Raw genomic sequence first — 57,671 nt, forward strand, 5'->3', positions numbered from 1 at the left:
TACGTACGGTTCTGTAAGAGGGATGAGGCGGTAACGCCTCACCCTACTTGATATTCTCATATTTAATAATTCCTAAGTGGAATAGGTTTGTAGCGATGGTTTCGCTAGTCCTAGCGATGTAAGTCGCTACAATTTAACAAAATTACATTTTGAGCGCCTGACATGGACGTAACTTACGACATTCTTGTTTTACTATTTTTTGTAGCTGGATTGGCTGGCTTTATTGATGCCATGGCAGGTGGCGGCGGGCTGTTAACGTTGCCAGCGCTGCTCTCTGCGGGTGTGCCGCCCACTCAGGCACTGGCAACCAATAAACTGCAGAGCTCGTTTGGCAGTTTTTCGGCTACTTGGTATTTTGTCCGCAACGGCATTGTTGACCTTAAAGATATGCGCTTGGCGATTGCCTGTACCTTTGTTGGCTCGGCTGTGGGTGCTGAGCTTGTGCAGCATATAGATGCGGGCGTGTTGACGAGCCTTATTCCGGTATTGCTACTAGGTATCTCACTCTATTTCTTACTCGCTCCACAGGCAGGAGAGGGTGGCGGCAAACCTAAGATGTCGGAAACGCTGTTTGCTTTTTCAGTTGGTACTGGTGTGGGCTTTTATGATGGTTTCTTTGGGCCGGGTACTGGCTCTATTTTTACTATCTGTTTTGTTGCTATCGCTCAGCTCTCGATTGTTCATGCGACTGCGCGTACTAAGGTACTCAACTTTACCTCGAACCTGGCTGCGTTGATTTTCTTTATCATTGCCGGCCTGCCTGTTTGGGAAATTGGTTTAGTAATGGCGGCGGGTGGCTTCCTAGGTGCGCGCATGGGAGCTAAAGTTGTAGTGTCTAAGGGAAAGAAGTTTATTCGTCCGCTGGTGGTTGTTATGTCAATGGTGATGGCATTAAAGCTACTTTGGGAACAAAATCCTCAATGGTTTCAATCACTGTTTTAAGGCGTGATTGCTTGAGTGCACTTGGCCGGTATATCACATGAACTGGGCGCGTTAGGGTGGTCAAAAAATCAAAGTCAAAACATAGTGACTCACTTATGTGCAAGGTTTTGATGATTGATAGCGGTACGAGTGCAGGTGCCACCCCTCGGATAGCGAGCTGAGCTGCAGCAGTGTACGAGTCCATCTGCATGCTTGGCGTTATTCCTGCTTGCTGCAGCAACCCAGCTTGGTACGTATTCGCGGGATTGTTGAGGTCGTTGGTGATAAGGCTCGTCGGCGACTTGGTTAAAGGCTGTTTGCTCACCACCTTAAATGGTTCATCAAAAAGATGCGTCGTTACTAATCCAAGTCGTGAGTTTAAATGGCCTGCGCACAGGCCAACCGCCGCCTCACCCGATTTGACATGCTCGATGATACGGGGTGTGTGGTTGGTGGTGACGGTGAGATAGTTGTCCTTAGCAAGCAGTTGCGGCATTACATCACTTAGGTAGCCTGCCACTAAGGTTTCTGAGCAATCGAGTCTTAATGTTGAGTGTGTTTCGACCTGCTGTTCTTCAGCAATTAAACCGCGCAGCTCATTTAAACTGGGGCCGACCCGAGCAATGAGTGCTTCTGCCTCTGGCGTCAGACGTATTTGCCTTCCTTCTGGCTCAATTAAGGTTTTACCGAGTTTCTTTTCTAGATTGGCAATGCGTTTACTGACCGCAGACTGGCTGATATAGAGACGACTACCGGTTCGTCCCATGGTTTTCTCTTGAGCAAGTACCAGCAGTGTTTCAATACCTTCTAAAAGCATGTCGATTATGATGAAAAAGTGGAATCAATAGTCATAGGTTAGCATAGAAATCTTTGTGCTAACTGTTGTGCTTTCTCTTTTTAGTAAGCAAGGCAATAGCTATTTTTCCTGACATGGGATTTCCTTTTGTTTGGTGTTGTGAGCTGACGTTTGGCTTTTAGCCACTGGTGTGGTGATGACGACGTGGTAGCCCTCTCCATTGCCAGCTTCGACAAAATCGACAAAATAGCGAATGCTGTCTAACTCATCTTCGACATAATGCGAGACATACAGCAACTGGCTTAGGTTTTCTTTGGCGATTAGCTCTAGCGCATTCATAACCAATTTACGCCCTAAGAAGTCAAGGCCTTGATATGGTTCATCCAAAATCAGTATCGTCGGCTGTTTGATAATGGCACGTGCGATAAGAAGTAGGCGCTGCTGACTGTATTCTAAAGACTTGAACGCGCAATCTTTCAGGTGCGACATGTGCAGCAGAGTTAACCATTCATCAGCGGCGTTGATTTGTTTTTTGCTTGGTTTGTCATAAAGTCCGATGGAATCAAAGAATCCAGACAGTAAAACGTCACGGGCATTGCAGTTAACTCGGTATTGCAGGTGCAAAGAGGAAGACACCATTCCAGTGTGCTGCTTGATGTCCCAAACGGTCTCACCGCTGCCACGCTTGATACCATAGATCTCTATATCATTGCTATAACACTGCGGGTGGTCGCCAAAAATCATCCCTAATAAGGTACTTTTTCCACAGCCATTGGGACCGCGAACTTGCCAGTGTTCACCATTGTTGATTTGCCAATTGACGCCGGAGAATATCTTTTGCTCCACGTACTCGACTTTTCCGTCAGTGATTTTGATCAAGGGATCTGCAAACTTTGCCGTATGTTGATGTTTGCGGATAAGTTGGAGCCACTGTTCGCTTTGTTGTGAAGACTGCGCTAACAGCTGAGAAATAATCGGGTGCTCGCGCCACTCGGTGTAGCTAAGCTGCTCCTTGAGTGCCCCTTTTTCAAACATCGCCACGTGTGACATCCAGTTTGGGACTTCATCTTCTCGAGAGGTAATGATGACGAGCTGAACGTGTAGGGATAGGTCTTTGAGATAGTCTGCCAGCATTTTACGATGCAAGGTATCGAGACCAACAAAAGGTTCATCAAGCACCAGTACTTTTGGTGCGCTGGCGAGTGCTCGCGCTAACATCACGCGGCGGGTTTCACCGGTTGATAGCTGCCTAAAACCGCGCTCTCTAAGATGAAGTAAATCTAGCTCTTGGATAAGCTGCTCGACCACATCTGGGTTATCAGAAAACTCCGAGACCAATTGCTCGACACTGCGTCCAAAATCAATTCGATCTAAAAACTCACTGTCGTCATTGGCTTGTTCTAGTTCTAACAGTCGCTGCTGCTCGGCTAGTGAGACTTGAGCAATGCTAGAGTGAGGTTGCTGGAGCTGCCCTTCATCGGCTTTCAGTTCACCACATAGCAGATCGCCAAGTAGGCTGCCAACGTTGCCATGGGTTTCAAATACCGCCCAGTGCTCGCCTGAGCGAATGGTCCATTGTGGTACAGACAGTGAAAGTGGGTGGTTTAGCGAGACATTATTGAAGCAGATATCCATAGACGTTTCCCTGTCTGAATAAAAAGTGAGTGGCTTTTAACCAACATACTAAAGCGACAGAGAAAAATGAAGAGGCTGACAGGAGAATTCGGTATCTCCTGTCAGTTACTTGAAGCTACTTGTCGAGTGCGAAGGTTGGTAAAGAGAGGTGCCAGCGAATTGCGCCAAGGCGGATCACGAGAGTGGCAACAACGCAGCAAAGGAAGGCGCTGCCCGTTGATGCGCCCATCATCAGAGCACCTACATGGAAGGTACCGCCAATAATACAAGCAGTAGCATACACTTCACGCCTTAACACCATAGGGACTTCACGGGCAAGAACGTCACGAATAATACCTCCACCACAACCGGTCAATACTCCCATGATCACTGCAATCAAGTACGAGTCTTGAAATATCAACGCTTTTTCGACACCGATACCGACAAATACCGCAAGGCCAATCGCATCACTGACGGGAAGAACATACCAAGGTAAGCGCCTCGGATGTCGTATCAGCATCATAGTTGCGATACACGTAACGATAATGACCCAAATGTAGGTCGTGTCGGTGATCCAAAAAACAGGCGTTGCACCAAGCGCCATATCACGAATAGTACCACCACCGATGGCGGTGACACTGCCTAGCACCATAACACCGAAAGGATCCATCCTAAGTCTTCCTGCAAGTATCACTCCCGATATTGCAAATATTGCCGTACCAAAAAGGTCGACCAAATAGAGCATGGAATCCACAGCTATATTCTCACTGAAGAAAAGTAATAGGAAAGTGCGCCAATTTTACGGGATTTAACGTTTGCGGATAGCGAATCTTGCTTAAATGTGATAGATATCTCATTTCTAGTGTATTCGTACTGAGTCTAGGTGTTCACACACTTGAGTGACGGCCTGCAAGGTTCGTGGTGTTGGTCGATTAAGCCAATCTGAGGTTAAAGCCCACACATGTTTGTTTTGTACCGCGGGTAGCTCTTGCTGCCATTTTTGCCACATATTTCCGTTAGCGATGGCGTGTTCTGAGGTGAATATGGCCTCAGGTTGGCGAACGATGACCTGTTCGGGACTGACTTGAGGATAGGGCGCTTTACTGCTTGCAAAGATGTTTTCTCCGCCACAGAACTCAAACACTTCGCTAGGCCAGTTTCCATCGGATAGAGTGATGATAGGCTTTTCACTCAGTTGGTAGAAATAACGCACTTTGTCCTCGGTGTCGTACTTCTTCTTTAACTCTGCAAGCTTGGCTCGAAACTGCTTTGCTGCGTTGACACCAATATTTGGGTCGTTGGCATATTGGCTTAGGGCTTCAAGGTTGTTGGCAATGCCTTCTAGGGATTTTGCTTTAGAGTAATAGAGATTGAAGCCGAGGTGTTCTAGTTTCTCAAGCTCTCGGGCTGGGTTTCCTGTCGGCCATGCCAAGATAAGATCCGGCTCTAAAGCGACGATTCGCTCTAACTTAATGCCTTGATAGTTAGCGACGCGTTCGAGTTTTTCTGCTTGCTCTGGGTAGTCGCTGTATTCACTGACTGCAATCAGCTTGTTGCCAAGACCAGCCGCATAAGCCAGCTCTGTGGTATGTGGGGCGAGGCTAATAATACGCTGAGTATCGGCAAAGGCTGCGAAACTGGCCAGCAGAGCTAAAACACCTAACAGGGTTTTCTTCATTGATTACAATCCTTGGTAGATGATGAACATTACAGCGCTTTGTAGCATTAACCACACATAGATCCGCCATGCGATATGTTTTTGAATTTGAGCGATATGAAATGCCGCGGGTGCGATTTTCCCACCCACTCGAGCGCGCTGCAGTTTGTCACTGCCATAGATAGCTGGGCCACCTAGCGCCAGCTCAAAGCGGTTAGCGTAGCCGCAGATAAGCCAGCTGGTCGCTGCATTTGGCCATGTTTTCGCTTGGGATAGCGTTTGTTTGATAGCGTTAGTAGGAAGGCCGAGTAAAACCATCATTGAGAACAGCTTTTGCGGTACAAAGTCGATCACCATAAATAGCCAAGCCGCCGGTCTACCAAAAGTCGCATAACCTGGTTTATTCGGGCTCCAGCTGCGCGCGAGCTCCGCACAAAGCCGATACATTAGTGCGCCAATGCCACCAGTTAGGCCATACCAAAATAAAACGCCGATGACGTTTCTCGCATAGCCAACAATCACGCTTTCCGCTCCCGCCTTACCAAGTCCAAGTAGCGACAGCGCGTCTGTTTCTCGATTGACTTTCGATGCGAGTAAATGGCGAGCGCCTGTCTTATCTTCTTTTGCTAAAGCGTCGATGAAACGTCGAGTGAATAGCTCATTACCACGCCACTCAATAGCAAGCAGTAGCAGGGCAAGCTGATAGAATTCTGCTTTCCAAACCAAAGTTTGAAGTGCGACCAGCACCGCTAAGGTTGGAACGAGTAGTAGTAATAACGCAAGAGTTCCGGATAGTTGTTGCTGTTGAGGTAATGCGCTTGGAGAGTTAACCTTGCTCGCTATATGACTTAGCAATAATTGCCAGAACCTGACAGGGTGCGCCGCTGGTGGAATGGGGATAAGCAGATGAAACAAAAGTGCACCCCAGAGAGTGAGGAGTGCACCATTGGCATATAAACTCTCAATAAAAGAGCTCATTTACGTCGTCCTTGTACGTGATGTTGTTTACAACAAGGTGCGCTTATTTAAGCAGCTCAACCATTTTTACTACCATTTCTGACGAGCTTTGCGCTGCTAGTGGTAGGAACTCTTCAAAGCTCATTGGAGATTCTTTATCGGCTACATCAGAGATAGCACGAACCACCACGAATGGCGTGTTGAACTGATGACAGGTTTGCGCAATCGCAGACGCTTCCATCTCAACGGCAATAACACCAGGGAAGTTTTTGCGGATAACCTCTTGACGCTCTGGACGGCAAACGAATTCGTCACCGGTACAGATTAGGCCGCGTACCGCGTGCTTGTCTTCCATTTGTGCCAGTGCTTGCTCAGCTACGTCCATCAGTTTCTTATCCGCGGCGAACGCTGCTGGTTGACCTGCCATTTGACCAATCTCGTAGCCAAATGCTGTTACGTCAGCGTCGTGATGACGAACTTCGGTCGAGATAACCACATCACCCAGGTTTAGAGAAGACTCAAAGCCACCTGCAGAGCCCGTGTTAATCACAACGTCTGGCTGGTAATCGCTAAGAAGGATCGTGGTACCAACGGCTGCCGCGACTTTACCGATACCTGATTGAAGTAGCACGATGTCGGCACCGTTAAGTTGACCAGTAAAGAAGGTGCAACCGCCTTTTTTTACTTCTTCTAGGTTAGTTAGTGCTGCTTTTAGGATGGACACTTCTTGTTCCATTGCGCCAATTACGCCGATTTTCATAGAGATTCTCTCAAGTTGGAAAACGTATTTTGGCGTGCAGTATAGCAACAGTCGCCGCGCTTCCCAACCTTTGCGAGCTGGAGTGGTTAGGGATTTTCGATGACCAATCCAGTTTCGATGAGCTTTGCGCGAAACGCTTCAACCCGTTTTCTGTTCACGTCAAAATCGTAGTAACCAATGCGAGCTTCGGAGCGTACTAGTAGCTCACCGTCTTGGATTTTAATCTCCATATCATCCACATACCGGAACACGCTTGAGGTGTATTCCACACGTAGGTAGTTGTCTTCTAGCACAGCTACCTCGGCGTTATCGAAGCTAAGTGCAACGGTTTCAATCTGATTGATGTTGGTGTCTGGGGCGAGCTTAAATGGGGCGAGTTTAAATTCTTCACGACTATCTTGAGTGGATACGCAGCGCGGACTGTCGCCGCAAGGCTCTTCGGTTCGATCTGTGGTGGTCTTATAGCCTGCTCCGCAGGCGGTAAGCAAAATGACAGAAGAGAGGGTAAATAGCTTAGTTATTGTCATAACGTTCCCTTGCAAAGTGAAGCGATTAAATAAAAGCCCAGCAGAGCTGGGCTTAGTCTTGGTTTGTGTACTGGCAACCCTATATATCTAGGAAGTCTAGTATGCCTTCAGCGGCTTTGCGTCCCTCATCAATGGCCGTCACCACTAAATCTGAACCTCGCACTGCGTCACCACCTGCAAAGATCTTCTCATTAGTAGTTTGATACATAAACTCTTGAGATGCAGGTGCTTTAATGCGGCCCCATTGATCAAGTTCCACCCCATAAGGTTCTAGCCACGACATATGATGTGGCTGGAAGCCAAATGCCATGATAACCGCATCTGCTTCCAGTACATGCTCACTGTCTTCCACTGGCTCAGGTCGGCGGCGGCCTGCTTCATCTGGCTCGCCCAAAGCTGTTTTCACGACTTTCACGCCGCAAGCGTTGCCGTTAGCGTCCACTTCAATACCAAGAGGCTGAAGGTTAAACATAAAGTTAACCCCTTCCTCACGAGCGTTTTTCACCTCGCGGCGAGAGCCCGGCATGTTGGCCTCATCACGGCGGTAGGCACAAATGACGCTGCTCGCTGTTTGGCGAATTGAGGTGCGCACACAGTCCATGGCCGTATCACCACCACCAAGGACAACGACTTTTTTGCCTTTCATATCAATAAAGGGCTGCTCTTCACTAAGCTCCATGACCTTGTAGGTATTGGAAACCAAAAACGGCAGGGCATCAAAAACGCCGGGCGCGTTTTCGTTTTCTAAACCAGCGCGCATGTTCTTGTAAGTACCGACGCCAAGGAATACCGCATCGTACTCTTCAACTAAGCTTGCCATCTCAACGTCTTTACCGACTTCGGTATTGAGGCGGAACTCCACGCCCATCTCACTGAAGATACGGCGGCGGTTGAGCATCACATCTTTTTCTAGCTTGAAAGAGGGGATACCAAAGGTGAGTAGACCGCCAATCTCTGGATAGCGATCAAATACAACCGGCTTAACGCCGTTTCGCACCAGAATATCGGCGGCGGCGAGACCTGCAGGCCCTGCACCAATAATGGCGACTTTTTTATCCGTCCATTCCACATGGGACATGTCCGGTTTCCAGCCCATCTCGAACGCTTTGTCGGTGATGTACTTTTCGATGTTGCCTATGGTGACGGCACCAAAATCATCGTTTAATGTACATGACCCTTCACAGAGGCGATCTTGCGGACATACTCGACCACAGACTTCAGGAAGGCTGTTGGTTTGATGTGAGAGTTCTGCTGCCTCTATGATACGTCCCTCATTGGCTAGCTTGAGCCATTGCGGGATGTAGTTATGAACAGGGCACTTCCACTCACAATATGGATTACCGCAGTCGAGACAGCGATCGGCCTGAGCTGTCGCCTGCTGCTTGGTAAAGGGTTCGTAGATTTCAACGAACTCTATCTTACGAATCTTAATTGGCTTTTTAGCAGGGTCGACGCGGTTTACATCAATAAACTGGTATACGTTCTGGCTCATTATTCTGGCTCCTTCCAATTATTGTGCTTGAACGCGCAGCTCTGCGGCGCTTCGGCTTTGGTGACCAAGCAAGGTGCGGAGATCCGCAGCCCTTGGCTTGACGAGATAGAACTTCGGAATCCATTCATCGAAGTTCGCCAGAATGTTTTCGGCGTGCACTGAGCCTGTCTCTTCTAGGTGCTCAGCAATAAGGCCGCGCAGATGCTCTTGATGGATATACAGATCAGACAGCGAAATCGCTTCTACTGACTCTGTGTTGACGCGACCTTCAAAGTCGTCGTTGCTGTCCATCACATAAGCAAACCCGCCGGTCATACCTGCGCCAAAGTTAACCCCTGTCGCTCCTAAGATAGCGACAATACCACCCGTCATGTATTCACAAGCGTTGTCACCGGCGCCCTCAATCACTGCGATTGTGCCCGAGTTACGTACGCCAAAACGCTCACCTGCGGTACCTGCTGCGTAAAGCTTGCCGCCTGTTGCGCCGTACAAACAGGTGTTGCCGACGATAGTGGCATCGTTACAGGTAAACGTGGTGCCGACGTGTGGTTTGATCACGAGCTTACCGCCTGCCATGCCTTTACCGACATAGTCATTGGCATCACCCGTAAGGTAGATTTCTACCCCGCCAGCGTTCCAAACGCCGAGGGATTGCCCAGCGGTGCCATCGAGATAGAGCTTGATTGGACTGGTCGCCATGCCTTGGTTGCCATAGCGTTTAGCCACACTGCCAGACAGTCTCGCTCCGACAGAGCGATCGGTGTTTCTGACATCAAAGTAGAAACTGCCTCCAGATCTGCTTTCAACAGCCGTTTCGGTTTCCTCAACAATCTTCTGGTTAAGCTCGGCTTTATCAAAAGGTTGGTTTGGCTCAGTCCAATACAGTGGATGAGACAGCGGAGATATTGGCGCTTCGAGAATGTTCGATAGGTCGAGCTTGGATTGCTTCGCGGTCATCCCCTCGACAGCTTCTAATAAATCCGTGCGACCAATTAAGTCAGTGAGCTTTTCTACTCCTAGTTCAGCGAGCAGTTCGCGTACTTCATCGGCAAGTCCCGTGAAGTAGTTGACCACCATTTCTGGTAGACCCTTGAAGTACTCTTTACGCAGCGTTTCATCTTGCGTGGCAACGCCTGTCGCGCAGTTATTGAGGTGACAGATCCGTAAGAATTTACAACCCATCGCAACCATAGGTGCGGTACCGAAGCCGAAACTCTCTGCACCAAGAATGGCCGCTTTGACAACGTCGAGACCGGTTTTTAAACCGCCATCTACTTGAAGTCGGATCTTATGACGTAGGTTGTTGGTAACCAGTGCTTGCTGCGTTTCGGCAAGGCCTAGCTCCCACGGACAACCTGCGTATTTCACCGATGTCAGTGGACTTGCGGCTGTGCCGCCATCGTAGCCTGAAATAGTGATGAGATCGGCATAGGCCTTGGCAACACCAGTAGCAATGGTGCCCACGCCAGGCTCAGACACTAGTTTTACCGATACTAGCGCATCTGGGTTAACCTGCTTCAAATCGAAGATAAGCTGGGCCAAATCCTCAATGGAGTAGATGTCGTGATGCGGAGGCGGGGAGATAAGTGTGACCCCTTGCACTGAGTGACGTAGTTTAGCGATTTCCGCTGTGACCTTATGTCCTGGCAGCTGACCACCTTCACCCGGTTTCGCACCTTGTGCGACCTTGATTTGAAGCACGTCCGCATTGGTGAGGTAGTGTGGTGTCACGCCAAAACGGCCAGACGCAATCTGCTTAATGCGAGAGTTACGGTTAGTCCCAAAGCGGCGAGGATCTTCACCTCCCTCGCCAGAGTTGGAATAGCCGCCAAGCTTGTTCATCGCCATGGCAAGCGCTTCGTGCGCTTCTGGGCTCAATGCACCAATGGACATCGCCGCTGAGTCGAAGCGTTTGAACAGCTCTGTATTAGGCTCAATTTGCTCAAGTGGCAGAGCGTTGTCCGCCTTTTTCAGCTTCATCAAGTCACGCAACATCGCGACAGGACGGTCATTCACTTGCTTAGCATACGACTTGTAATCGGACGCTTCGCCAGATTTCACCGCTTGTTGCAGCGTACCGACAACATCAGGGTTATAGGCGTGATACTCGCCATCGTGGACGTATTTCAGTAGGCCGCCATGTTCGACCGGTTTGCGTTTTGCCCATGCCTTGCGGGATAGGTTAAACAAGTCTTGTTGGAAATCTTCAAAGCTTGCACCTTGAATGCGTGTAGTGACTCCAGTGAAACACAAGTCGACGACATCGGTATGTAAGCCGACCGCTTCAAAAAGCTGTGAGCAGCGATAAGAGGCGATGGTCGAGATGCCCATCTTCGACATGATCTTATACAGACCCTTGTTGATGCCATACTGATAGTTTTGCATCACATTGCGGTAGCTCTTATCAATGGCACCATCATCAACAAGTTTTCCTAGCGCCTCATAAGCGAGGTAAGGGTAGACAGCAGTCGCGCCAAATCCAAGCAGCACCGCAAACTGATGTGGGTCACGAGCGGTTGCAGTTTCAACAATAATGTTGGCATCGCAACGAAGGTTCGCTTCAATCAATCGTGTTTGCACTGCGCCAACCGCCATAGCCGCAGGAATAGGGAGTTTGCCTTTCACGAGCGCGCGATCGGAAAGAACGACTAGAACCGTCCCTTCTTTAACGACAGATTCAGCTTGATCGCAGAGATCGAGTAGCGCTTGTTTGAGATCTTTCTCGCTCGGATCGTAGTTAATATCGAGGATCGTGTTGCGATAGTGCTTGTCGCTCAGCTCTAGTAGCTGCTGCATATCAGAGTAAAGCAGCACTGGTGAATCGAATGTCACACGGTAGGCGTGACCATCGGTTTCACAGAATACGTTCATCTCTTGACCGACACTGGTCGCAAGCGACATCACGTGTTTTTCACGCAGTGGGTCGATAGGTGGGTTGGTGACTTGAGCAAATTTCTGACGGAAGTAATCAGTCACCAAGCGCTCTTTAGAGGACAGCACCGCCATTGGAGTATCATCACCCATAGAGCCAACCGCTTCTTGGCCCATGTCGCCTAACACACGGAGTACTTGATCGGTCTCTTCGTTAGTCATGGCGAACTGTTTTTGATAGGTCTTCAACACCGTTTCATCAAAACTGCGCGCGCCAACTTGGTCATCTTCGAGGGCGCTAAATGGTGTTAATTTATGGACGTTGTTTTCCATCCACTCGCGGTATGGGTGACGGCTCTTGAGATCGTTATCTATGTCATCTGAATGCCACAGTTCACCCTCTTGAGTATCGACAACCAGCAGTTCACCTGGACCAACACGCCCTTTTTCTGCCACTTCATCTGGGGCGTAATCCCAAATTCCGACTTCAGATGCCAGCGTGATGAGGTTGTCTTTGGTAATGACATAACGTGCTGGGCGTAAGCCGTTGCGGTCAAGGTTACAGGCGGCATAACGACCGTCGGAAAGGACAATACCAGCTGGGCCATCCCAAGGCTCCATGTGTTTGGAGTTAAAGTCGTAGAAGGCACGCAGGTCTGGGTCCATGTCCGGGTGGTTTTGCCATGCTGGCGGTACCAGCATTCGCATTGCTCGGAAGATATCCATACCACCAGATAAGAATAGGTCGAGCATGTTGTCTAGACTTGAAGAGTCTGAGCCTGTTTCATTGACGAAAGGAGCGGCGGTTTGCAGATCCGGTAGTAGCGGTGAGGCAAACTTATAGGCACGCGCTTTCGCCCATTGGCGGTTACCTTCAATGGTGTTGATCTCACCATTGTGTGCTAAATAGCGGAAGGGCTGTGCCAACGGCCAGCGTGGTTGAGTATTGGTAGAGAAACGCTGGTGGAACAAACAGATCGACGATTCCATGCGAAGATCAGCAAGATCGAGGTAGAATCGCGGAAGATCGGCCGGCATACACAGACCTTTGTAGACGATCACTTGAGTCGACAAACTACAAATATAGAAGTCTTCATCTTCCGTAATGCGTTTTTCAATGCGGCGCTTAGCGATATACAGACGTCGTTCAACATCTTGCTCACGCCAACCTGCCGGTGCCGAGATAAATACCTGAACAATATTGGGTAGTGAACTTAACGCGATTGGTCCCAGTACGTTTTCATTGGTTGGCACGTCGCGCCAGCCAGAAATGGTCAGCGTTTCTTTCGACAGTTCTTGGTTGATGATGTCTTTTGCCGATTGGGCTTTAACGGGATCCTTGGAGAGAAACATCATGCCGACGGCATACTGCTTAGCTAAGTTCCATTGGTTTTCTTCTGCAATTAAGCGGAAATATGAATCGGGTTTTTGAAGTAGTAAGCCACAACCATCGCCAGTTTTTCCATCTGAGTTGATGCCGCCACGGTGAGTCATGCGGTCCAGTGCTGAGATTGCGGTGCGAACCAGTTTGTGACTGGGCTGACCTTGCATATGCGCAATCAGGCCAAATCCACAGTTGTCTTTTACAAGACTTGGATCGTAAAGAGCCATTGCCTTTCTCCCTTTGAGCTTGCTGTCATCCTGACAGTAAATTAATGCTTTTTAATGACTTTTTTATTGTTATGTGAGTCAAATTTTTAACTGTTATTTATTAACAAATTGCATTTATTTTATTTTCACGAAATTCACAACGTATAGCTTATGGCGAGAAAGGTCAAGTTTTCAGAAATTTGTTGTGTATGTCTCGAAAAAAACAAACAAATAATCTAGTTACTTTACAGTTGGTTGCTGTGCAAAAGGAGAGATAGTTAACAAGTTTCGCGTGACTCATGCTTGTCGCCGTCAATGATGTGCTTTCGGCTGGACTGAGCTATAGATAGAAAAAAGGCCAGCTTAAAGCTGGCCAAATTAGGAAGGAATGCTGTTAGTTACTTATCCGTGTAACTAGACAGTCTACCTTTAAGCGGAAAGCATCAACGAGTTGGCTTTCGCTTCTAGGTTAGTGTTGCCCATTAGGTATTCATCGATAGCGCGTGCACACTCACGGCCTTCGTTGATACAACGTACAACCAGAGACTGGCCAGTACGCATATCACCTGCGGCAAATACACCTTGTTGGTTAGTTTGGAAGTTCTCCGCAGCAACGTTGCCACGCTCATCCAGCTTGATGTCAAGCTGAGCCAGTACACCGGTTGGTTCTGGATGTAGGAAGCCCATTGCTAGGAACGCCATATCACATGGGATCACACGTTCAGAGCCAGCCACTTCTTCAAAGTTTGGACGCTCACCAGGAGCGGCATCTTGCCAAACGATATCAGCGATACGAAGACCCGTTACCTGGCCTTTATCGTTACCGATAAACTCTTTGGTTAGGATGTTCCAATGACGATCACAGCCTTCTTCGTGAGAAGTTGTGGTCTTCATGATCATTGGGTACTGAGGCCATGGCATGTTAGCTGGACGCTTCTCTGGCGGAATCGGCATGATTTCTACCTGAGTAACGCTTGCTGCTTTGTGACGGTTAGAGGTACCTACACAGTCAGAGCCAGTATCACCACCACCGATAACCACAACATGCTTGTCTTTGGCGTGGATCTCTTCACCCTTAAGATCCATATCGTTTGCACGGCGGTTGTTTTGCGCTAGGAATTCCATCGCAAAGTGAACGCCGTTTAGCTCACGACCAGGAACCGGTAGGTCGCGAGGTACGGTAGAGCCACCTGTTAACAGTACCACATCAAACTCTTGGCGAAGTTGCGCAGCGTTTACGTCAACACCAATATGTTGGTTGACCTTGAACTCAACGCCCGCTTCAGCCATTAGATTGATTTTACGGTCAATGATATCCATGCCTAGTTTGAAATCAGGGATACCAAAACGCAGTAGACCACCGACTTTCTCATCGCGTTCAAATACTGTCACAGAGTGCCCTGCGCTGTTTAGCTGCTCAGCCGCAGACAGACCTGCAGGGCCTGAACCGATGATAGCGACAGTTTTACCCGTGCGAGAGCGCGGTGTTTTTGGTTTCGCGTAGCCTTCACGGTAAGCCGTTTCAACAATCGTCTTCTCAATGTTACAGATAGTGATTGGGTCTTGGTTGATACCAAGAACACAAGCGCTTTCACATGGAGCAGGACATACGCGACCTGTAAACTCAGGGAAGTTGTTGGTTGAGCTTAGGATGCGCCAAGCTTCTTCCCAGCTGTCACGGAAAACCGCGTCGTTAAACTCAGGGATGATGTTGCCAATTGGGCAACCGTTGTGGCAGAAAGGTACGCCACAATCCATACAACGAGAAGCCTGAGTATTGATCTTATCGCCAAACTCTTCGTTAAGAACGAACTCTTTGTTGTCTTCAATACGAACCGCTGGGTCGAGCTTCCCTGGAAGCTCGCGACCATGTTCTAAAAATCCAGTAGGCTTACCCATTATACTGCCTCCACTTGTTCCGTTTGAGCTTGCTCAGCTTCTGCTTTGCGCTTTAGTAGCACTGCTTTGTAGTCGCGTGGCATTACTTTCACGAGTGATGCAATGCTGGCTTCAAAGTTGTCTAAGAACGACTGAGCGACTTCACTTCCTGTGAACTCCACATGCTTAGTGAGCATGTCTAGTAGTAGTTCGCGATCTTCTTGTTCGATTGGGTCTAGGTCGACCAATTCTGGGTTTAGCTTGGTTTCAAAGTCACCGGCTTTATCCCAAACATACGCCACACCGCCACTCATACCAGCAGCAAAGTTACGACCGGTTGAGCCTAGGATAACCGCTACACCGCCAGTCATGTATTCACAGCCGTGGTCACCCACGCCTTCAACCACAACTTTCGCGCCAGAGTTACGAACACAGAAGCGTTCACCAGCCATACCGCGGATGTAAGATTCACCAGATGTCGCACCATAGAAACAAACGTTACCGACAACGATGTTGTCTTCTGCAACGATGCTCGATTTCGCATCTGGGTACAGTACTAGTGTGCCGCCAGATAGACCTTTACCCCAGTAATCGTTCGCATCACCTTCCACTTCGAACTTCACGCCCTTAGCAAGGAAAGCACCGAATGACTGACCAGCACTGCCGTTGAACTTCACGTTCATTGGTTGTGGTAGACCTTGGTCTTTGTAAACTTTAGAGATCTCATTCGACAGCATGGTACCTGCAGAGCGATCCGTGTTGATGATTGGGAACTCAGCACTAACGGCTTCACCCTTCTCAAGTGCTGGGATAGCCGCTTGAATCAACTTACGGTCCAGAACCTGTTCTAGGTTATGGTTTTGCTCTGTCTGGTTGTAAACGCCATCTTCTTCACGCGCTTGTTCAATGTGTAGAACTGGCGATAGATCGAGGTTTTTATATTTCCAGTGGCCGATGTCGTCGCGGATCTTCAGCTTCTTAGACTGACCCACCATCTCATCGATAGTGCGGAAGCCAAGTTCAGCCATTACTTCACGCAGGCCTTCAGCCATGTATTGGAAGAAGGTGACGACGTCTTCTACGCGGCCATCAAAGCGCTCACGTAGCGTTTTGTTTTGTGTTGCGATACCAACAGGACAGGTGTTCTTGTGACACTTACGCATCATGATACAGCCTTCAACAACTAGAGCAGCTGTTGCTACACCCCATTCCTCTGCACCTAGCAGAGTCGCAACGGCAAGGTCACGTGGCGTTTTCATCTGACCATCAGATTGAACCACGATACGGTTACGTAGACCGTTCTTCAGAAGCGTTTGGTGTGTTTCTGCCAAACCTAGCTCCCAAGGAAGACCAGTGTGGCGGATTGAAGACATTGGTGATGCACCGGTACCACCATCGAAACCAGCAATAAGGACAACGTCCGCTTTCGCTTTCGCTACACCAGAGGCGATAGTACCAACACCCGCTTCCGATACCAGTTTCACGTTGACGCGACCAGCACGGTTTGCATTCTTCAAGTCGTAGATCAGCTGAGCCAAATCTTCGATTGAGTAGATATCATGGTGTGGCGGTGGAGAAATCAGACCGACACCTGGAGTGGAGTGACGAGTCGCACCGATCCAGTCATCGACTTTATCACCTGGTAGCTGACCACCTTCACCCGGTTTCGCGCCCTGTGCCATCTTGATCTGGATTTCATCAGAGTTGGTTAGGTAGTAAGAAGTTACACCGAAGCGGCCTGACGCAACCTGCTTGATCGCAGAGCGTTCCCAATCACCGTTCTCTTTACGTTCGAAACGTGTTGGGTCTTCACCACCTTCGCCCGAGTTCGATTTCGCGCCAATGCGGTTCATTGCAACAGCTAGAGTCGAGTGAGCTTCGTAGGAGATAGAACCGAACGACATTGCACCTGTTGCGAAACGCTTAAGGATGCTTTCGATTGGCTCAACTTCCTCTAGAGGGATTGAACCGGCTGGGTTCTTAACAAAGTCTAGCTGGCTACGTAGTGTCGCTGCGTTGTCGCCTTGGTCATCCACTGCTTTCGCGTATTGCTTAAACTGAGCGTAGTTTTTGTTGCGAGTCGATTCTTGCAGTAGCGAGATTGTTTCTGGGTTAAACAGGTGCTTCTCACCACGCTGTTTCCACTGGTAAACACCACCAACATCAAGAACTTGTACTGGGATTTCACGCGTAGGGAAGCCAACACGGTGACGGATCAGTACTTCTTTTGCGATGTCATCAATGGTTAGACCTTGGATACGAGAAACGGTACCTGTGAAGTATTTCTCAACCACAGATTTGCTGATACCCAGCGCTTCAAAGATTTGTGCACCGTGGTAAGACTGCAGCGTTGAGATACCCATCTTCGAGAAAATCTTCAGAAGACCACCGTTGATAGACTTACGGTAGTTCTCGAACAGCTCAGAGATACTGGTTTCTGGATCAAGCTTCTTAGTGCGCTGTAGCTCTACCATAGTTTCGATAACGAGGTATGGGTTCACTGCGTTCGCGCCGTAGCCCACTAGCGTTGCAAAGTGGTGCGTTTCACGAGCGTCGCCCGTTTCAACCACGATGTCACACTTAGCTCGCAAGCCTTTACGGATTAGGTGGTGGTGAACTGCGCCAACCGCCAGCATCGCAGGGATAGCAGCATGGTTAGAGTTCACTGCACGGTCAGTTAGCAAGATGATTGAGTAACCATCGATAACGGCGTCTTCTGCGTATTGGCAGATACGTTTCAGTGCACGCTCTAGCTTACCTTCGTCTTCGCTTGCTTGGAATACGATATCCAGTGTCTTCGCTTGTAGGTGCTCATTATCGATAGCACGCAGTTTTTCAAGCTCTGAGTTAGACAGAACAGGAGACTCAAGCTCAACTTTTTGACAGTGCTCTGGCGATTCTGCCAATAGGTTCTGATCTTTACCTAGGTAAGTGTTCAGAGACATAACCATACGCTCACGAATCGGGTCGATTGGCGGGTTGGTTACCTGAGCAAACAGCTGCTTAAAGTAGTTAGATAGATGTTGTGACTGATGCGAAAGGATCGCGAGTGGCCAGTCAGCACCCATTGCAGAAAGTGGCTCTTTGCCATCTTTTGCCATAGGCACAATGATTTCGTTCACTTCTTCTGAGCTCACGCCAAACGCTTGCTGTTTGTGCAGTAGCTTCTCTGGAGAAGGTTGGCTGAACTCGTTGCTCGCATCTGGAAGTTTCTTCAAGCTTAGTAGGTTCTCTTCCACCCATTTCTGGTATGGCTGAGCACTTGCGATGCCATCTTTCACTTCTTCATCAGAGATGATGCGACCTTGTTCTAGGTCAGCAACGAAGATACGACCTGGCTGCAGACGACCACGGAACTCTACGTTCTCTGGTTCAATGTCGACAACACCAGATTCTGATGCCATCACTAGGAAGTCATCTTTCGTCACAGTATAACGAGATGGACGTAGACCGTTACGGTCTAGCGTTGCACCAACCTGAACACCGTCAGTGAAACATACTGATGCTGGGCCATCCCATGGTTCCATAACGTTCGCGTGGTACTGGTAGAACGCACGACGGGTTGGATCCATGTTTTTGTTTTCTTGCCATGCTTCAGGGATCATCATCATTAGCGCATGTGGCAGGCTACGACCAGACAGAACTAGGAGCTCAAGTGCCATATCGAAGTTTGATGAATCCGAGCTGCCTTCTTGACAGATAGGGAGCAGCATGTCGATTTCTGCTTGTGTGAACAAGTCAGATTCGATGATAGCTTCACGCGCCTTCATCCAGTTCAAGTTACCGCGAACTGTGTTGATCTCACCGTTGTGGGCAATGTAACGGAAAGGCTGCGCTAGGCGCCATCTTGGGAAAGTATTGGTAGAGAAACGAGAGTGAACCAGCGCAAGTGCTGTCACCATCGTTGGATTTTGTAGATCTAAGAAGTACTGAGGTACTTGCTCTGTCGTTAGCTGACCTTTGTACACCAACGTCTTGTAAGACATAGAGTTGATGTAGAAGTCATCACCGATGTTTGACACGCTTTCTAGGCATACACGAACTGTGTAGTTACGAAGGACGTAAAGCTTGCGCTCAAGCTCTTCAGGTGTGCAGCCTGGGCCGCCGGTTACGAATACGTGTTCGAATTGAGGCTCTGTGCTTAGTGGGTCAGCACCAATCATAGAGTTGTCGGTTGGCAGTACGCGGTAGCCAATCACTTCTAGATCTAGGCGCTGTGCATTGCGCTCTAGGATGTCACGACATTGTGCGCGTTTGTGTTCGTCTTTAGGGAACAACACAACACCTACACCGTACTTCTCAAACGATGGCAGCTTAATGCCAAGCTTCACGGCTTCTTCTAGCAGAAACTCGTGTGGCTTTTGAAGTAGGATACCTGCACCATCACCGCTGCATGGGTCACAACCTTGACCGCCACGGTGCTCCATTCGCGCTAGCATATCCAGGGCTTGAGTCACTACATCGTGAGATTTACGGTTTTTTAGGTGAGCAACAAAACCGATACCGCAAGCGTCATGCTCCAATTCAGGAGTATACAGACCTTGTGCATTCTGCTCTCTATCTACCATAGATACTTCCTTCCAGTTAAATCTAGACGCAATTAGAGTGTGTGATTGCGTCTTGTCCTTTGTAATTTTGATTCTTGACTGCCAGAGGGGGCAGTGTTCGAGTCCATTCAGCATCTCGCAGGAAATGTGTTGCGAGAAAAACATTCCGTGGTGATATTCAATGTCTACGTTCCACAATCTAGTGGAATCTGTTGGTGGGAGTAGAATATCGACCCTAATCTACCAATTCGTACTGTAATAAAAACGGCAAATACAGCAGAATTGTGTAAGTATCCTACAATTTTGTCCTCGGTAATTCCAACGAAACTTACGTCTGTTACACATTTTTTTTATCTTGTTTTGAATATGTTTTATAACATCGATGCAACATTTCGGGTTTTTTGCTTGTTTTTCTGCATATTTATTGATTTTGATTAAGAGTGTTTAAAACGCCGATTGCTATTATTCATGGTTTTCTTTTGCAGGGATGTAATTTAGTTTCACAAATTAGAGTGAGATTCATTCTTATTAGTAGGTTTTTTGAACATGCAATTACATGAGTTAGTGAATACCATCGGCCAAGATCTGCAGCGCCGATATGGAGAAAAGGTTCACAAGCTAACCCTGCACGGTGGCTTTAGCTGCCCAAATCGCGATGGCACTATTGGCCGTGGCGGCTGTACATTCTGTAACGTGGCCTCTTTCGCAAGCGAAGAGACCCAGATCCAGTCTATTCACGACCAGCTTACCGACCGAGCAGGTGAGGTTAAGCGCGCTAAGAAGTATCTGGCGTACTTTCAGGCCTACACCAGTACCTATGCTGAAGTTCAAGTGTTGAAAAACATGTACGAAGAAGCGCTTAAATACGCGGATATCGTTGGACTGTGTGTGGGAACCCGCCCAGACTGTGTGCCAGATTCGGTACTAGAGCTACTTTCTGGTTACGTTGAGCAAGGCTATGAGATTTGGCTTGAGCTAGGTTTGCAGACAGCGAACGATCAAACCTTAAAGCGCATTAATCGTGGCCACGACTTTGCGGTTTACGATAAAATTACCAAACGCGCTCGTGCTCTGGGCATTAAAGTGTGCACACACTTGATAGTCGGTCTGCCAAATGAAACCAAGCAAGATAATCTACAGACGCTAGAAAAGGTGCTGGAAACGGGTACCGATGGTATCAAACTTCATGGTCTTCATATTGTTGAGGGCAGTACCATGGCAAAGGCTTGGCGTGCAGGACGCCTTGAGGCGCCGACGCTAGAGTTCTATTTAGATGTAGCCAGTGAGATGATTCGTCGTACTCCGGCCGAGATTGTTTATCACCGTGTTTCTTCATCAGCAAGGCGCCCAACGCTGCTCTCACCACTATGGTGTGAGAACCGTTGGCTGGCGATGACCGAGCTTGGCAGAACCCTGACTGCTGAAGGTGCTCAGGGAGCACTGACTGAGAATCCGTTTACTTATCACAAACCTGTTCTCAAATAATTCGCCTTTCGTGTGCAAACTAGGGCTAAGTGATAGACTTAGCCCAGTTGTAACGCACGGAGTGCTGAATGAAACCCATCAAAAATCTCGCGCAATACTATGTCGACCTATTGGTGAAACTTGGTATTGTTCGCTTCTCTATTATATTGGCGCTAGCTCTTGTCGCCCTGGCCGTTGTGGTTCAGGTCGGTATTACCTTGGTACTCAATGGGCGCGTTGATGATATCGACATTGTTCGCTCGGTGTTCTTTGGGCTATTGATCACCCCTTGGGCGGTCTATTTCCTCTCCGTTGTGGTCGATCAGCTTGAAGAATCTCGTCAGCGTCTCGCTAAGATGGTGTCTAAGCTCAAAGAGATGCGTTCACGCGACCAAGACCTTAACCATAAACTTCAGCAAAACATTCGCAAGCTCAACCAAGAGATAGAAGAGCGTCAAAAAGCGGAAGAAGCACGTGAAGAGGCGATGAAAGATCTCGAGAACGAAGTCTTTCAACGTGAACGTACTCAGCTTGAGCTAGCTGAACGAACTGCATTACTGCGCTCATTTATCGATGCCTCACCGGACCTTATTTACTATCGCAATGCAGAAGGCGTGTTCTCAGGCTGTAACAAGGCAATGGAGGAACTTACTGGTCGTAAAGAGCAAGACTTGGTTGGTCTCACGCCATGGGATGTTTATTCGGAAGAGATCGCTAAGCAAGTGGTGGAAACCGACCACAAGGTAATGGGTGACAATCAGGCACTGACCTATGAGCAGTGGCTCGAATACCCCGACGGAAAAAAATGCTTCTATGAGCTGCGTAAAGTGCCGTTCTACAGTAAGGATGGCCGCCACCTCGGACTGGTGGGTTTTGGTCGCGATATCACCGAACGTAAGCGCCATGCGGAGTCATTGGAGAAGGCGAGCCGAGACAAGACCACGTTTATCTCAACCATCAGTCACGAGCTGCGCACGCCGCTCAACGGCATTGTTGGCTTGAGCCGTATGCTCCTAGATGGGCAGTTAAATGGTGAGCAGCGTAAGCAGCTGCAAACGATCAATGTCAGCGCGATTACTCTTGGGCATATCTTTAACGATATTATCGACATGGATAAGTTTGATAGACGCAAACTTGAGCTCTTCCCTGAGCCATTAAACTTTGAAGATTTTGTTGCAGAGCTAGAAAGCATCTCAGGCTTGATGGCGGAGCAAAAAGGTCTACGTTTTGATCTTGAGAGGCTTACCGATTTACCGGAAGGCGTCGTCGTTGATGCGACACGTCTTCGTCAGGTGATTTGGAATTTGGTGAGCAATGCCATGAAGTTCACCAAGCAAGGTGGTGTGGTAATGACCATCAGCGCGGATATTGAAGATAGCCACGCGTACATCACGATCGAAATTGAAGATACCGGTATCGGCATTCCGCAAAAAGAGCTCGATAAGATCTTTGCCATGTATTACCAAGTTAAGTCGGGCAAAGACAATTTGCACGCGGTTGGCACTGGTATTGGCCTTGCGGTATCGAAACAGCTGATCCAAATGATGGATGGCGATATTACGGTTGATAGTGAAGAGGGATTCGGCAGTACGTTCACCGTGACCATCAATGTTCCGTGTGCGGATGAAATACAGCTTGCGCCGGTTGAAGTGAAGCGACAAAGCAGCCTGCGCATCTTCTTGCTGGAAGATATTGAACTTAATATTACCGTTGCACGTTCTTTGCTAGAGAGCCTTGGTCATAGTGTCGAAGTGGCTATGACAGGTGAAGAAGCATTAGCGAACTTTAATCCAGCAAGTTTTGATTTAGCGCTGCTGGATATTCAGCTTCCAGATATGACAGGTTTCGATGTCGCTCAAGAGCTTAGAGCGCGCTATTCAGAGTTACCACCGCTTGTGGCACTCACAGCCAATGTGCTTAAGGATAAGCAGGAGTATCTGGCAAATGGCATGGACGATGCGATCAGCAAACCGCTGAGCGTTAAAGCACTTACCGAAGTGATCAATAAATTCCACGGCGATGACGTCATGGAAGAGCCACTGCCAGAGGAGAAGGAAGTGAAAGAGAACATCAACAGTGAAGTCTTTAATCGCTTGCTGGATCTCGACATGTTGGAGTCGTACGTCGATATCGTTGGCAGTGCACCAGTACTCGATAGCATCAAGATGTTTGAGCAGATGATGCCAGACTACATCGAGATCCTCGATTCAAATATGACAGCCAAAGATCAGCCGGGCATTGCCTCAGAAGCGCACAAGATAAAAGGGGCGGCGGGATCGATTGGTCTTAAACGTATCCAGTCGATAGCCCAAAAAGCGCAGTCTCCAGAGCTTCCAGCTTGGTGGGAGAATATTGAAGATTGGGTTGAAGAGATCAAAAACGAATATCAGAATGATATTCAAATACTAAAATCGTGGTTGGAAAGTAAGGAATCATAATGAAAAAAGTTGTTACCGCACTTGCACTCTCTATCGCTCTAGCAGGTTGTGCATCATCTCCAACAACCGACTCAGCTATGTGGGCGTCTAGCAATACAGCGATGGTAGAGCAGCAAACGGTCAGCCTCAACTCGAACCTGTGGATTGATATGATGCCGAAAGTAGGCGAGACATCGGCATTGGTAAAAGAGCAAAACCTATATGGCGCCTTGAATCTCAGCACGGAGAACCAACTTCCTGCCGATATGGACGTAGCTATGGTTGTGCTCAAGCAAGGTGACATGACATGGGAGTTTGAAGGCAGTGATTTTGAGCTTCGTAATCACTCTGAGAGTCAATGGGAGGTAGCCTTCAATTGGCAGCTAGAGGTGAACATCACTAAGCCTGTCGATGTGGCCTTGCAGCTTGTTGATGGTGAGAACAAAACGTGGTTGGTGAGCAAACAGGTTAACATCGATACTGTTTACTAATACGCATAATAACGGATGAAAAAAGGGACGCGTGAAGCGTCCCTTTTAAATTGATTCAGAAAGAGTGAACTACTCTTCTAGATCACCACAGAAGCGGTAACCTTCACCGTGAATCGTAGCGATGATCTCTGGTGTCCCAGATACTGATTCAAAGTGCTTACGGATACGACGGATCGTCACATCTACAGTACGGTCATGTGGCTTAAGCTCACGACCTGTCATCTTCTTAAGAAGGTCGGCACGAGTTTGGATCTTGCCTGGGTTCTCACAGAAGTGTAGCAGTGCGCGGAACTCAGAGCGTGGCAGCTTATAGCTGTCACCGCTTGGGCTAACCAGTGAACGGCTGTTGATGTCCAGAACCCAACCATTGAACTCGTATTTTTCAACGCTGCGTTTTTCTTCTGTCGCTGCGCCGCTGCTCATAGAGCGAGTCAGTAGGTTACGTGCACGGATAGTCAGTTCACGTGGGTTAAATGGTTTAGTGATGTAATCATCAGCACCAATCTCTAGGCCAAGGATTTTATCAACTTCGTTGTCACGACCAGTTAGGAACATAAGAGCAACGTTAGCTTGCTCACGTAGTTCACGTGCTAGCAGTAGACCATTCTTACCAGGAAGGTTGATATCCATGATAACTAGGTTTACAGAGTTTTCTGACATCACCTGGTGCATTTCCTGACCATCGCTGGCCTCGAATACAGCATATCCTTCTGCTTCAAAAATGCTTTTTAGGGTGTTACGGGTTACTTGCTCATCTTCAACAATAAGAATCTGCGGGCTTTGCATCGGCGGTACCTAATTAAACTTGTGAAAATTCTGTCTATAGTAGAATAAATTCTAGGCAAAAAGTTAACATATAGGTAATGTTTCTTGGAGCTTTTACTCACCATCACTGAAACAGTTACGTTTTACGTCGCCATCCATGATGTTGCCAAAAAACGAGAAATCCCTGTAATCTCTTATTATTCTGCTAGGTCATTGGGGCGAATTCTATAATGTTAACAGCATGCTAACAATGGTCAAATGTTAATTCCATTCAGTTTGTTGATTTAAATCAATAGGCGCTTTGTAACAAATATTAATAGTATTGGGCAGAGGCTAAATTTTAGATAGTATGAGTATCGATGCACAACTTTGGAGTGCTTATTCAAACATTGCAATGCATTTTCTCACTGCGTGGGAATGCGATGGCTACGCTGTTATAACGGCTTGTAACCCACGAAGTCATCAACTAAGTGATGAGGAAAACTGCATAAAAAACCGAGAGCTAGAACGAAACTTAGTAGGTTTTCAACATGTAAGTGTGAACGTCGGTGACCCAAGCTTTGAGTGGGTGGAGGCGAGTTTTGCAGTAGACATCTCGTTTTCTCTAGCATGTGAGTTAGCGCAAAAATATGAGCAAAATGCCATCTACTGGGTCGAAAATGGTGTACTGTTTCTGGTCTCCTGTGATGAAGAGCAGACGCAAAAGAATTTAGGCTTGTTGAGTCAGTACGTGTGTCAATGACCAGTCTGACTGGGCAAGCGAAAAGGGATTTTACTTTAATGCTCTCTAAAGGTGCGGCTGTTTTCGTACCTATTGAGCTATTATCACGGAGGAAACATGAGAGATATCACACCTGATATTTGTGACCAACACGAAGACAAAGTGATGCTGCTGAACTTACCGCTGCAGAACTTTGGTCAACGCGCCGCCTTCTGGGGCGAGATTGTCACGGTACGTTGCTACCACGACAACTCTCTGGTGCGTGAAGTGCTCGGCCACGATGGGAAAGGGAAAGTACTCTTTGTTGATGGGAATGGCTCGTGCGCAAAAGCGCTTTTGGGCGACCAGTTGGCGATCATGGCCATTGAAAATGGCTGGGAAGGTGTCATCGTTAATGGCGCGATACGCGATGTGGCCGCGATGTCGGAGATGGATCTTGGAGTGAAAGCACTCGCAGCGTGTCCATTTAAGACGGAAAAGCGCGGAGCTGGGCAAATCAACGTCACACTGACCATGAACAATCAAATTGTTCAGCCAGGTCACTATGTGTATTCAGATTGGAATGGGGTGCTGATTAGTAAGGAAGCACTGGAGTTTTAGTCTTTGATAGGTAATAGCTGTACCTACACTCTCAACTAAAAACGGAAGCCTAGACCGACCTCAACCCCTTGCTGAACTTTTTCAAAGTCAAAGGTGGCGTGAACGTCTAGGTTTTCTGTTAACCTCATTCGGCTCGAAATCTCGGCCGCCATTGCACCTTGTGTTTCATTATTTTCTTCGTATTGATATCCACGCAGCGTACTCTTAACAGAGATACGATCAGACACCTGATAGTTAACACCACTTAGAAAACCACGGTCATTAGAAATGTCTGAATTGTTGAGGCGGGCACCAATGTACACGTCTAGAGAATCAAATACAGCGTATGAGTAGCCGCTATCAACGTTCCACACATCAAAAGAGTCTGCGCTGCTGGATTTACTACCAGAAGATAAGAAGAAGCTGTGAGGTGATTGGTTATGCTGGGAAGGGAGCTCAGGGAGTTCAACAGCAAGAGTTGAGGCGCTAAATAATAAACCATTAAAAACCAATAACGCTGGGGCGTATAAAGACACTGCTCTCATGGCACCACTCCTTGGTTATCGTTTTTATAGATTATTGATTTCTAATTAAAGCACAAAATCTAAGCAAAAAGTTGTAAAACTATATAGCATTTAGTTATGTTCAAAGATCCCAACTGCATATAAATGTATTACTATTCTTTTTTATGCTTTTGATAAAAAAATGCTCTCCAAGCAACAAAAGTACAATTTTTGATTGACTAATCGCCAACAAATGCGGTACACGTATGGGTAAGCACATAACAGAATCTGAAGCACGACCTATTATGTTTAATCACCAGCACGTAGTAATGACCACCACCATTATTATTACCGACATTATCGTTGGGGCAGGCTGGTAGACGGAAGAAATTCAAAAACAAGGCCTGTATCACCAAGATACGGGCCTTTTTTTTACCTGTTTTGAGTATTTCGGGAGGAAAGGATGCGAGTACTAAAATTTGGAGGCTCATCGTTAGCCGATGCAGACCGTTTTTTAAGAGCGGCGGACATCATCGCCAACAATGCCCAGCAAGAAGACTTAGCTGTGGTGCTATCAGCACCGGGTAAAACTACTAACAAACTAGTGGCTGTTATTGAGACCGCACTAAAGAACAATGAAGTTGAACTGCAAATCTCTGAGCTAGAGACTTCATTCAATGACCTGTTCACCAACATTAAGAAAGTCCTCCCGAACATTGACAGCACGGACTTTGACAATCAAGTCAAAACGTCGCTGTTCCAGCTTCATCAGTTTGTTCATGGTATCCGCCTTCTTGGTACTTGCCCTGACCACGTTAACGCTCGCATCATTTCTAAAGGTGAGCGCATCTCCATCCAGTTGATGAAAGCTGTCCTTATCGCCAAAGGCCAAGCCGCGGACCTGATCGACCCTGTAAAATACCTGTTTGCCAACGGCGACCACCTAGAAGCTATGGTTGACGTTGAAGTGTCGACTCAAAACTTCCAAGCGAATCCGCTTGCTGAGGGTGTTGTACACATCATGCCTGGCTTCACTGCGGGCAATGCGAAAGGCGAACTAGTGACGCTAGGTCGTAATGGCTCGGACTACTCAGCAGCGGTACTGGCCGCGTGTTTGCGTGCGGATTGTTGTGAAATCTGGACCGACGTTGATGGTGTTTACAACTGTGACCCAAGATTGGTTGACGATGCGCGCCTTCTTAAGTCTCTTAGCTATCAAGAAGCGATGGAGCTCTCTTACTTCGGTGCTTCGGTTCTTCACCCGAAAACTATTGCTCCAATTGCTCAATTCCATATCCCTTGTCTTATCAAGAACTCCTTTAACCCACAGGGTGCGGGGACTTTGATCGGTCAAGACACTGGCGAAGACAACCTACCAATTAAAGGTATCACCACACTTTCTAACCTCATCATGGTTAACGTATCTGGTCCAGGCATGAAGGGCATGGTAGGTATGGCAAGCCGCGTATTTGGCGCGATGTCATCGGCAGGTGTCTCAATTGTTCTCATTACTCAATCTTCATCAGAGTACAGCATCAGTTTCTGTATCGAAGAAGAAGACAAGCTAGAAGCTGAGCGTGCTCTTAGTGAAGCGTTCGAGCTTGAGCTTAAAAACGGTCTGCTTGAACCTGTAGAGTTCATGGACGACGTTGCTATCGTAACGCTAGTCGGTGACGGTATGCGCACTTCTCGCGGCGTTGCCTCTCAGTTCTTTTCATCACTTGCTGAAGTAAACGTAAACATTGTGGCGATTGCTCAGGGCTCATCAGAGCGCGCGATTTCAGCAGTTATCCCAGAAGATAAGATTTCTGAAGCCATCAAAGCGTGTCATGAGAACCTATTTAACTCTAAGCACTTCCTTGATGTGTTTGTTGTTGGTGTTGGCGGCGTCGGTGGTGAGCTGGTGGATCAGATCCAAAGACAACAAGCAAAACTGGCTGAAAAAGGCATCGTCATCCGCGTATGTGGTCTAGCAAACAGTAAGGGTGTGCTGCTAGATGGAAATGGTCTTCCGCTAGAGCAGTGGCGTGACCGTATGGGTGATGTCAGTGAGCGATTCACTGTTGCTGGCCTTGCGGCATTGGTACAGCGCAACCACATCATCAACCCTGTGTTGGTTGATTGTACGTCTAGCGAAGATATCGCGAATCAATACGCTGAGTTCTTAGCGGCTGGCTTCCACGTAGTGACGCCAAACAAGAAAGCGAATACAGCAAGCATGTCGTACTACCATCAGCTTCGCGACGTGGCTCGCAGCTCTCGCCGTAAGCTGATGTATGAAACAACAGTAGGTGCAGGCCTACCAGTTATCGAAAACTTACAGAACCTGATTGCTGCGGGTGATGAACTTGAGAAGTTCAACGGCATCCTGTCTGGCTCTCTATCATTCATCTTCGGTAAGTTGGATGAAGGGCTAACGCTGAGCCAAGCAACCAATGTAGCCAAAGATAAAGGTTTTACTGAGCCGGACCCACGAGACGATCTCTCTGGTATGGACGTGGCGCGTAAGCTCCTTATTCTGGCGCGTGAAGCGGGTATGGCGCTTGAGCTTGAAGATGTAGAAGTTGATCAAGCTCTGCCACCAGGCTTTGATGATTCAGGCTCTATCGATGAGTTTATGGCTCGTTTGCCAGAAGCTGATGCTTACTTCAGCGAGTTGGTAGAAAACGCCGCTAAAGAAGGCAAAGTACTTCGTTATGTCGGTGAGATCGCCGATGGTAAGTGCCGAGTTCGCATTGCAGCTGTCGATGAAAACGACCCGATGTTTAAGATCAAAGATGGCGAGAACGCACTGGCCTTCTACAGCCGTTACTATCAGCCAATCCCACTGGTACTTCGCGGCTACGGCGCAGGTACAGAAGTGACTGCTGCGGGTGTCTTCTCGGACGTGATGCGTACGTTAGGCTGGAAACTAGGAGTATAAGATGAGTGATAGCGTTGTCGTTTATGCGCCTGCCTCGATTGGCAATGTAAGCGTTGGCTTTGATGTATTGGGCGCGGCGGTATCACCTGTTGATGGTACCCTGCTTGGTGATTGTGTTGAGGTAAAACTGGGCGATAAACCGTTTGACCTTGCCACCAAAGGCAGCTTTGTTGATAAGCTACCAAGCGATCCAAAAGAGAACATCGTTTACGATTGCTGGAAGGTTTATGCCCGCGAGCTAGACAAAAAAGGTGTGACACTCAAGCCTGTCTACATGACGCTTGAGAAGAACATGCCTATTGGCTCTGGACTAGGTTCTAGCGCCTGTTCTATTGTTGCAGCGCTCGACGCTCTGAACCAGTTCCACGGTAATCCACTGAATGAAACTGAGCTTCTCGCGCTAATGGGTGAGATGGAAGGTCAAATTTCTGGTGGTATCCATTATGACAATGTGGCACCTTGCTATCTAGGCGGCGTGCAGTTGATGCTGGAAGAGTTCGGCATCATCAGCCAAGAAGTACCATGCTTTGATGAGTGGTACTGGGTTATGGCTTATCCTGGCATCAAAGTGTCGACTGCAGAAGCGCGTGAGATCCTACCATCTCAGTATCGCAGACAAGATATCATTGCCCATGGTCGCCACTTAGCTGGGTTCATTCACGCTTGTCACTCTAATCAACCTGAGTTGGCGGCGAAGATGATCAAAGATGTTATCGCCGAACCTTATCGCGCTAAATTGCTACCAGGGTTTAGCAAAGCTCGTGAATACGCTGCAACAGCCGGTGCACTAGCAACAGGAATTTCAGGCAGCGGCCCAACGCTATTCAGCATCTGTAAAGACAAAGATGTCGCAGATAGAGTGGCTCGCTGGTTAGAAGAGAATTACGTACAAAATAACGAAGGATTTGTCCATGTTTGTCGCTTAGATAAACAGGGCTCGAAGGTAACAGGAAGTAAGCTATGAAGCTGTACAACATCAAAGAGAATGACGAGCAAGTCTCGTTTGGCCAAGCCGTTCGCCAAGGTTTAGGTCGCAACCAAGGTCTATTTTTTCCATCTGAGCTGCCAAAGTTTGATGATGTAGACGCACTGTTGGCTGAAGACTTTGTCACGCGTAGCGCAAAGATTTTGTCTGCGCTTATCGGTGATGAGCTTGCAGCAGAAAAAGTGAATGAATTGGTCGACAATGCATTCCAATTCCCAGCGCCTATCAATCAAGTAAAAGACGGCGTGTATGCGCTTGAGCTTTTCCACGGTCCAACGCTGGCGTTTAAAGACTTTGGTGGCCGCTTTATGGCTCAGTCTTTGGCGGCAGTCTCTGATGGTGGCAAGATCACTATCCTTACAGCGACATCAGGCGATACTGGGGCGGCAGTTGCTCATGCGTTTTACGGCATGGAAGACATCAATGTGGTTATCCTTTATCCAAAAGGCAAGATCAGCCCGCTGCAGGAGAAGCTGTTCTGCACATTAGGCAAGAACATCCACACAGTGGCAATCAACGGCGACTTTGATGCCTGTCAGGCGCTAGTTAAGCAAGCCTTTGACGATGCGGCGCTGCGTGAAGAGATCGGCCTTAACTCGGCGAACTCGATCAATATCAGCCGTCTGATGGCGCAGATCTGTTACTACTTCGAAGCGGCATCTCAGATGTCTAAACAAGAGCGTGAGAACTTAGTTGTATCGGTTCCAAGTGGTAACTTTGGTAACCTAACGGCAGGTCTATTGGCGAAAGCACTAGGTCTTCCTATCAAACGTTTCATTGCCGCAACTAATGCCAACGATACGGTGCCTCGTTACCTAGAAACAGGTGAGTGGGATCCTAAGCCAACGGTTGCAACAACTTCAAATGCAATGGACGTAAGCCAGCCAAACAACTGGCCACGTATCGAAGAGCTATGCCAAATCAAAGGCTGGGGTCTAGATACGCTAGGCAAAGGCATGGTGACGGATGAGCAAAGTGCAGAGTCAGTCCGTGATCTCAACGCTCAAGGCTACCTGTGTGAGCCACACGGCGCAATTGCTTACCGCTTGCTGGACGAGCAACTGCAAGAAGGCGAAACCGGTCTGTTCTTGTGTACTGCGCACCCTGCGAAGTTTAAAGAAGTCGTGGACGATATCCTAGGCTCAGACATCGAGCTACCGGGTCCATTGGCAAAACACGCGGCGATGGAGCTGTTATCTGAAGATCTTGATAACGACTTTGATGCACTGAAAACCGTGTTACGTCGAGTTCAGTAATCAAGCACTATCATTTCAATGCTCAAGTTAATCGTTAGCTTGGGCATTTTTTTCGTTAAAGAGCAAGTTGCTAGCTCATTACTTCCGAATAGTGCTCAGCCTGTTTCGTTGTTATGCACCAAGTACTTTACGAAGCCCGATACGACAGTGGCCTTTTGGAAAACCATCAAAGCGCGTGAACTCCACAAACCCCAATTTTTGATAAAACGCCGGCGCTTGCCAACTTTGAGTCCATAACCAAAGTCCGGATAGTTTGTGTTCGATGGCATATTGCTCTGCGTGTTTCATCAGTTTACTGCCCATTCCTGTACCTCGGCAGCGGTCATCCACCCAAAGCTCACTGATATACATCCAGTCCCAAAGAATATCTGCAGTCACAACAGCAATCAGCTCACCATTGTCATCGCGAACCGTCCAATTGACGCGCTGCTTGTCATAGGTTGGCGCCTCTTGCACCTGACTATGAGACTCAAGCCCTGCAGTAAGCTCATTTTGTGATTTGTCATCCAGGCTACCTTGAGTGAATTCGATATTAGGCATTGTGACCTCTGTTGCTGCGTAAGCGGAAAGAAAGATGATGGTCGAAAATGGTACTAGAGTTGGTTGGCTTTTCCTATGAGTGTATGGCGGAGATAGCTTATTGGCTTGGGAAAGGAAAATTAGCGATGGGAATGACAAAAGCCCCCAGCACATGTGAGGGCTTTGATTGTTGAGCTCAGTAGAGCCTAGCGTTTAGGGATAACTTACGCCGTCTCTGTTTCACCGGTCGGTTTCTCTTCATCCGCTAAGTCAATATCACCTTTGCCTTTTGATTTCTTAATCACGTAGCCTGCGATAGAAAGTGAAGACACGATACCAAGGATGGTTGATAGCTGCATTGGCAGACCGAAGCCTAGTGTCGCGTTGTTCAGGATGAAGGTAATGACTACCGTTGTCATGAATACCGCTGGTACTGTGGTTACCCAGTGAAGCTTGTTGTGGCGTAGTAGGTAAGCCGAGGCAGTCCAAAGCATCATTACTGCCGTGGTTTGGTTAGCAAAACCGAAGTAGCGCCAGATAACACCAAAGTCTACTTGAGTTAGGATGCCACCGATAACGAACAGTGGGATAGCCATCATCAGGCGGTTACGCAGTGTCTTTTGCTCCATGTTGAAGTATTCAGCAAGGATAAGACGGCTTGAACGGAACGCCGTGTCACCAGACGTAATCGGTAGAATAACCACACCTAGGAAGGCAAGCACACCACCAAACACACCCAGTAGACCAAATGACGCGCTGTAAACCACGTTACCAGGACCGCCGTTCTTCACAGCTTCTGCTAGAGAGTCGATAGAGCCGAAGAAAGATAGCGCCAGTGCACACCAGATTAGCGCGATAACACCTTCACCAATCATTGCTCCGTAGAATACGAAGCGACCATTCTTTTCATTTTCCATACAGCGAGCCATCAGCGGAGACTGAGTCGCGTGGAAGCCTGAGATAGCACCACAAGCGATGGTAATGAATAGTGCTGGCCAAAGTGGCAGGTCATTTGGGTTCATGTTGGTGAACATGTCACTGACCTCAAAGCCGCCCATGATTTGGTGCTCGCTTGACAGTGCAACCGCTGTGATAAGGCCAACAGACATGAAGATAAGTAGTGCACCGAATAGCGGGTAGAAACGGCCGATGATTTTATCAACAGGAACAATGGTCGCGATGATGTAGTACGCGAAAATAATCACTACCATAGTGGTCATGCTCATTGACATGTCCATTTGGTCGTTCACTAGGTTAGTAATCATGCCAGCAGGCGCGGAAACGAAAACCACACCAACCAGTAGCAATAGGACGATGGCAAAAATGTTCATAAAGTGTTTGGCGCCATTGCCTAGGTAACGACCGGTAATCGTAGGTACAGATGCACCGCCATTGCGAACAGATAACATACCTGAGAAGTAATCGTGAACCGCACCAGCGAAGATACAGCCGATAACAATCCAAAGCATTGCTGCAGGACCATATAGGGCACCCATGATAGGGCCGAAGATTGGACCGACACCTGCGATGTTCAGTAGTTGAACCAAGTACACTTTCTTGGTCGACATTGGAACGTAATCCACACCGTCAGCTTTCGTATGAGCGGGGGTTTGACGTTTTTCGTTAATACCAAAGACCTTCTCAATGAAAGCCCCGTAGATAAAGTAGCCGCCAATCAAGGCTGCAACACAAGTTAAAAACCACAACATAACTGTTATCCCTAGTTTGTGATGACATTAATTTCTGGTAACCATTATAAAAATGATGAATTGGCTCGACATTGCCTTATTCGGTTAGTGGCGAAATAGATGATTAAGTGGTCAATAGTTAAGTTAAGTGGTTTTGCTGATAACTGAGCGGTCGAATTTAACAGGTGAGTGGCAGAATAAAACCGTGAAGTGGGTCACTTTCGCTGCTTCAGAGTGGTAAAAACGACTCAGAACTGGCATTGTTATCGACAGACAATTTAAACGATCACAAAGGGAAATCATGAGAGCGCTAATCATTGTTGCAACCAGTTTACTGGCGTTCGGCTGTGCCAAGGGTGTGGACGACCTTGCTAAAGAGGGAAGCTGGGATCAGATCGGCTATCAAGATGGCGTGAGAGGTCAGCTATCTCGCAGTTATTCAGATTTGAACAAGCTCGGTGAAGCGGTGCACTCTGAATATGATGCGGGGTATCAGCGCGGTATTATCGAGTTTTGTGATGCTGATTTCGCGTATCAGATTGGTCTGTCCGGTCAATACTATACTGGTGCGTGTGAAGGTCTACCCGAGGCACAGCGTTTTCGTATGGAGTGGCAGCGAGGCTGGACGGATTACTCTCAGCAAAGTGGTTTTTAACCGCCTCTCTCATTGCAGTAAAAGAATTGCCGTAAAAAGGGTTAGCTTAGAGCTAACCCTTTTGGTTGTTTATGACTGCCCAATGTAAAGCATTGTTTAACTGGCGCTGTTCTCGCTATCTACCGCTTTACGAAGAAATCCATCTTGCTTTGTAAGCTGTTTCTCGGCGCTGGCTTTGTCCAGGCCTGTTAGGAGCATCAATATAGATAGCTTCACATCGTAGTCTGTCTGTTTGAGTGCTGTCGTTGCCGCTTCTTTGTTGCAGTCAGTCGCTTGCATCACGATGCGAGTTGCACGGGCAACCAATTTTGCGTTGGTTGCTTTCACATCCACCATCAGATTTTGATAGCTTTTGCCCAAGCGAATCATACTCGCGGTGGTAAGCATGTTTAGAACCAGCTTTTGTGCAGTGCCCGATTTTAAGCGTGTCGAACCGGTCAGCGCTTCTGGCCCGACTACTGGGCTAATTGCGATGCTCGCTACGTTGGCAATATCAGAGGCTGGATTACATGATAGTGCCACCGACGTTGCGCCTACTTCGTTGGTATACTCAAGAGCACCAATGACATAAGGCGTACGCCCGCTCGCCGCGATGCCCACCACCACATCTTTGTCGGTAAGTGCGATATCCTTTAAGTCTTGTGCGCCGAGCACTGGGTCATCTTCTGCTCCCTCTTTGGCTTTAAACATCGCATCTTTACCGCCAGCAATAATGCCTATCACCATTTCAGGGTCGGTACCAAAGGTAGGCGGGCACTCCGATGCATCTAACACACCTAGGCGGCCACTGGTTCCGGCGCCAACATAGAGTAAGCGCCCGCCATGTTTGAAGGCATGGGTAATGGCATCAACCGCCGTAGCAATCTCAGGAATGACTTTTTCAACCGCTAGTGGAACCAGGCTGTCTTGCTGATTCATGCGCATTAGGATTTGCTCTGATGAAAGCAGGTCGATATCCATGGTTTCCGGATTGCGCCCTTCAGAGACGAGCTGGGAAAGCGCATTTAATAAAGCGTCGTTTGTCATAGTGAGTCCTAGTCAGCTGGGTAAAAGACACCTAGCGGTACGGCTTTGCTGGCGCCGGTCACCGAAGGTAGGTTGCTTGGGATTTTATTTATAAAACAGTGCGCCAGCCAAGCGAAAGCCATCGACTCCATATAGTCACCACTGATTGCTTCGCTATCGGTAGAATCGACATGCCAGTGTGTCAGCAGCTCGCTAAGGCGGCTCATGATAATCGGGTTGTTAGAGCCCCCGCCACAGACCAGCAGTTTTGGGCTGGCACCAACGCAGTATGGTTTGACTGCTTGGGCGATAGTTATGGCGGTAAACTCAGTCAGCGTGCGCAATATATCGTGGTTGTTAACGGTGTTATCTAGTTTTTCTAGCTGAGCTTGCAACCACTCACCGTGATAATACTCGCGCCCGGTACTTTTAGGAGCGCTGCGCTTAAGGTAAGGGTCGGTGAGCATCTGTGCCAGCAAGCTATCGTTAACGTGTCCTTGTTTGGCAAGGCGTGCATCTTGATCAAAAGCTTGGGAGAACGCTTGGGTACACCAATGATCCAAAAGCACATTGCCGGGGCCGGTATCAAATCCTACCACATCACCATTTGGTTGCAGGACGGATACATTAGCAATGCCGCCAATATTAAGGATCACTTGAGTCGATTCACTGTCGCCAAACAGGTAGCGATGAAATGCAGGCACCAACGGCGCTCCTTGACCACCTAGCGCCATGTCTTTACGCCTGAAATCACCGACGGTATTAATGCCTGTGAGCGCAGCAACTAGGTTGTTATCGCCAAGCTGAATAGTAAATGGCGTGTCACCATCTGGTTGGTGAAAAACCGTCTGGCCATGATTGCCGATTGCGGTGATGTCATCAGTGTTGTAGTTCGATTTTGCCAGTAGTGAGTCAACCGCTCGCGCATAGAGTTTGCCGAGTTTATGGTCGAGCTCACCGATTTTTTTTAGGCTGGTGGGCTGTCCCTGGCATATCGCGAGTACCTCACTTTTTAGGGCGTCGGGATAGCTCAAGAAATCGCTGTCGACGAGACGAATCTGCTTGTCCCTAATCGCAACAATGGCGGTGTCGACACCATCTAGGCTAGTGCCTGACATGATACCGATATACAGCGCTTCCTTTGACATCATAAACTTACTCCGTTTTTACTCAGCTTTATTGTAAATCAAAAACAATAGGAATAACCTCTGGGGATGCCCATTTGATAATAAATTTGCAGAGGAGCAATTATGGGACCGCTATGGATTGATGTGGCAGGCTACGAACTGACTGCGGAAGATCGCGAAATTTTAGAGCACCCAACCGTCGGTGGCTTGATTCTGTTTGCTAGAAACTACCACGACTCCGAGCAGCTTATTGAACTCAATCGACAAATTCGTCAAGCGGTGAAGAAGCCGATTGTCATTGGTGTCGATCAAGAGGGTGGGCGAGTACAGCGTTTCCGTGATGGGTTTACTCTGCTTCCGCCAGCGGCACGTTACGCCAAGCTAAAAGACGAGGCGTTGGCTCATCAAGCGGGTTGGCTGATGGCCGCAGAGCTGATTGCTCATGATATTGATTTAAGCTTTGCCCCGGTACTTGACCAAGGTGAGCAAAGCAAAGCCATTGGTAACCGCGCCTTTGGTGATAACTTCCAGACTATCGTGCAATACACTACAGCCTTCATGGCGGGCATGAAATCTGCGGGTATGGCGACAACCGGTAAGCACTTTCCTGGACACGGTGGCGTAACCGCAGATTCGCACCTTGAAACACCCGTGGATAATCGAGACTCTATTTTTGAGGATGACATGCGTATCTTCCAGGCTCACATCAAAGCAGGCGTGCTTGATGCGATGATGCCAGCACACGTGGTGTTTCCTCATTACGATGACAAACCTGCGAGCGGCTCAAGCTATTGGTTAAAAGAAGTGCTTCGCAAACAGCTTGGCTTCAATGGCATTGTGTTTTCTGATGACCTTTCTATGGAAGGCGCTGCGATCATGGGTGGCCCTGCGGCGCGCGCTCAGCAAGCACTCGATGCGGGCTGTGATACGCTGTTAATGTGTAATAACCGCAGCTCGACGATCGAAGTCTTGGATAACCTGCCGATTACCAAAGTGAAGCAGGCAAGTCGCATGCTCAGAAAGAAAAACTTTGAGCTTGAAGAGCTTAAGAAAAGTGCTCAGTGGAAAGCAGCGAATAGTAAAGTTCTGTCGGCGCTAGAAGGCTAAAGACAGAAGCAAAAACAGCGAGCTAAGCTCGCTGTTTTTGTAGGTAAGTAAGAGTTTAATGGAACCCTAACGTCTCTTTCAACGCCTTCAAATACCGGCGACTCACAGGTATTGGATGGTCGCTTTGCGTAATGATCTCCGCCAGCCCGTTTTCCAATAGCTTGATCTCTTTAATCGCCTTTACATTGACCAAAAACTGGCGATGACAGCGAATAAGCGACGTCTTATCTTCAATCACCTTCAGCGTTAATTGCGAGGTCGCTTTCTGAATCGCCGTTTGTACGTGCACACCTGAAAGGTCACTATAGGCAAACTCTACATCTTTGGTGGCAATAATGACGATACGGTTGTGACCAGAACAGGGAATTTGGTCGAGCGCCTTTGGTGCGATGGGGTCAAAGCTTTCTGTTTGGGGTATATCGCGTTTGTTTAGGCGCTTGACGGTTTTGGCTAAACGACAAGGGTCGACAGGCTTAAGCAGATAATCGAACGCATTATCTTCGAAGGCTTGGATTGCGTACTGGTCATACGCAGTGACAAATACGACATTCGGCATAGTATCTGGATCTAACATACTCAAAAGCTCAATGCCGGTGATCTGTGGCATCTGTATATCAAGGAACACAACATCAGGCTTGTGTTGATTGATTTTCTTCAAACCTTCGATTGCGTTGCTGGCCTGATCGATGATCTCAATCTGCTCAAACTCAGATAAAAGCTCAATAAGCTCCTCACGAGCAAATAGCTCATCATCAATTACTATTGCGGTTAACCGTGTCATGAAGCGATAGCCGTCCTTTTATCGTCTGAGTTTACGGGCGCTGGAATAATAAAGCTCATCCGTGTGTGTTGCTGGTTTTCGACTTCAATTTTTAGCGCTGAGTCACGTCCAAATTGATTGCGCAGGCGTTTATCGACTATCTGCATTCCTAAACCTTGATGACTAGGCTCAGGTGGCAGGTAGGTACCGGCGTTGTCTTCCACTGTAAGTCGGTAACCTTGTTCACAGCGTTCACTGAAGATTCGAATTGATCCACCTTCAAGAAGGTTAGAGATACCGTGCTTAATGGCATTTTCAACCAATGGCTGCAGGGTAAAGCTAGGCACGGTTTGGTCAAGTAGCTCGGGACTGATATCGATATCTACTTCTAAGCGGTCGGTAAACCGGGCTTTCTCTATGGTTAGGTAAGCATTGACGTGTGCGAGTTCTTCTTTAAGTGTCACCGTCTCAATGTTTTGTTTTAGGTTACTGCGGAAGAACTGCGACAAGTGCTGGATCAGACTGCGCGCTTTATCGGGGTCACGACGGGTAATCGCGCTAATGGTATTCAGTGCATTGAACAAAAAGTGTGGATTGACTTGTGCATGCAGCAGCTTAATTTCCGCTTGGTTTAGCAAGGTTTGCTTGTGGATGTAATCACCATGCAGGATCTGACTAGAGAGTAGCTGGGCAATCCCTTCTGCCATCGACATGTTAATAGTCGAGAACAGCTTTCGTTTCGGCTCGTACAGCTTTATGGTGCCAATCACTTCATCACCTGTACGTAGTGGAATGATCAGTGCTGAACCTAGCTTGCAGTCTTTGGAGATCGAGCATTGATAGGGGTTTTCCTTACCGTCAAGGTAGATGATATCGTTGTTGCTCATCGAGTCGAGGGTGCTTTGCGATGAGATGGGACGGTTGAGTTTATGATGGTCTGCGCCAATACCAACAAACGCCAGAATCTTCTCTCGATCGGTAATGGCAACAGCACCGACGTTGGTTTCTTCGTAGATGATACGTGCAATTTTACTGGCATTGTCGGAGTTAAAACCGTGCACCAAAATCCCCACCGAGCGCTCCGCAATATTCAAAGCGCGACGTGAAAAGGTTGCCGAGTACTCTTCAAAGATGGTTTTACGATCTTGCAGTATGCTCATAAACAGCGCAGCGCCTACCGAGTTGGCAATGATCATTGGTGCTGCGATATTGGAGACGAGTGCGTAAGCTTGATCGAACGGTTTAGCGACTATCAAGATAATCAGCATCTGCACCACTTCGGCGACAAAGGTCACGTAGAGCACCACTAATGGATTGAATAGTTGCTCTTTCTTTCCCTTATGAAGGAAGTAAAGGTGCATGATGCCACCAATGACCCCTTCAGCAGTGGTTGAGATAGCACAAGCGACATCCGTGAAGCCGCCCAATGTGTAGCGGTGCATTCCCCCAGTAAAGCCCACTGCAAAACCGACGACTGGTCCACCAAATAGTCCACCCATGACTGCACCAATGGCTCGTGTATTGGCAATCGCATCGTCGATCTGAAGGCCAAAGTAAGTGCCAAGAATACAAAATGAAGAGAACAGCACGTAGATGCTGAATTTATGACTCAAGCGATTGGTCACGCTAAACAGCGGCAGAAACAGGGGCGTTTTGCTGAGCATATAAGCCAGCATCAGATAAACGCACATCTGTTGCAATAGAGAGATAATTAAGTCCATGGATACCACCTCAACCTCGATGGTTTTATTGTAACTCAAGTGTGGACAAAGAGGAGAGGCTGGTGTCGAAGTCTGATCGCAGAGCGAAAGCTAACTAGAGATGAACCATTGTAAACTTATATTTACATTTGGTGTTTTTTTAAGTTTACGCTTGCATGTGTTTTTTATCTATGTATATTACCAATTAACGCTTTGCTGAACATGGAAATGATAAAAGTTCGGCGTAAAAATAAATTTACAGGTAGCAAAATGAAAAAGAGCGAACTCAGTAATATTAATATCAGTGACGAACAGGTACTGATCACGCCGGAACAGCTAAAACAAAAACTACCGCTTAGTGAAAAAGCGCGCAAGTTCATTCAAGACTCCCGTGAAACTATCGCCAACATCATCCATAAAAAAGACCATCGCCTATTAGTGGTTTGCGGCCCTTGCTCTATTCATGATATCGAAGCGGCAAAAGAATACGCCAAGCGTCTAAAAGCACTCTCGGAACAGCTGAGTGACCAACTTTACATCGTAATGCGAGTTTACTTTGAAAAGCCACGTACCACTGTGGGTTGGAAAGGTCTTATCAACGATCCTCAACTTGATGGTACGTTCGACATTGAGCACGGTCTGCATGTAGGTCGAGAGCTGCTGGTAGAACTGGCAGAAATGGAAATCCCTCTGGCAACTGAAGCGCTAGACCCAATCAGTCCACAGTACCTAGCGGATACCTTCTCATGGGCAGCAATTGGTGCACGTACCACAGAATCACAAACACACCGCGAAATGGCGAGTGGTCTGTCTATGCCTATCGGCTTTAAAAACGGCACCGATGGCAGCCTAGCCACCGCAATTAATGCGATGCAAGCGGCATCTTCAAGCCACCGCTTCATGGGTATTAACCGTGAAGGTCAGGTAGCACTATTGACGACTCAAGGTAACGCTAACGGTCACGTGATTCTTCGTGGCGGCAAACAAACCAACTACGATTCGGTGTCTGTGACTGAATGTGAGCAAGAGCTTGCCAAATCGAACCTAGATGCATCATTGATGGTCGATTGTAGCCACGCTAACTCACGCAAAGACTACCGTCGTCAACCATTGGTTGCTGAGGATGTAATTCACCAAATCCGTGAAGGCAATAAATCGATTATCGGTCTGATGATTGAAAGTCATCTTAACGAAGGTAACCAGAGCAGCGATATTCCTCTGAGCGAAATGCAATACGGCGTGTCTATCACCGATGCGTGTATCAATTGGGATTCAACTGAGGCACTATTACGTCATGCTCATACTGAGCTCGTCCCATTCTTGGAAAATCGTATTAAGGAATAATGACATCCATGGCTGCTGAACTGAACGCATTGCGTGACCAAATCGATGACGTTGATAAGCAGATGCTTGAGCTTTTGGCAAAGCGTCTATCTCTTGTGGAGCAAGTCGGTGAAGTAAAGAGCCGACATGGCTTACCCATCTATGCCCCGGATAGAGAAGCAGCCATGCTGGCCTCTCGCCGCGAAGAAGCGGAGAAAAAGGGTGTGCCTCCTCAACTAATTGAGGACATCCTACGCCGCACCATGCGTGAGTCTTATGCCAGTGAGAAAGACTCAGGCTTTAAGTGTCTTAACCCAGAATTGCGTTCGGTTGTGATCGTAGGTGGTAAAGGACAGTTGGGTGGCTTGTTTGGTCGTATGTTTACCTTGTCTGGCTATCAAGTCAAAGTACTTGGCAGCCAAGATTGGGATCGCGCCGACGAGATCTTAGACAATGCTGGTCTAGTGGTTGTGACGGTGCCTATTCACCTAACAGAAGGGGTGATTGAGAAGCTTGGTAACCTGCCAGAAGACTGCATTTTGTGTGATTTAACGTCTGTTAAATCTAAGCCACTCAATGCCATGCTCAATGTTCACCAAGGTCCGGTTGTAGGCCTGCACCCAATGTTCGGGCCTGATGTTCCAAGTCTTGCTAAGCAGGTTATTGTTTACTGTGATGGTAGACAAGAAGCCGAGTACCAATGGCTACTCGAACAGTTCAAAATTTGGGGTGCGAGTCTGTGTGAGATCTCTGCTGAGCAGCACGACAAAGGTATGACGCTTATTCAGGCACTGCGCCACTTCACCTCGTTCGCCTACGGTCGCCATCTGAGCCAGCAAAACCCAGACCTTGATACGCTAGTCAAATTGAGTTCACCGATCTACCGCTTAGAGCTTGCGATGGTTGGTAGACTGTTTGCGCAAGACCCAACGCTTTACGGTGATATTATTATGTCGTCGGATGAAAACATTGAGATGATCAAATGTTTCCACAAACAGTTTGGCGAAGCGTTAGCGCTACTCGACAGCAAGGACAAAGCTAAGTTCGTGACTGAGTTTAATGAGGTCAGCGATTGGTTTGGTGATTACTCACAGCAGTTTATGTCTGAGAGTCAGAATCTACTTAAACAGGCAAATGATGCGATTCATCGTGGTTAATTGACGAAATACGTCGAGTAGAAATGAGATAAAAAAACGCAGCTAGTTAGCTGCGTTTTTTTAGTTGGTCTGTTCGGTGTTTATCGCGTCGACTTCTTCATTACCTGCAGTCTTAATCGACGAATCCACATACGGCGCATTGGTCAGGTTAATCTGAAGCTTAACCACACTACTAACCAATTCAATCAATGGCGCCCACTGTACTTTTTTCTCTTTCTCAAAGACATAATCAAAGTTTTCTGGACTCCAATCGATAAAGTACTGAGGGTTTAAAGTACGACCCAAGAAGCGGATTTCATAGTGAAGGTGCGGGCCTGTTGAGGTGCCGCTGTTGCCACAGGTAGCAAGTACATCCCCTTTACTTACAAACTGACCACTTTTAGCTTTGAACTTGTTTAGGTGAGCGTAAGAGCTCATAAAACCAAAGGCGTGACGTACGGTGAGATAGTTACCATAACCTTGGCGGCTAGGCCTTACGGTTTCAACGACGCCGTCTGCGGGCGCTAAAATCTGTTCACCAGTTTTACAGGTTAAGTCGATACCACTATGAACATGACGCTTACCGGTAATAGGGTGCGTACGTCGACCATAAGAAGAAGAGATGCGCTGATAAGTCATCGGACTATCGTTGGGAATGAGTCTTAGCATGGTCGCGCGCACGGCTGAGTCAATAGCTGCCGCATCTATGCGTTCTTCTAATGGCATTTCACTGTCATATTGCTCTTCATCGACAAGACCAAGTACGGCTTCCACATCGTTAACGCGTTTACCCAGAAGCTGCAATGAATCACGTTTTTCTTCAAGCTCTTGAGAGAGTGCGTGCATTTCATTCACTTGCTCTTCCAGCTTCGCCTCGAGCTCCGCTTTTTCTTGATTAAGACTCACCAATGAGCCTTCTGTCGAGGTCAGCTCAAGTTGAGACTGTTGATATGAATAGCCAACTAAGCCTAAACCTACAGGAAAAGCCGCAGCAAGTAAGATCGCTGTATAAGTGCGCTTTTTCCCTAGGCGCAGCGTTCTCTTCTTTCCTTGTTGTGTCGGGATAACAACCCGGATCTTATTAGGCATAGTGACAGTTCATAAAAGACAGTGTGTCTATAAAATAAGGTGAATTTTCAGTAAATTTCGCTGATTTATGGTGCGAAATCACAAAAAAAAGAGGGCGCCATTATCGGTGCCCTCTAGGAAAAAAACAAGTTTAACTCAAATATGGGTGATTATTTTGAGATGCGCTTGTATTTGATACGGTGTGGTTCAGCGGCTTCAGGACCAAGCGTCTTCTTCAACCATTCCATGTACTCGGTGTAGTTACCTTCGTAGAAGTTAACCTGACCTTCGTCACGGTAGTCGATGATGTGTGTTGCGATACGGTCTAGGAACCAACGGTCGTGCGAGATAACCATGGCACAGCCCGGGAACTCTAGAAGTGCTTCTTCTAGTGCACGTAGTGTTTCAACGTCAAGGTCGTTGGTTGGTTCATCGAGTAGCAGCATGTTACCGCCAGCTTTAAGAAGCTTAGCAAGGTGAACACGGTTACGCTCACCACCAGATAGCTCACCGATGATCTTCTGTTGGTCGCTGCCTTTGAAGTTAAAGCGCGAGCAGTAAGCACGAGCTGGGATCTCAAAGTTGTTGATCTTGATGATGTCAGCGCCTTCAGAGATCTCTTGGAATACAGTATTAGTATCGTTCATTGAGTCACGGAACTGCTCAACAGACGCCAACTTAACGGTTTCACCTAGGTCGATCGTACCTGAATCTGGCTGCTCAGTGCCGCTTAGCATCTTGAATAGCGTTGATTTACCTGCACCGTTGGCACCGATAATACCTACGATAGCACCCTTAGGAATGCTGAATGATAGGTCATCGATAAGAACACGGCCGTCGAAAGACTTAGTTAGGTTGTTCACTTCAAGAACTTTGTCACCTAGACGCTCACCTGGCGGGATGAACAGCTCGTTAGTCTCGTTACGCTTCTGGTGATCGCCGCTTTGCAGCTCTTCAAAGCGTGCCATACGTGCTTTAGACTTCGCTTGGCGACCTTTAGGGTTTTGACGAACCCACTCAAGTTCTTTCTCGATGGTCTTTTGACGAGCTTTCTCTGAAGACGCTTCTTGTTGTAGACGCGCATCTTTTTGCTCAAGCCAAGAGGTGTAGTTACCTTCCCATGGAATACCTTCACCACGGTCAAGTTCTAGGATCCAACCCGCTGCGTTATCTAGGAAGTAACGGTCGTGGGTAATCGCCACAACGGTGCCAGTGTAATCAACAAGGAAGCGCTCTAGCCAAGCTACAGATTCAGCATCCAAGTGGTTGGTTGGTTCGTCAAGAAGCAGCATGTCTGGCTTCTCAAGCAGTAGGCGACAGATAGCAACACGACGACGCTCACCACCAGAAAGGTGTTGGATCTTCGCATCCCACTCAGGAAGACGAAGTGCATCTGCAGCACGCTCTAGCGCGTTCTCTAGGTTATGGCCTTCTTTCGCTTGAATCAGCGCTTCCAGTTCACCTTGCTCTTTTGCTAGTGCATCAAAGTCGGCATCTGGTTCTGCGTAAGCTGCGTAAACTTCGTCAAGACGCTTCATCGCACCTGCAACGTCAGCAACCGCTTCTTCAACGATTTCACGAACCGTTTTTGATTCGTCTAGTACCGGCTCCTGAGGTAGGTAACCTACGTTTAGGCCTGGTTGTGGGCGTGCTTCACCATCGATGTCAGTATCAATACCTGCCATGATGCGTAGCAGTGTCGATTTACCTGCACCGTTAAGACCAAGTACACCGATTTTCGCGCCAGGGAAGAAGCTTAGAGAAATGTCCTTAAGGATCTGTCGCTTTGGTGGTACCACTTTGCTCACGCGCGACATAGTATAGACGTATTCAGCCATTGCCGATCGTTCCTAATTTTGAAGTCAATAAAGTTCCTATTTTACACCACCGAGCGGAATCCTTTCAATTTTACTTCGGAGATTCCTTTGGATAATGCGTACATCAATTACACTACTTGTCTCCGTCATTGCGTAACAAACAGTCAGAAACAAATTCTTAATAACAAAGCCATTGGAAAGTTGACCTATTTGGTCTTAAATTGAAGTTTGACCATGCACTCAACACCGGCTGACACAGCGGCACAGAAAACAATAACAATGCATCTCCCGGTCAACTGTTACAGCATCGAAGGAACGGTTACATGAATTCTAAACAACGATACCCGAAGCCGCTCATTAGTATCGCTTACGGAGCTATCGTGACTCTGGCTTTACCGGCGCTAATGAGTAGCGCGCTTGCCTCTGAAAATAAGTTAGAACGCCAGCGTACTGCCTACGATATGGCGCAAGAACTAATTGATAGTAGAAACGTCAACGGTTACAACAAAATCCGTCCGCAAATCGCGGATTACCCCTTAACACCTTATGTCGATTATCGCGTATTTTCGCTGCAGTTAGCTGACAAATCTGTTTCGCAAGTGAACCGGTTTATCGAGAAACATCAGACCTTCCCTTTTTCATCACGCATTCGAGCCCCTTTTGTAGACCAGCTCGCCAGACAGAAGCGTTGGGAAGATCTGCTCTCGTTTCAAACCAGTTACCCAAGTGGTGAACGTTACCAATGTCACTACCACTATGCTCAGTTAAAAACAGGCGATACGGATTCGGCCTATGAGGGCGCCAAAACATTGTGGAAAAGTGGTGACAGTGTTGATAGCGCTTGTGAGCCTCTATTTGATACGTGGAACAAAGCAGGGCTGCGCAGCGATGACCTGGTTATCGAGAGAATGACGCTGGCCTTTCAACGTCGCAATGGATCTTTGATTAACTATCTGAATAAACAGCTAAAAACGTCGAAAGGTAAACAACAAGGTAAGCAGGTTCAAAGCTTGTTTAAGTCATCGAAAACGGTGACCAAGTTTGCTTCAAGCAGCTTCCCTGAACCCAATCGTTCCACTCTCACCGAGCTTGCTTTGCAAAAGCTCGCTCGCAGTGACAAAGAGCAAGCACGCACAGCGCTAGCTTCGCTTAATAAAAACAGTCAATTGACCCCAGAACTCAAGCAGACGATGAATGAGTACGTGGCAATGCGGTTTGTTACTACCGATTCAGATAGCGAAGCCAAATGGCGCGACAGTATCTTGGTGAAATCCAGCAGCGATGCGTATTTAGAACGCCGCGCTCGATTAGCGGTGCAACAGGCCGATTGGAAGGGGCTAGAGCAATGGATTGGCAGGCTCAGTGATAAAGCTAAGCAGAGCAGTCGCTGGCAGTATTGGCTTGCGAGAGCGGAGATCAGTCGTGGCGATAAAGCGCAGGGTGAAAAACGGTTGGAATCAATTGTCGGGCAGCGCAATTTCTATAGTGCGGCGGCTGCAGTACAGCTCAAGCATTCGATTGTCTATCCTATTTCTACCACCACGCTCGATAACGCCGCGATAGCGCCATACCAAACGAGCTTAACACGCATCGAAGAGTTAATTGCGCGCGATAAAATTGCTGCAGCAAAATCTGAATGGCGATTTTTGCTGTCCAGAGTATCCACATCAGATAAAGAGATGCTGGCAGCGTATGCAGGTAAAAAGCGTTGGCATCATCTTACGGTCGTCGCAACCATTTCAGCTAAAATGTGGGACAACATGAGTCTTCGTTTTCCACAGGCACATGCATGGTGGTTTAAGTTCTATGGTGACAAGCTAGGCCTAGACAAGGATCTTCTTATGTCTTTGGCAAGACAAGAGAGTGCAATGGATGTGGAAGCTCGTTCACCTGTAGGCGCAAGAGGGGTAATGCAAATTATGCCCGCTACGGCTAAGTATACCGCCAAGAAGCATAAGATAGCCTACAAGCGCACGAGCGAGCTTTATCAGGTAGGCAAAAACATTGAAATCGGCTCGCATTACTTAAATGAGTTACTTGGGAACTACGACGACAATCGAATTTTTGCGCTTGCGGCTTATAATGCTGGACCCAACCGAGTTAAACGCTGGCGTGCGGCATCCGATGGCAATTTAGATGCCATCGCGTTTATCGAAGCGATACCATTTAGAGAGACTCGTGGTTATGTTCAGAACATTCTGATGTTTCAAGTGTACTACCGCGATCTCATGGGTGTTCAGGGAAGTTTCCTAACCGATGCTGAGGCGAAAAGGCGTTACTGACACCCTAAGCTAGGCAATGGCGCGAGCTTGGGGTTAGAATGGAGTATTGCAAGTATCTAATGGAATGATTCATGGAACCTCAATACCAAGACTGGCAACAAGTTCTCGACCTGATCCAACGCTCACAAAGTACAGAGCAGCAAGCGCAGTTAATGACTCTACTACTGACACCTGACGAGCGTGAAGCGGTGACTGCTCGCGTTAATATTTTGTGTGAGCTGCTAAAGGGTGACTTATCTCAGCGTCAAATTAGCCAGATGTTAGGGGTGGGTGTTGCGACAATTACTCGCGGCAGTGCAGAAGTGAAACGTCTTGAGGACGCCGACAAGAACGCGCTTAGCGACTTATTACTTAAATAGCGAGACCTTTGAGTCTCGCTCATTTTTTTAGGCGTTAAGCGATAGAAAGCTGGCGACTAGAAATGCTCAGGGTTAACGAAAGGAATTAAAGCCAGTATTAACGCTTGATGATACACCGAGCTTCGAGTGAGCTGGTGCTGTGTGAGCAGCGCAATGGCTCCGCCTTTTTGCTTGATGTTGTCGGTACCAAATGTTTTGTCCATTACATCCCCAAGCTCAACGGTGGGTGACAGCTGCTCTACGACCGCTGGTGGTAGCATTAAACTGGCGCTTCGTGATTCACCAATCAAGCCTTGAGATTCAATCACCATCCACGCAAATGTGCAGCCACCGTCAAGTCCGGCTTCAATCCCTACGTAGTAATCGCCACCTTGCTTAGACTGCTTCGCGTTATTGACTCGGTTTACTGCACCGCGGCGTGTTTCTTCGTTGGCCATGGGTTGATCGGCTACACCACTTGGAACGCTGACGCCCTCAAACTCAAAACTTTGGTTTGGAAAAGCCGACTCAAATGCGCTTTTTACAGCATTAATTTTGGCGGGATTAAGCGAGGCGATGACAACCTTTTTCATGACAGACATATCCATGTAGAGAACGTAACAACCTAATTCTAACGTAAATCTTCCCTAGTCATGTCATTAAATTTTTCAATATCCGTACTCTGCTATTGAGCTTATTTGAAGTTCCAATTAACAACGAATATAATTTTTATGGTATGATATTCTGTTTTCTGAGTCAGAAACATCGACAAGAGACAATGGATATGAAATTAAAACAAGTAGTGGTGGCTTTGGGAATTATGACGCTGGCAGGTTGTCAGGCAACGCAGCGTCAAAATGCCACAACCGGTGAATACGAAACGAACTCTGCAACCAAAGGTGCTGTAATTGGTGCCATTGCAGGCACTGCAGTGGGTATCGCCTCGGGTGGTGATAGTAAAGGCATTTTACTAGGTGCGGCGAGTGGTGCTGCCATTGGTGGCGGTGCAGGTTACTATTTCGATCAGCAGGAAAAAGCTCTTCGCCAAGAGCTGCTAAATTCTGGTGTACAAGTTGAACGTACTGGTGACAATCAGCTCGTACTTCGCCTTGAAAATGGTATTGGCTTTGCAAGTAACTCACACGCGTTAGATCGCAACATTCATAAAACGCTGCAAGGCGTGGCGCGCATTTTGGTTGAATATCCTGATACTAGCCTAGTGATTGACGGTTACACCGATAGTACTGGCAGCGCGAGCTACAACCAAGAGCTCTCTGAGAAGCGCGCTGAGCAAGTTCGCGCTTTCCTCGTTAGCCAAAATGTTGCTCCTGGCCGTGCGGTGGCGCGCGGTATGGGTGAGCGCTTCCCTATCTGTAGCAATGCTACGACGGAAGGACGCCAATGCAATCGACGCGTAGAGATCAAGATCTTGCCTCTTACATAAGCGGTGCTTTTTAAATGACATAAAAAAATCCCTAGGTCGTGCCTAGGGATTTTTGTTTTAGTCTTTCTTATCGGTCAGATCGGGAATGACTGGTTTGACATTGTCGATAGGGTAGCAGCCAAGTACTTTTAAGTGCTTAGTGATCTTCACTAGTTCATCGACCGCGCACTTCATCGCCTCAGAATCTTTATGGCCTTCCACGTCGACATAAAACATCTCTTCCCACGGGTTACCCATGATAGGACGTGACTCCAGCTTGGTCATGTTGATGCCATAACGCTGCAGTACCAATAGGGTTTCCACCAGTGAGCCCGCTTCCTGTGACGTCGCCATAATGAAGGTGGTTTTCGCCGGAATTTGTGCAGACACTTCGACTGGCTTTCTCGCTACGATAATAAAGCGCGTATGGTTTTCGGTTTGGTTGGCAATGTTGCCTTGAATAGACTGCAGCCCATAAAGCTTGCCGCTTGCAGCATGGCCGATAGCCGCCACGTCATCCCGGTTTAGCTGTTGCACCTTTTGCATCGCATCTGCTGTGCTCGCACAAGACTCTAAAGTCACGCCTTTTAAACGGCTCAAAAACTCACTGCATTGCTGATGTGGCTGTGGGTGTGAATAGAGCGTTTTGATGTCTTCAAGACGCAGCTCTTTGGTCGCCACGAGACAATGTTCAATCGGTTGGGTGATTTCGCCAACGATGTGCAGTGTCGTGTGCTGAAGTAAATCGAACACTTCGTTGATGGAACCTGAGCTCGTGTTCTCAATGGGAAGCACACCGTAATCTGCATGGCCGGATTCAACGGTTTTGATGACTTCTTTAAACTGATCGCAGTTAAGCTCTACTAATTCGGTGTTTTTGCGAGAGAAGTAGTCACGACTTGCCAAGTGCGAGTATGAGCCTTTGGCACCTAAGAATGCGACGCGTGCGACTGGCTTTCTGCTCTGGTCTGGGTTGGCGAGATTTTGCAGGTAGACCTGTTGAAGTAACACTGAGTCTTCAATGATAGTGTGAAAAATCTTGGTGATGTATGGCGCATCAAGCTCGTATTTATCTTTACCATTGTTAATCAGCTTAACGAGTAGCTGCTGCTCACGAGCGGCATCACGAACCGGCTTTGAAGTCTGTACCTTACTTTTGGCCACTTCAATACTGAGCTTACGGCGCTCGGATAGCAGTTGCAGCAGGTTGTCATCCAACTCGTTGAGTCGCAGGCGAATATCGTCAAGAGAATACTTAGTGTCGGTCATCAAATAATCCTTATAAAAAAGCCTCCCGTTTGGGAGGCTTTCCGTTCGTTTTTGACTTTTCTTTCGAAAACGAAGAAGCCTCCAAGCCTAGTGGAGAAAAAAGAAGTCAAAAAAGAACAGAATAATTGGGCGCATAAATCGTTGTTTATCATTTTGTATTGGCTAAGCCCCACAATAAGCAAGGGAGCATGGAGCGTCAAGCAAAAAAATAGCGCCCGTAGGCGCTATATAATGATGACTAAATTGAATTGCTATTCGCTAAGACGACCGAATTATTCGACTTCTTCTACTTCAGCTAGCTCTGGTTTCTCTGTGCGGCGAGCTTCTGGCTTGTGTCTTAGTTTGTTTAGCTGACGTTCTAACTTCTGTTCAACCTCGTTAACGGCAGCGTATAAATCTTCATGAGTAGCGGAAGCGACAAGCTTGCCTTTGGGTACCGTAATGGCCGCTTCGAATTTCATCTGTTTGTTTGGCTCTTCGTTGAAAGCAGTTTGGCAGCTGATGATGTCGACTTGCCACTTTTCTAACTTCTTAAATTTGCTTTCGATATGCTCACGGATTGCAGAGGTGATCTCAATGTTTTTACCAGTGATGTTTACTCTCATATGTTTTTTCCTCTGTTGCATCCCTCATGGGTTAACTCCAGATTACTTATCCAGACCGAAAATAATGTGATCTAGATCACTTTCGTGTAATGGTTTTTGATGTCCAAATCTAAATGTGATCTATCGCAAAACTTTGTATCGTTAACAGTAAAAAAGCCTTTTCTTTCCTCCAAAAGTCATTAATTTGGATAGAGTAGCGTTCTGAAAATTCCCCATTTTTGGCGACTTAGTACGACCTAAGAAAAGTCACTGTCTATTAAATGCTCACCGATAAAGTGTGATCTTTGTCACTTGGTGGTTTCCTCCTTGCTTCCCCCCAGTACTCTATAGAATTCGATGTCTTGATTTTTAGCCTGTTGCTCTTCGCGGATCTCCTGCAATGACTCCAATTGTTTGTAGATAACAAAGTATCGATTGATGTTGGCTACATAGGTAACGGGCTCGGAGCTAATATTGCGGCGCGCCATGAGTTCGACGTTGCCAAACCATTTATTGGGATCGTAACCGTGCTTTTCGGCTAAGCGCCTCATGCGTAATATATTGCCGGGACCGGCGTTATAAGCAGCCAGCGATAGGTAGACTTTGTCATCTTCGCTAATGGCATCATCACTAAAATAGCGATCGCGGATAAAGCGTAAATATTTGACCCCAGCATGGACGTTGTTATCTATGTTGTTGATGTTTCTAATGTTGACGTTCTTATCTCGAGCCGTACTTGGTAACACTTGCATAATGCCAACCGCACCTTTTGGCGATATCTTATTTTGATTGAGGCGTGATTCTTGAAATGCTTGTGCTGCAATCATGAGAAAATCGAAGTCGTATTGGTCGGCGTACTTTTTAAACAGTGAAACTAGCTTATCTAGTTGATCAATATTTTTGGGATCAAGCGCTTTTGCAAACCATGAAGTATTCTCTAGGTACTTGTTATAGATAACATTGCCAAGCAGCGTCCCTTCTTTCGCTGTTTTGATGTAAGCATTGACTTGCTCCGCAAGCTTGGGGCTGTCTTTGCGCATCGCCCAAGCTATTTTTCCGCCGCTACGCAGTGGAATACCGCTATGAATGTTCAAATCATCAAAGGTTTTGTTCCAAAAATAGGCTTTGTGGCTATCAAGAACCGTAGCGCTGATTAGCCCTTGCTTGACCATCTCGACCAGTTCGTAATCTTGTAATGTCTCTTCAATGTATTGGACCAATACAGGAGTGCGTCCCTCTTCAGTTAGTGCTTTATTGAGCTCTTGTAGGCTCTCAAAGTAGCTTGAGCTGGCGCGCACCCATACTTCTTTGCCGCTTAAGTCTTCGGGGCTCAAAAGAGTAGGGTAGTCGTCGCTTGTGATGATGAGCTCATCGATATTGTTGAGTACAGGACGACTGAACTCGATCACGGCTTCACGAGCCGGGGTTACGGTAAGGTTAGCAACAATGAGGTCGCCGTAACCATTGACCAGCGCAGGGATAAGATCATCGCGTGTTACGGGTATAACTTGTACTTTGAGTTTTGGAAATCTTTTCTTTAAATGCTTCTCGAAGTGATAAAGCTGTTCGGCACCAATTCCCCTAGGCTGCCCTTTCTCAATGTAATAAAAGCCGAGATCGGCTGAGACTAGTACCCGCAGTACTCGCTTTTCAGATAGTGTGTTTAAATCCCCGGTATAAGGGGTGTTCCTTAATGGGCTGAGTTCTAGTGCTCGCAGTGGTAGCGAGAAGACAACGAAAACAATAACCAGTAGTAGCGCTTTCACTTCAATTCCTTTTTCACTACATATCCTAATGATAACTATATAAATGAAAAAGGATTTTCGCCAACTTAGGCACAAAAAAAGCGCTGATGACACAACGCTTTTGTTAAAGGTTTAACCCATTATATAGGGTTGAGCTCCATGAGCTTTTCGGTTCGTTCGACTTGCTCTTTCATGCCAAGCTCTTCATAGGCTTGCTTCTGAATGCTGAGTGACTTACGTGCAGCCTCAGTATCTGGATAGGTTTTTTGAAGCTCTTGTGTGCGATTGATCGCAGCGATCCAAGCTTCACGTCGTAGGTAGAAATCTGCCGTTGCCAAATCGTAATTCGCGAGACGATTCTTTAGTGCCACCATGCGTTTTGCAGCATCTTCTGCGTAGGCACTGTTCGGATAGCGTTTAAGCAAGCGGTCGAAATCGGCGAACGCGGCTTTAACTGGCTCAGGATCTCGGTCAGAACGGTCGATACGGAAGATGTCGTGCATAAAGTTACGATCTTGCGCCATATGGCTTAGGCCGCGCATATACAGAACCCAATCCGAACGCTCATGCGTAGGGTTTAGACGAGAAAAACGTTCGATGGTCGCAAGCGCTAGAGGCAGGTCGTCGTTCTTATAGTAGGCGTAAATAAGGTCGAGCTGTACCTGCTCAGTGTAAGCACCAAATGGGTAACGAGAGTCTAGCGCTTCAAGGCGCTCAATGGCTGACGTCCAGTTACCACCTTGCAGTGACTCTTGAGCCTCTGAATACAACTGAGACGGCGGGACATCTGGGACGGTGACTTCTTTGTCAGCACAACCAAACAACAAAGCTATAGAAAGCAAGCCTGTTAGTTTAAGTAGTTTCATACGAGAACGAGTTTCCTTGACGTAAATATTTTTCCGCTTCCATTACTTTTCTTGCCAGTAACAGATACAATGATGGACTATATTATCCACACTCGTGGTATTAGTCCCAAGGTTTTTTAAAAAGTTCGATATGGCTCAGCAGATTGAATTAACAAATACAGTAAAAGACAGCCAGTTAGGTCAACGTTTAGACCAAGCTGTAGCTGAACTCTTCGCAGATTTTTCTCGTTCACGCCTGAAAGAATGGCTACTTGACGGAAAAATTGCGGTTAACGGTGAAGTGGTTACCAAGCCTCGCACTAAGGTGATGGGCGGTGAACTGATTACCGTTCAAGCTGAACTAGAAGATGAAGAACGCTTCGAAGCGCAAGATATTCCTCTAAACATCGTTTACGAGGATGATGACATCATTGTCATCAATAAGCCAAGAGATTTCGTTGTTCATCCTGGAGCAGGGACGCCAGATGGCACGGTTCTGAATGCGCTTTTGCATCACTACCCAGCTATCGCGGAAGTACCACGTGCAGGTATCGTTCACCGTCTCGATAAAGACACCACAGGTTTGATGGTGGTGGCGAAGACGGTTCCATCGCAAACGCGTTTGGTTCGAGCTCTGCAAAAACGTAACATTACTCGTGAGTACGAAGCGATTGCGATCGGCAAAATGACCGCAGGTGGTATGGTGGATAAGGCAATTGGTCGCCATTCTACGAAACGTACGTTGATGGCGGTAAATGAACTCGGTAAGCCGGCGGTGACTCACTACCGTGTTGCGGAGCATTTCCGTGAGCATACCCGTATCAGACTACGTCTAGAAACGGGGCGTACCCACCAGATCCGTGTACACATGTCTTACTTACAACACCCACTTTTAGGTGATACCGCTTACGGTGGTCGTGCGCGTATCCCACGTGGTGCGAGTGAAGAGCTAACGGATATGATCCGTAGCTTCGACCGTCAAGCACTGCACGCGGTAATGCTGAAGTTTGCTCACCCAGTGACTGGCGAAGAAATGGAGTTCCACGCACCTGTGCCTGACGATATGGTGGCAATGGCTGAAGCGCTTCGTGAAGATACAAAGCTGAATAAAGAAGAAGACTATTAATGTCGATTCTTAAGCCAAATTGGCACACAGCACCGCATGTGAGTGCTGTGACTTCAACTAGAGAAGGTGGTGTATCGAAAGCGCCGTTCTCTGGGTTGAATCTAGGAATGCATGTTGGTGATAACCCTGCAGATATTGAGGCGAATAGAGCTCAACTAGCAGCGTTAGCGAACATGCCATCCGCGCCAGTTTGGCTTAATCAAACCCACTCCACTGTCGTTGCTAATATTGCAACTCCTACTGATGTCGTTATCAATGGCGATGCGAGTTTTACGACGCGGCCAGGTGTTGTGCTTAGTGCGATGACCGCAGACTGCTTGCCTATTTTGCTTGCGGCCAACGACGGCACTGCGGTTTCTGCAGTCCATGCAGGCTGGCGTGGCCTTGCTGATGGCATTGTTGAAAATGCAGTGTCTCTTTTCGAGTCTGATCTGCAAGCTTGGATTGGTCCTGCCATTGGCTTTGATAGTTTTGAGGTCGGTGAAGATGTTCGTGAGGCATTTTGTGCAAGCCACCCTGAATACGCTATCGCATTCAAGCCGCATCCGACATCGGGTAAGTGGCTCGCGGACTTAGCATCGATTGCCGAGATGAAGCTTAAGTCGCTTGGAGTAAATTCAGTGACTCAGAGCGGGCTTTGTACTTTCGAGGATCCTACTCGTTTTTATTCTTATCGACGCGATGGGAAAACTGGCCGTATGGCGAGCTTTATTTGGATCAACGCCTGATTTTCCATTCCCTCTCTTGAAATCCTCAATCTGAGTAACCATCTTATTTGCATATCAAGCCGTATGTAATTATAGGGGGTTGCTGTGCGCTTAGATCGATTTACTAGCAAATTCCAAGTCGCTATTTCTGATGCTCAGTCTCTAGCTCTAGGGCGAGACCATCAATATATTGAACCTGTTCATCTCATGGTTGCTTTGCTCAATCAAGAGGGCAGTTCTATTCGTCCATTGCTGACAATGTTGAACGTTGATGTTGTGCAGTTGCGCTCAAAACTGGCAGAGCTGCTGGATAAGCTACCAAAAGTGACGGGCGTAGGTGGTGATGTTCAGCTATCTAGCTCAATGGGTCAGCTATTCAATCTGTGTGACAAGGTGGCTCAAAAACGCCAAGATGCATATATCTCCTCTGAGATTTTCTTGCTTGCGGCTATCGAAGACAAAGGCGCGTTAGGTCAATTACTTAAAGCGCAAGGTCTAACGGAAGCGAAGGTCAACCAAGCCATTGAGCAGATCCGTGGCGGTCAAAAGGTTGATGATCCAAACGCAGAAGAAAAACGCCAAGCGCTAGAAAAGTTCACGATTGATCTGACCGAACGAGCCGAGCAGGGCAAACTTGACCCTGTGATTGGCCGTGACGATGAGATCCGCCGAACGATTCAAGTATTGCAGCGTCGTACCAAAAATAATCCAGTCATTATTGGTGAACCGGGTGTGGGTAAAACCGCCATTGTTGAAGGCTTAGCTCAGCGTATTATCAATAATGAAGTACCGGAAGGCTTACGTGGTCGCCGAGTTCTATCACTTGATATGGGCTCTTTGGTCGCTGGCGCCAAATATCGTGGTGAATTTGAAGAACGTTTGAAATCGGTACTTAATGAGCTTGCTAAAGAAGAAGGCAACATCATTCTATTTATCGATGAACTGCACACCATGGTTGGGGCAGGTAAAGGCGAAGGCTCAATGGATGCCGGCAATATGCTCAAACCAGCACTTGCCCGAGGTGAGTTACATTGTGTTGGCGCGACGACTCTAGACGAATATCGTCAATATATAGAGAAAGATGCTGCGCTTGAGAGACGATTCCAAAAAGTGCTGGTGGATGAGCCAAGTGTTGAAGACACAGTGGCGATTCTTCGTGGACTTAAAGAACGCTACGAATTGCATCATCATGTAGAAATCACGGATCCAGCAATTGTAGCGGCTGCTAGCCTTTCCCATCGTTACGTAACCGATCGACAGTTACCTGATAAGGCTATTGATCTAATTGATGAAGCCGCGTCGAGCATTCGTCTGCAAATTGATTCCAAGCCAGAGTCATTAGATAAGCTCGAGCGTAAAATCATCCAGCTTAAAATAGAACAGCAAGCGCTGAAAAACGAGTCGGATGATGCAAGTAGCAAGCGCCTTTCTGCACTAAATGAAGAGCTGCACACTAAAGAGCGTGACTATGCTGAGCTTGAAGAAGTATGGAATGCAGAAAAAGCGGCACTTTCGGGTACGCAGCATATTAAAGCTGAGTTGGAACAAGCAAGATTAGATATGGATGTGGCACGGCGTGCCGGAGATCTAAACCGTATGTCTGAGCTTCAATACGGACGTATCCCAGAGCTAGAGAAACAGCTAGACCTAGCGACGCAAGCCGAGATGCAGGAGATGAGTCTGCTTCGCAACAAAGTGACAGACGCTGAAATAGCAGAAGTGTTGTCGAAGCA

At 47.6% G+C, this 57,671-nt stretch carries 45 protein-coding genes and 1 other annotated feature (1 of these 46 running past the window's edge); of the genes, 19 read left to right on the plus strand and 26 right to left on the minus strand.

What is annotated here, in order from left to right:
* Positions 1–162: 162 nt before the first annotated feature.
* Positions 163–942 carry a TSUP family transporter gene (locus ACJB0T_RS18140; protein WP_446648221.1) on the plus strand — a complete coding sequence of 260 codons (780 nt, stop codon included), beginning with the start codon at positions 163–165 and terminating at the stop codon, positions 940–942.
* Here the strand turns inward: ACJB0T_RS18140 and ACJB0T_RS18145 are convergent.
* From ACJB0T_RS18145 to gltB (ACJB0T_RS18195), 11 genes are all read right to left on the minus strand, one after another.
* On the minus strand, positions 872–1,738 hold the full coding sequence (locus ACJB0T_RS18145) for a LysR family transcriptional regulator (RefSeq protein ID WP_479288774.1): 867 nt from the start codon (positions 1,736–1,738) through the stop codon (positions 872–874). The genes ACJB0T_RS18140 and ACJB0T_RS18145 overlap by 71 nt on opposite strands.
* A gap of 99 nt (positions 1,739–1,837) precedes the next feature.
* Entirely contained in the window at positions 1,838–3,352 is a 1,515-nt protein-coding gene (locus ACJB0T_RS18150) for an ATP-binding cassette domain-containing protein (protein WP_479288775.1), read from the minus strand.
* A gap of 115 nt (positions 3,353–3,467) precedes the next feature.
* Positions 3,468–4,085, minus strand: coding sequence for a TRIC cation channel family protein (locus ACJB0T_RS18155; RefSeq protein ID WP_479288776.1), 618 nt, complete (start codon positions 4,083–4,085; stop codon positions 3,468–3,470).
* A 105-nt stretch (positions 4,086–4,190) separates the two neighbouring features.
* Entirely contained in the window at positions 4,191–5,009 is an 819-nt protein-coding gene (gene btuF / locus ACJB0T_RS18160; RefSeq protein WP_479288777.1) for a vitamin B12 ABC transporter substrate-binding protein BtuF, read from the minus strand.
* Positions 5,010–5,012: 3 nt separating this feature from the next.
* The gene (locus tag ACJB0T_RS18165; RefSeq protein ID WP_479288778.1) at positions 5,013–5,966 is read right to left on the minus strand and encodes a cobalamin biosynthesis family protein; all 954 of its coding nucleotides are present in this window, start codon (positions 5,964–5,966) and stop codon (positions 5,013–5,015) included.
* A gap of 43 nt (positions 5,967–6,009) precedes the next feature.
* Positions 6,010–6,705: a 5'-methylthioadenosine/S-adenosylhomocysteine nucleosidase gene (mtnN, locus tag ACJB0T_RS18170; protein ID WP_479288779.1), complete on the minus strand. Its 696-nt coding sequence runs from the start codon at positions 6,703–6,705 to the stop codon at positions 6,010–6,012.
* Between the two features lie 86 nt (positions 6,706–6,791).
* A complete protein-coding gene (locus ACJB0T_RS18175) occupies positions 6,792–7,232 on the minus strand; it encodes a DUF1499 domain-containing protein (RefSeq protein ID WP_479288780.1) in 441 nt (146 codons plus the stop codon).
* A 79-nt stretch (positions 7,233–7,311) separates the two neighbouring features.
* Entirely contained in the window at positions 7,312–8,724 is a 1,413-nt protein-coding gene (locus tag ACJB0T_RS18180; RefSeq protein WP_479288781.1) for an FAD-dependent oxidoreductase, read from the minus strand.
* 18 nt (positions 8,725–8,742) lie between these two features.
* Positions 8,743–13,206 (minus strand): glutamate synthase large subunit, encoded by a 4,464-nt coding sequence (gene gltB / locus ACJB0T_RS18185; RefSeq protein WP_479288782.1) that lies wholly within the window; start codon positions 13,204–13,206, stop codon positions 8,743–8,745.
* Positions 13,207–13,614: 408 nt separating this feature from the next.
* On the minus strand, positions 13,615–15,084 hold the full coding sequence (locus ACJB0T_RS18190) for a glutamate synthase subunit beta (protein ID WP_479288783.1): 1,470 nt from the start codon (positions 15,082–15,084) through the stop codon (positions 13,615–13,617).
* Positions 15,084–19,631 carry a glutamate synthase large subunit gene (gltB, locus tag ACJB0T_RS18195; protein ID WP_479288784.1) on the minus strand — a complete coding sequence of 1,516 codons (4,548 nt, stop codon included), beginning with the start codon at positions 19,629–19,631 and terminating at the stop codon, positions 15,084–15,086. The genes ACJB0T_RS18190 and gltB (ACJB0T_RS18195) overlap by 1 nt, the downstream gene beginning before the upstream one ends.
* 525 nt (positions 19,632–20,156) lie before the next feature.
* On the opposite strand from gltB (ACJB0T_RS18195), the gene mnmL reads away from it, so the two are divergent.
* The 3 genes from mnmL to ACJB0T_RS18210 all read left to right on the plus strand — a co-directional run bounded on the left by mnmL (position 20,157) and on the right by ACJB0T_RS18210 (position 23,982).
* The gene (gene mnmL / locus ACJB0T_RS18200) at positions 20,157–21,095 is read left to right on the plus strand and encodes a tRNA modification radical SAM protein MnmL/YtqA (RefSeq protein WP_479288785.1); all 939 of its coding nucleotides are present in this window, start codon (positions 20,157–20,159) and stop codon (positions 21,093–21,095) included.
* 68 nt (positions 21,096–21,163) lie between these two features.
* Positions 21,164–23,512, plus strand: a complete 2,349-nt coding sequence (gene arcB, locus ACJB0T_RS18205; protein WP_479288786.1) for an aerobic respiration two-component sensor histidine kinase ArcB — start codon at positions 21,164–21,166, stop codon at positions 23,510–23,512.
* Positions 23,512–23,982, plus strand: a complete 471-nt coding sequence (locus tag ACJB0T_RS18210) for a hypothetical protein (RefSeq protein WP_479288787.1) — start codon at positions 23,512–23,514, stop codon at positions 23,980–23,982. Before arcB ends, ACJB0T_RS18210 begins: the two co-directional genes overlap by 1 nt.
* Before the next feature lie 69 nt (positions 23,983–24,051).
* Here the strand turns inward: ACJB0T_RS18210 and arcA are convergent, their stop codons facing one another.
* Positions 24,052–24,768 (minus strand): two-component system response regulator ArcA, encoded by a 717-nt coding sequence (gene arcA / locus ACJB0T_RS18215; RefSeq protein WP_112459845.1) that lies wholly within the window; start codon positions 24,766–24,768, stop codon positions 24,052–24,054.
* Between the two features lie 328 nt (positions 24,769–25,096).
* On the opposite strand from arcA, the gene ACJB0T_RS18220 reads away from it, so the two are divergent.
* Together ACJB0T_RS18220 and ACJB0T_RS18225 are read left to right on the plus strand one after the other, a co-directional pair.
* Positions 25,097–25,489: a DUF3293 domain-containing protein gene (locus ACJB0T_RS18220; RefSeq protein WP_479288788.1), complete on the plus strand. Its 393-nt coding sequence runs from the start codon at positions 25,097–25,099 to the stop codon at positions 25,487–25,489.
* Between the two features lie 96 nt (positions 25,490–25,585).
* Positions 25,586–26,068 carry a putative 4-hydroxy-4-methyl-2-oxoglutarate aldolase gene (locus ACJB0T_RS18225; RefSeq protein WP_479288789.1) on the plus strand — a complete coding sequence of 161 codons (483 nt, stop codon included), beginning with the start codon at positions 25,586–25,588 and terminating at the stop codon, positions 26,066–26,068.
* A gap of 35 nt (positions 26,069–26,103) precedes the next feature.
* On the opposite strand, the gene ACJB0T_RS18230 is transcribed toward ACJB0T_RS18225, so the two are convergent.
* A complete protein-coding gene (locus tag ACJB0T_RS18230) occupies positions 26,104–26,592 on the minus strand; it encodes a ribonuclease regulator (protein WP_479288790.1) in 489 nt (162 codons plus the stop codon).
* A 421-nt stretch (positions 26,593–27,013) separates the two neighbouring features.
* Here ACJB0T_RS18230 and thrA point away from each other — a divergent pair, with 421 nt between their 5' ends.
* From thrA to thrC, 3 genes are read left to right on the plus strand one after another with little or no spacing between them, the layout of a single operon-like run.
* Positions 27,014–29,473, plus strand: coding sequence for a bifunctional aspartate kinase/homoserine dehydrogenase I (gene thrA / locus ACJB0T_RS18235; protein WP_479288791.1), 2,460 nt, complete (start codon positions 27,014–27,016; stop codon positions 29,471–29,473).
* Position 29,474: 1 nt separating this feature from the next.
* Positions 29,475–30,437, plus strand: coding sequence for a homoserine kinase (gene thrB, locus ACJB0T_RS18240; RefSeq protein WP_479288792.1), 963 nt, complete (start codon positions 29,475–29,477; stop codon positions 30,435–30,437).
* Entirely contained in the window at positions 30,434–31,714 is a 1,281-nt protein-coding gene (gene thrC, locus ACJB0T_RS18245; protein ID WP_479288793.1) for a threonine synthase, read from the plus strand. The genes thrB and thrC overlap by 4 nt, the downstream gene beginning before the upstream one ends.
* 111 nt (positions 31,715–31,825) lie before the next feature.
* Here the strand turns inward: thrC and ACJB0T_RS18250 are convergent, their stop codons facing one another.
* The gene (locus tag ACJB0T_RS18250) at positions 31,826–32,254 is read right to left on the minus strand and encodes a GNAT family N-acetyltransferase (protein ID WP_479288794.1); all 429 of its coding nucleotides are present in this window, start codon (positions 32,252–32,254) and stop codon (positions 31,826–31,828) included.
* A 203-nt stretch (positions 32,255–32,457) separates the two neighbouring features.
* Positions 32,458–33,942: a carbon starvation CstA family protein gene (locus ACJB0T_RS18255; RefSeq protein ID WP_479288795.1), complete on the minus strand. Its 1,485-nt coding sequence runs from the start codon at positions 33,940–33,942 to the stop codon at positions 32,458–32,460.
* 277 nt (positions 33,943–34,219) lie between these two features.
* Here ACJB0T_RS18255 and ACJB0T_RS18260 point away from each other — a divergent pair, with 277 nt between their 5' ends.
* Positions 34,220–34,576 (plus strand): DUF2799 domain-containing protein, encoded by a 357-nt coding sequence (locus ACJB0T_RS18260; RefSeq protein ID WP_042476057.1) that lies wholly within the window; start codon positions 34,220–34,222, stop codon positions 34,574–34,576.
* Between the two features lie 96 nt (positions 34,577–34,672).
* Here ACJB0T_RS18260 and murQ read toward each other — a convergent pair whose 3' ends face one another.
* Positions 34,673–35,602, minus strand: a complete 930-nt coding sequence (gene murQ / locus ACJB0T_RS18265) for an N-acetylmuramic acid 6-phosphate etherase (protein ID WP_479288796.1) — start codon at positions 35,600–35,602, stop codon at positions 34,673–34,675.
* An 8-nt stretch (positions 35,603–35,610) separates the two neighbouring features.
* Complete coding sequence (locus tag ACJB0T_RS18270; protein WP_479292191.1) at positions 35,611–36,729, minus strand: anhydro-N-acetylmuramic acid kinase; 1,119 nt, start codon at positions 36,727–36,729, stop codon at positions 35,611–35,613.
* Positions 36,730–36,831: 102 nt separating this feature from the next.
* On the opposite strand from ACJB0T_RS18270, the gene nagZ reads away from it, so the two are divergent.
* Complete coding sequence (nagZ, locus tag ACJB0T_RS18275) at positions 36,832–37,815, plus strand: beta-N-acetylhexosaminidase (protein WP_479288797.1); 984 nt, start codon at positions 36,832–36,834, stop codon at positions 37,813–37,815.
* A 55-nt stretch (positions 37,816–37,870) separates the two neighbouring features.
* Here nagZ and btsR read toward each other — a convergent pair whose 3' ends face one another.
* Complete coding sequence (gene btsR / locus ACJB0T_RS18280; protein ID WP_479288798.1) at positions 37,871–38,596, minus strand: two-component system response regulator BtsR; 726 nt, start codon at positions 38,594–38,596, stop codon at positions 37,871–37,873.
* On the minus strand, positions 38,593–40,296 hold the full coding sequence (locus ACJB0T_RS18285) for a LytS/YhcK type 5TM receptor domain-containing protein (protein WP_479288799.1): 1,704 nt from the start codon (positions 40,294–40,296) through the stop codon (positions 38,593–38,595). Before ACJB0T_RS18285 ends, btsR begins: the two co-directional genes overlap by 4 nt.
* 249 nt (positions 40,297–40,545) lie before the next feature.
* Here ACJB0T_RS18285 and ACJB0T_RS18290 point away from each other — a divergent pair, with 249 nt between their 5' ends.
* Positions 40,546–41,619, plus strand: a complete 1,074-nt coding sequence (locus ACJB0T_RS18290) for a 3-deoxy-7-phosphoheptulonate synthase (protein ID WP_479288800.1) — start codon at positions 40,546–40,548, stop codon at positions 41,617–41,619.
* A gap of 8 nt (positions 41,620–41,627) precedes the next feature.
* Positions 41,628–42,755, plus strand: coding sequence for a bifunctional chorismate mutase/prephenate dehydrogenase (gene tyrA / locus ACJB0T_RS18295; RefSeq protein ID WP_479288801.1), 1,128 nt, complete (start codon positions 41,628–41,630; stop codon positions 42,753–42,755).
* A gap of 60 nt (positions 42,756–42,815) precedes the next feature.
* On the opposite strand, the gene ACJB0T_RS18300 is transcribed toward tyrA, so the two are convergent.
* Both ACJB0T_RS18300 and ettA read right to left on the minus strand, forming a co-directional pair.
* Positions 42,816–43,823: a M23 family metallopeptidase gene (locus ACJB0T_RS18300; protein ID WP_479288802.1), complete on the minus strand. Its 1,008-nt coding sequence runs from the start codon at positions 43,821–43,823 to the stop codon at positions 42,816–42,818.
* Between the two features lie 149 nt (positions 43,824–43,972).
* Positions 43,973–45,640, minus strand: coding sequence for an energy-dependent translational throttle protein EttA (gene ettA, locus ACJB0T_RS18305; RefSeq protein WP_479288803.1), 1,668 nt, complete (start codon positions 45,638–45,640; stop codon positions 43,973–43,975).
* A gap of 302 nt (positions 45,641–45,942) precedes the next feature.
* Between ettA and sltY the strand changes: the two genes are divergently transcribed.
* A complete protein-coding gene (gene sltY, locus ACJB0T_RS18310; protein WP_479288804.1) occupies positions 45,943–47,901 on the plus strand; it encodes a murein transglycosylase in 1,959 nt (652 codons plus the stop codon).
* Positions 47,902–47,972: 71 nt separating this feature from the next.
* A complete protein-coding gene (gene trpR / locus ACJB0T_RS18315) occupies positions 47,973–48,260 on the plus strand; it encodes a trp operon repressor (protein WP_042503059.1) in 288 nt (95 codons plus the stop codon).
* A gap of 56 nt (positions 48,261–48,316) precedes the next feature.
* Here trpR and yjjX read toward each other — a convergent pair whose 3' ends face one another.
* The gene (gene yjjX, locus ACJB0T_RS18320; protein WP_479288805.1) at positions 48,317–48,832 is read right to left on the minus strand and encodes an inosine/xanthosine triphosphatase; all 516 of its coding nucleotides are present in this window, start codon (positions 48,830–48,832) and stop codon (positions 48,317–48,319) included.
* Between the two features lie 191 nt (positions 48,833–49,023).
* Between yjjX and ACJB0T_RS18325 the strand changes: the two genes are divergently transcribed.
* On the plus strand, positions 49,024–49,683 hold the full coding sequence (locus ACJB0T_RS18325; RefSeq protein WP_042503077.1) for a YiaD family glycine zipper/OmpA-like lipoprotein: 660 nt from the start codon (positions 49,024–49,026) through the stop codon (positions 49,681–49,683).
* Between the two features lie 57 nt (positions 49,684–49,740).
* Here the strand turns inward: ACJB0T_RS18325 and pheA are convergent, their stop codons facing one another.
* From pheA to bamD, 4 genes are all read right to left on the minus strand, one after another.
* Positions 49,741–50,931, minus strand: coding sequence for a prephenate dehydratase (gene pheA, locus ACJB0T_RS18330; protein ID WP_042503061.1), 1,191 nt, complete (start codon positions 50,929–50,931; stop codon positions 49,741–49,743).
* 11 nt (positions 50,932–50,942) lie between these two features.
* Positions 50,943–51,064, minus strand: a sequence feature (Phe leader region).
* Positions 51,065–51,203: 139 nt separating this feature from the next.
* Positions 51,204–51,536, minus strand: a complete 333-nt coding sequence (gene hpf / locus ACJB0T_RS18335; RefSeq protein WP_112459827.1) for a ribosome hibernation-promoting factor, HPF/YfiA family — start codon at positions 51,534–51,536, stop codon at positions 51,204–51,206.
* A 287-nt stretch (positions 51,537–51,823) separates the two neighbouring features.
* A complete protein-coding gene (locus ACJB0T_RS18340; RefSeq protein WP_479292192.1) occupies positions 51,824–53,287 on the minus strand; it encodes an MltF family protein in 1,464 nt (487 codons plus the stop codon).
* Positions 53,288–53,400: 113 nt separating this feature from the next.
* Positions 53,401–54,126, minus strand: coding sequence for an outer membrane protein assembly factor BamD (bamD, locus tag ACJB0T_RS18345; RefSeq protein ID WP_479288806.1), 726 nt, complete (start codon positions 54,124–54,126; stop codon positions 53,401–53,403).
* Positions 54,127–54,256: 130 nt separating this feature from the next.
* Between bamD and rluD the strand changes: the two genes are divergently transcribed.
* The 3 genes from rluD to clpB form a co-directional block, all read left to right on the plus strand.
* Entirely contained in the window at positions 54,257–55,231 is a 975-nt protein-coding gene (rluD, locus tag ACJB0T_RS18350; protein WP_479288807.1) for a 23S rRNA pseudouridine(1911/1915/1917) synthase RluD, read from the plus strand.
* A 5-nt stretch (positions 55,232–55,236) separates the two neighbouring features.
* Positions 55,237–55,959, plus strand: coding sequence for a peptidoglycan editing factor PgeF (gene pgeF, locus ACJB0T_RS18355; protein WP_479292194.1), 723 nt, complete (start codon positions 55,237–55,239; stop codon positions 55,957–55,959).
* Between the two features lie 84 nt (positions 55,960–56,043).
* A protein-coding gene (gene clpB, locus ACJB0T_RS18360; RefSeq protein ID WP_479288808.1) for an ATP-dependent chaperone ClpB crosses the window boundary here: on the plus strand, positions 56,044–57,671 show its 5' portion. 946 nt of this gene lie beyond the right edge of the window; the window shows 1,628 of its 2,574 coding nt (coding positions 1–1,628); its start codon is at positions 56,044–56,046; its stop codon lies off the right edge, out of view.

This window comes from Vibrio sp. CB1-5 (assembly GCF_059412285.1).

Coding starts and splice junctions, on each gene's coding strand:
- ettA (WP_479288803.1), bottom strand. CDS start 45,640: ATGGCTGAATACGTCTATACTATGTCGCGCGTGAGCAAAGTGGTACCA.
- tyrA (WP_479288801.1), top strand. CDS start 41,628: ATGGCTGCTGAACTGAACGCATTGCGTGACCAAATCGATGACGTTGAT.
- thrB (WP_479288792.1), top strand. CDS start 29,475: ATGAGTGATAGCGTTGTCGTTTATGCGCCTGCCTCGATTGGCAATGTA.
- ACJB0T_RS18210 (WP_479288787.1), top strand. CDS start 23,512: ATGAAAAAAGTTGTTACCGCACTTGCACTCTCTATCGCTCTAGCAGGT.
- sltY (WP_479288804.1), top strand. CDS start 45,943: ATGAATTCTAAACAACGATACCCGAAGCCGCTCATTAGTATCGCTTAC.
- mtnN (WP_479288779.1), bottom strand. CDS start 6,705: ATGAAAATCGGCGTAATTGGCGCAATGGAACAAGAAGTGTCCATCCTA.
- ACJB0T_RS18175 (WP_479288780.1), bottom strand. CDS start 7,232: ATGACAATAACTAAGCTATTTACCCTCTCTTCTGTCATTTTGCTTACC.
- ACJB0T_RS18250 (WP_479288794.1), bottom strand. CDS start 32,254: ATGCCTAATATCGAATTCACTCAAGGTAGCCTGGATGACAAATCACAA.
- arcB (WP_479288786.1), top strand. CDS start 21,164: ATGAAACCCATCAAAAATCTCGCGCAATACTATGTCGACCTATTGGTG.
- ACJB0T_RS18190 (WP_479288783.1), bottom strand. CDS start 15,084: ATGGGTAAGCCTACTGGATTTTTAGAACATGGTCGCGAGCTTCCAGGG.
- ACJB0T_RS18290 (WP_479288800.1), top strand. CDS start 40,546: ATGAAAAAGAGCGAACTCAGTAATATTAATATCAGTGACGAACAGGTA.
- nagZ (WP_479288797.1), top strand. CDS start 36,832: ATGGGACCGCTATGGATTGATGTGGCAGGCTACGAACTGACTGCGGAA.
- ACJB0T_RS18325 (WP_042503077.1), top strand. CDS start 49,024: ATGAAATTAAAACAAGTAGTGGTGGCTTTGGGAATTATGACGCTGGCA.
- yjjX (WP_479288805.1), bottom strand. CDS start 48,832: ATGAAAAAGGTTGTCATCGCCTCGCTTAATCCCGCCAAAATTAATGCT.
- gltB (WP_479288782.1), bottom strand. CDS start 13,206: ATGGCTCTTTACGATCCAAGTCTTGTAAAAGACAACTGTGGATTTGGC.
- mnmL (WP_479288785.1), top strand. CDS start 20,157: ATGCAATTACATGAGTTAGTGAATACCATCGGCCAAGATCTGCAGCGC.
- ACJB0T_RS18220 (WP_479288788.1), top strand. CDS start 25,097: ATGAGTATCGATGCACAACTTTGGAGTGCTTATTCAAACATTGCAATG.
- btuF (WP_479288777.1), bottom strand. CDS start 5,009: ATGAAGAAAACCCTGTTAGGTGTTTTAGCTCTGCTGGCCAGTTTCGCA.
- ACJB0T_RS18225 (WP_479288789.1), top strand. CDS start 25,586: ATGAGAGATATCACACCTGATATTTGTGACCAACACGAAGACAAAGTG.
- btsR (WP_479288798.1), bottom strand. CDS start 38,596: ATGACACGGTTAACCGCAATAGTAATTGATGATGAGCTATTTGCTCGT.
- ACJB0T_RS18300 (WP_479288802.1), bottom strand. CDS start 43,823: ATGCCTAATAAGATCCGGGTTGTTATCCCGACACAACAAGGAAAGAAG.
- bamD (WP_479288806.1), bottom strand. CDS start 54,126: ATGAAACTACTTAAACTAACAGGCTTGCTTTCTATAGCTTTGTTGTTT.
- ACJB0T_RS18230 (WP_479288790.1), bottom strand. CDS start 26,592: ATGAGAGCAGTGTCTTTATACGCCCCAGCGTTATTGGTTTTTAATGGT.
- murQ (WP_479288796.1), bottom strand. CDS start 35,602: ATGACAAACGACGCTTTATTAAATGCGCTTTCCCAGCTCGTCTCTGAA.
- ACJB0T_RS18285 (WP_479288799.1), bottom strand. CDS start 40,296: ATGGACTTAATTATCTCTCTATTGCAACAGATGTGCGTTTATCTGATG.
- gltB (WP_479288784.1), bottom strand. CDS start 19,631: ATGGTAGATAGAGAGCAGAATGCACAAGGTCTGTATACTCCTGAATTG.
- thrA (WP_479288791.1), top strand. CDS start 27,014: ATGCGAGTACTAAAATTTGGAGGCTCATCGTTAGCCGATGCAGACCGT.
- ACJB0T_RS18255 (WP_479288795.1), bottom strand. CDS start 33,942: ATGTTGTGGTTTTTAACTTGTGTTGCAGCCTTGATTGGCGGCTACTTT.
- ACJB0T_RS18150 (WP_479288775.1), bottom strand. CDS start 3,352: ATGGATATCTGCTTCAATAATGTCTCGCTAAACCACCCACTTTCACTG.
- ACJB0T_RS18180 (WP_479288781.1), bottom strand. CDS start 8,724: ATGAGCCAGAACGTATACCAGTTTATTGATGTAAACCGCGTCGACCCT.
- ACJB0T_RS18270 (WP_479292191.1), bottom strand. CDS start 36,729: ATGTCAAAGGAAGCGCTGTATATCGGTATCATGTCAGGCACTAGCCTA.
- rluD (WP_479288807.1), top strand. CDS start 54,257: ATGGCTCAGCAGATTGAATTAACAAATACAGTAAAAGACAGCCAGTTA.
- arcA (WP_112459845.1), bottom strand. CDS start 24,768: ATGCAAAGCCCGCAGATTCTTATTGTTGAAGATGAGCAAGTAACCCGT.
- hpf (WP_112459827.1), bottom strand. CDS start 51,536: ATGAGAGTAAACATCACTGGTAAAAACATTGAGATCACCTCTGCAATC.
- pheA (WP_042503061.1), bottom strand. CDS start 50,931: ATGACCGACACTAAGTATTCTCTTGACGATATTCGCCTGCGACTCAAC.
- ACJB0T_RS18140 (WP_446648221.1), top strand. CDS start 163: ATGGACGTAACTTACGACATTCTTGTTTTACTATTTTTTGTAGCTGGA.
- ACJB0T_RS18165 (WP_479288778.1), bottom strand. CDS start 5,966: ATGAGCTCTTTTATTGAGAGTTTATATGCCAATGGTGCACTCCTCACT.
- trpR (WP_042503059.1), top strand. CDS start 47,973: ATGGAACCTCAATACCAAGACTGGCAACAAGTTCTCGACCTGATCCAA.
- thrC (WP_479288793.1), top strand. CDS start 30,434: ATGAAGCTGTACAACATCAAAGAGAATGACGAGCAAGTCTCGTTTGGC.
- ACJB0T_RS18145 (WP_479288774.1), bottom strand. CDS start 1,738: ATGCTTTTAGAAGGTATTGAAACACTGCTGGTACTTGCTCAAGAGAAA.